Genomic DNA, 40744 nt, shown 5'->3' with positions numbered 1-40744 from the left:
TTGAGGCGCATCGGTTCCTCCGGTCCGTCGGCTGGGTCGCGCAGTGTGTCCAACGACGCGTGCCGCGAATCGGTGCGCGCCCGGTCCGACGAGCCGTTCACCGGCACGGCGCGGCCACGTCGTGCCGGTGAACGGTCACCCGGTCGGCCGATCAGCCGATCTTGCCGACGCCCGCGCCCGCCGTGACGGCGGCCTTGACGGTGTTCGGGTCGTCGAGCGCGTAGGCGTAGTAGTCGCGCGGCTCCTGCACGGTGCCGCTGCAATCGGGTCGGCCCGACTCGCCGACGAAGACGTTGTCGCGCGCGACGCAGCGCCCGCCGGGACCGGCGTAGCTGTTGCTCACGGGCTCCTCGACGTCCTCGAAGTAGTTGCCCTCCACCACGCAGCCCGAGTCGGCCTGGCACGCCACGCCGACGTCGGTGTTGTAGACGTAGTAGTTGTTGAACACGTGCACCGGCTCGCCGAACCGGACGCGCGGGTTGCGCTGCGGGGTGCGGTCGAACCAGTTGTGGTGGTAGGTGACCTTCAGCCGGCCGACGTCCTGCGCGCCGTTGCCGTCGTCGTGGCCGAGCAGCATGTTCTTGGTGTGGTTGTGGGTGTGGTTCCACGACACGGTGACGTAGCTGGAGCCCCGCTTGATGTCGATCGCGCCGTCGTAGCCGTTGGACAGGTCGTTGTGGTCGATCCACACGTGGTGGGAGAACATCTGGACGTTGATCGCGTCGTCGGCCCAGTTGCGGAACACCAGGTTGCGCACGATGACGTTGTGCACCGCGTCGGCGGGCGGCGAGGTGGCGTCCGAGACCGGCAGGCCGATGTTCAGCCCTCCCCCGGTGAGGCCGGAGTTCGCGCCGATGCCGACGATCGTCTTGTCCGAGGTGACGTTGTGCATCGGGCCGGGCAGCGCGAGCATGCCGCGCACGCAGATGTTCAGCGGCCCGGTCTGGGCGATGGCGGCCAGGAACTCCGCCGCCGTGTCGACCTCGATCGTGGGGCCGCCCTCGCCGCCGGTGGTGCCGCTCTGGCCCCACGCGGTGACCGAGGCGAACCCGGTCGGGCGGCCGGAGGTGGCGCACGTGCCGGGTTGCTGCGTGGTGGTGGTCGTCGTCGTGGTGCCGGTCGGGCCGCCGGGCCCGGCCACGTCGGTCACCAGCACGTCGTCGAAGGAGGCGGCGGCGTAGTGGGTCGCCAGGCCGACCCGGCCGCTGCCGAAGGCGGCGTCGGTGGCGGTCACGACCTGCGCGCCGTCGACGAAGCCGCGCAGCGTGGCGCCGAACGCCTCCAGCCGGAGCGTGCGCCAGGCGCCGACGGTCACGGCGGCCGGCGCGGAGGCCAGCGGGGTGAACCCGCCGCCGACCCGCTTGCCGAGCACGACCGACCCGGCGTTGGACAGGCCGAGGTAGTAGTAGTTGCCCGTGTTCTGCGCCCGCGCGATCACGGCGACGTGCCGGTTCGCGCCGTTGAACGCGGTCGGTTTGACCCGCGCCTGCACCGACTGGCCGGACCAGGCCGTGCCGGCCAACGTCCGGGCGTCGGCGCTGGCACCGGACTGCCGCAGCGCGCGCGAGCCGTCGGTGACGACCGACCAGCTGCCGCCGCTGGAACCCCAGCCGGCCGCGTCGCCGTCCTCGAAGTCGTCGCCGAACAGGGTGGCGGCCGATGCCGAGGGCACCAGCACGAGCGCCACCGCGACCAGGAATCCGCTCGCCACCGCGGCGAGCGAGGCTAATCTCCGATTGCTCAAACCGAGCCTCCTGAGTGGTGAACCGGGCGTTTCTCGACCGATTCCGCCGTGCCCGTTCCGTTCACGTCGATGAATGGGTTCATGCTGGTGAACAGTGGTGGGCGACGGCTGCCGACAAACGGAGGCGGCGGTTGGCGGCACGCTGTCGAATGGGTGTGCATTTCCTGTCGCCCGAAGGTATCGGCTCGTTTCCGGGACGTCAACGGCAGGTCACACTGAGGTACTGCGGAACAATCGCGGAAAAGGCCGGAAAAGGTGACGCGGACCGTCCTGCCGCGCTCCTCTAGGCTGCGGCGGGTGACCGACGGACGATGGATCGACGTGGCCGACGGCGTGTACGCCCGCCGCTACGAGGAGCTGGACCTCACCGTCGGCCTGGTGGTCGGCGGGACCGGTTGCCTGGTCGTCGACAGCCGGGGCGACGTGGCGCAGGGCGCGGAGCTGGCCGACGCGGTGCGGGCGATCACGCCGCTGCCGTGGACGCTGGTCTACACGCACGCGCACTTCGACCACTGCTTCGGCACCGCCGCGTTCCTGCCGTGCGACGTGTGGGCGCACGACGGGTGCACGGCCGACCTCGCCGCGCACGGCGAGGCCGAGCGGGCGCGGCGGATCGCCTCCTACCGCGCCGAGGGCAAGCCCGGGATCGCCGAGGCGCTGGAGCGCACGACGATCACCCCGCCGAACCGCGTGCTGCGCGACGACGTGGACCTCGACCTCGGCGGCCGGCCGGTGCGGCTGGCGCACCCCGGTCCGGGGCACACCGACCACGACGTGGTGGTCCACGTGCCGGACGCGGGCGTGGTGTTCGCCGGCGACCTGGTCGAGCACGGCCCGCACGGCTGGACGGCGGACTCGTTCGGCTCCGACGCGCACGTGCGCGAGTGGCCCGCCGCGCTGGACGCGGTGCTGGCCCTGGAGCCGCGCGTCGTGGTGCCGGGCCACGGCGACCCCGTCGACGCCGCGTTCGTCGCCCGGCACCGCGACGGCCTGGGCCGGCTGCTGGAGCTGCGGGACGCCGTCGCGGCCGGGGAGGTCGCCGAGGACGACGCGCCGGCGCGGTCCCCGTACCCGCGGGACGTGACGCTGGCCGCGCTGGCGACGACCTAGGCCGGGCCGTCGACGGGGATCGCGTCCAGGACGGACTCCGCGATCGACCGGGCCGGCCGCTTGTACGCCTCGGCGAGGGTGTGGAAGACGTGCTGGGCGCGGATCGCGGGCCAGTCGTCGGGCAGGTGCTCGGCGGGCAGCCGGGGATCCTGGCGCACGAGCTGGAGCCACTCGGTGTGCAGCAGCAGTTGCCTGGCCAGGTCGTCGGGCGCGTCGGCCAGCGGCCGGTCCCGGTCCCAGCGGCGCAGGAACGCGCGGTAGCGCTCGGCGATGGCGGGCACGTCGAACGCGGTGCGCGCGATCTGCTCGGCCTCGGTCGGCTTGGCGGTGTGCGCGGTGAACACCTTGAGGTAGTCGCTCAGGTCGAGGTCGGCGACCAGGGTGGGCACGTCGACCACGCCGGGCGCGACCCACAGCCCGTTCTGCAGCGGCCCGAATCCGCCCCAGACCAGGCGGGACCGCAGGTCGTGCCGCTGGCTGCGCCAGGACTCGGGCAGCGAGAACCCGACCATGGTCCAGGTGCCGTCCCAGTCGCCGTTGATCGCGCCGCTGCGCCAGATCCGGTGCTCGCCGTCCTCCAGCACGGCCGCCGAGCGCGCGGTGAGCCCGAAGTACATCCGCCGGCCGTTGCGGTGCCGGGCCAGCAGGTCGCGCTTGACCATGCGGGTCAGCGTGGAACGCACCGCCTCCTCGGAGACGCCGACCCGCGCGAACACGTCGATGACGCTGCCGGAGAAGACGGCGATGCCCCGGTTGAGCACGTGGATGCCGAGGAAGCTGAGCATCAGCGACTGCGGCCGGACCGATGCCTCCTGTCCACGGCCCTCGGCCTGCGGGTCGTCGTGCGGGATCACCGGCCGAGCGTATCCCGCGGTGTCCGGGGCCGCCGCCGACGGCGGTTGCGCGGCGCGACCGTTCCGCTACGCTGAACGTGAAACGCCTTCATCTTCGGTGCGGTCGGGCGAAGGGTGGACGCGGTGAGGCACGTGGTGCTCGTGGTGGTGCTCCTGCTGGCGTCGCTGACGGCGCCCGCCGCCGCCGCCGTGCCGGGCGGGCTGTGGTTCGACGACTCCCCCGTCGTGGTGGCCGACGGCGCGTTCCGCGACGGGCACGGCCGCGAGGTGGTGTTGCGCGGGTTCAACGTGTCCGGCACGGCGAAGCTCGCCGAGCACCGCGGCCTGCCGTTCGCGAGCACCGCCGACGCCCGGTCCGCCGCGGTCGCGCTGCGCCGGCTGACCGGGGCGAACGCGGTGCGCTTCCTGGTCACGTGGGCGTGGGTGGAGCCCGAGCCGCGCCGGATCGACCACGGCTACCTGGACCGGGTGGCCGAGCAGGTCACCGCGTTCAGCGACCAGGGCGTCCGGGTCTACGTGGACTTCCACCAGGACCTGTACTCGCGGCACCTGTTCAACCGGGACAGCTGGTACACCGGCGACGGCGCGCCGGAGTGGGTCGTGCGCGCCGGCGGCTACCCCAGGGAGTCGTGCGGGATCTGCGTGCACTGGGGCCAGAACATGAAGAACAACAACGCGGTCACCGCCGCCGTGCACGACTTCTGGCACAACCGCGAGCTGACCACCTCCGCCGGTCCGATCCGGGTCCGCGACGAGTTCCTGCACCAGGCGGGCGAGGTGATGCGGCACCTGAAGTCCGCGTTGACGCCGGAGGCGTTCCGGCTCGTGGTCGGCGTGGACCCGCTCAACGAGCCCTACGCCGGCCGCTACGACCCGGGGCAGGACGGCGTCTCCTGGGAACGCGACCTGCTCGTGCCGTTCTACCGGCAGTTCCGGCAGCGGATGGACGAGGTGGGGTGGGCGGACAAGCCCGCGTTCGTCGAGCCGCTGGTGTTCTGGAACCAGAACGTGGACTTCTTCGCCGAGCCGGGCGGTTTCCCGGCCGTGCCCTCGCTCGGGCCGCGGTTCGTGTTCAACGCGCACTTCTACGACGGCAAGGCGCAGTCGGGCCTGCTCAAGCCGGGCAAGGCGGGCGACGGCGAGTACGCGGCGGACTTCGGCCGGATCAGGGACCGCGCGGCGGCGTTGGGCACGGCCGGGATCGTGTCGGAGTTCGGGCACCCGGTCGCCGGCTTCACCTCGGACAAGAACCCGTCCGTGCTCAAGGCGATGTACCAGGCGCTGGACTCGCGGCTGCCGGGCGCGGGGTGGTGGGCGGGCGCGGCGGGGTCCGGGCCGGTGCTGTCGGGCAGCCAGTGGCACTGGGACGTGAACTACGGCCGCCACCACGAGCTGATGAACGACAATCCGGACAAGGTCCGCACCGAGGGTGACGCGATGAACGACGAGCACTTCTCCGCCGTGCGGCTGGACGACGGCGGCGACCCCGTCCTCATGGTGGACGGTCGGGTCGTCGACCGGCTGTTCCCGCGTGCCGTCGCGGGCCGGACGGCGGCGTTCGCCTACGAGGACCGCGCCCGTGACGGCGGTGCGGTGCTGTCGTGGAACCGGGTGCCGGACACCATGCCCGCGGTGCGCGCCCTGGTCGGGACGGGCCGGTTCGGCGTGCTGGTGTGGCGCGGCAACGGCGTCGCGGCCCCGACCGAGCTGCACCTGCCGTCGTCGTTCCCGCTCGCGTCGACCACGGTGGTCAGCGACCTCGGCGCCGTCACCGGGCCGCCCGCGTACACCGGGGGCGAGCCGGTGGCCGTGGCGCCGGAGCCGGGCGTCGCGGGCGTGCACCGGCTGCTGCTGTCCACACGCGACACCGGCGTGCACTTCGCGCTCGTGACCGAGGCCGCGCCGACCGGGCCCGCGGACGCCGCGCGGGCCGAACTGGCGGCCTGGGTGGCCGCCACCTTCCGTTAGCGACGGGTCCGGAGAACACCGATCCGGCCTGGCACGCGTCCTTGCCGAAAACCTTCTCGTCGGTCATGGTGACGAAGCGGGTCCGCCCGCGGTCACCGCGTCGCAGTGGTTCGACGTCGTTCGTCGAACGCGGTCGACGGGGCTGACGAAGCGTTTCCGGTCGTGATCGCCGCCGACGCCGGGAATTCCCTGGAGGAATCGAGTGGAAGGTGTTCGACGGTAGTACACCACGGACCGCGACCGCCTGGCGATGTCCAACCGGCTGTGGAACGAGGCCCGCAGCACCGAGCACCCGTTGGAGGTCTACCGGCGGATCACCGGCATCGGCCAGGCCGAGCTGAACCGCCGCGTCGGCGAGTACGCCACCCGCAACGACGGCGGCCTGGTCGAGGCGGTGGACGCGGGCGCGGGCCACTTCCGGATGAACACCAGGGCCGCCCCGTCCGACTACGGCTTCAACAACAAGCTGGTGGCCCGCGACGGCGCGCTGGTCAAGGTGCGGCGGAAGCGGGTCGTGTCCCCCTGACCGCACACGGGGTTCCGGGCGCGTTTGCGCTGTCCGGACGACGCCGCAGCGACCGGGTCGGGACTACCGTAGGAATCGATCAAGTACCACCCGACCTGGACATCTCGCAACGGAGCGACCATGCCCGAGTTACGCGGGTCGTTGGCCGTGTTGGCCCTCGCGACCGCCCTCCCCTTCGTTCCCGCACCCTCCGCGGTCGCCGACACCACCCCCACGATGGTCGTCGGCGAGCTGCAGTCCCTGCCCGGTTTCGCCAACCACTACGTGGTCGGCATGAACGACCTCGGCCAGGTCGTCGGCAGCGCCCAGGACAACGGCGTGGCGCGCGCCGTGCTGTGGTCGCCCGGCGGCGGCGCGACCGACCTCGGTCCCGGCATCGCCCGCGCCGTCAACGAACACGGCCAGGTGATCGGCCTCGAGTTGCGCAGTGCCGGCACGCCGTACCGGAACAAGGCGTGGATCTGGTCGGGCGGCGCCCGCACCGTCGTCGCCCCGCCGACCGCCGCGTGGTCGCTCGCGCCGGCCATCAACGAGGACGGCGTGGTGCCGCTCAACTACTCGACCTCCTCCACGCGGCAGCAGCACGACCACGCCGCCGTGCTGGCGAACGGTCAGTACACCGACCTGGCCCTGTCCGGGCCGGACCTGTGGGTGTACGGGATCAACGACGCCGGCGTGGTCATCGGCAGCTACGCGTCGGCCGCCAACCAGGACTTCGCCGCGGTCCGCTGCACGGTGGACACGTGCACGCGCCTGCCCGGCATCCCCACCGGCTACGGGCCCTACATCCCGGAGGCGATCAACGAGTCCGGGGTCGTCGTCGGCAACCGGGCCACGATCGCCCTGCGGTGGGAGGGCGACGAGGTCACCGTGCTGTCGGAGAACGGCCGGGTCACGCACGGCGAGCAGGCGCTCAACGAACGCGGCGACGCGGTCGGCTGGACCGCGGACGCGAACGGCTTCCACCGCGCGGTGCTGTGGCCCCGCGACGGGAAGCCGGTCGACCTCGGCGTGCCCGCGCCGTCCGAGGCCGTCGCGATCAACGAGCGCGGCGACGTCGTCGGCTACACCGCGGGCACCGGCACCGACCGGCCCCGCGCGTTCCTCTGGCGGGACGGGCAGGTGACCTACCTGGAGCCGTTGGCGGGCGACTACAGCATGCCGATCGCGATCAACGACCACGGCGTGGTCGTCGGCCACAGCTCCGCGCCGGACGGCACGGAGAAGCCCGTCCGCTGGACCCCGAGCGCCGCCTCATTCGGCTAGCCGGGCGTTGCGGTAAAGGCGGACGGCGTTGCGCATCGCCATGGTGACCGTCATCGACCCCACGCGGGGGACGAACACCGAGGCGCGGTCCACGATGTCGTCGGCGAAGTTCTTCATCGTGGAGAAGTTCAGGCACACCGCGCCCGGCTTGATCTCGTCCGCCCGCACGAGCGGGAAGTCGCGGGACGGCACACCGGTGACGACGACGTCCGCCTCCGCCAGGGCGGTGGCCCGGTCGACCGCCACGGCGTCCACGTGGTGGCCCTGGATGCCCGCCGCGTGCCGGAACACGAGGGAGCCGCCGAGGTCGAACGACGTGACCTCGGCGCCGTCGTTGGCCAGCATGGCGGCCAGCGGGCGGCCGACGATCTCGCTGCGGTTGAAGACGCACGCCTTCACCGACGCCAGCGGGGTGTCGGCCGGGCCGCGGAACGCGCCGGCTTCGCCGAGCAGCTTCATCACGGCCAGCGGGGTGCACGGCAGCACGGCCCGCCGGGTGCCCGCGTCGTCGATGAAGCGCCGGTTCTCGTAGAGGCAGCGGCTCCAGAACGAGTGCAGGCCCTCGACGTCCTTGCGCGGGTCGACCAGCTCGCGCAGCCAGCGGTCGCGTTCGGGGTCGCGGACCGGGTAGTAGACGAACACGCCGTGCACGCCCTCGTCCGCGCTCGCGTCGCGGACCGCGGTCTCGATGTCGTCGGCCCGCGGTGTGCGGAGGTCGAAGTCGATGCCGACCTCGGCGCACGCGCGCCGGGTGTACTCGGCGTAGGTGCGCGCGGGCCGGTCGCCGTCGACCAGGAAGCCGACCACGGTGAGGCGGTCCGGGATCGCCGCGAGGTCGGCGCGGATCTCGGCGCGGATGGACTCGGCCAGCTCGGCCGGGTCGATGGTGCGGGCGGTCATCGGGGTTCCTCCGGGGTGCGGTCGATGCGGGCGTGCGCGGCCTCGGCGGCGCGGCGCAGCGCGTCGAGCCGCGCGGTGAACGCGGGCGCGTCGTCGCCCATCTGCGCCACGTTCGCCTCGGCGCCGCGCAGGGTGGCGAGCACGGACCCGAGCAACAGGTCGGCCCCGGCACGAACGTCGCTCACCACCGGGCCGGCGACCAGCGGCAGCACGGAGAACGCCCACTCCAGCGCCTCCACGGCGACCGCCGCAGCGGCCAGTGGCCCTTCCGTGGCCGCCGCCGACGCCGCCGCCACCGCGGCCCGCCGGGTCGCACGCTCCTCGTCGGTGCCCCGCGGCAGCCGTCGCGCCCGCAGGTAGTCCTCGAACAACTCCACGTCGCGGTCGGCGGCCGGCTCCAGCCGGTCGAGCAGGGACCTGCCGGTCGCGATCGCGTCACCGACCGCCGGGTCGCGGCGGGCGGTGATCTCCAGGGCCATGAGCACCAGCGCGCAGCCGAACGCCGCCGTGACGGCCGCCACCGAGCCGCCGCCCGGCGTCGGACTGGCGCTCGCCGTCCGCGCACGCAGGTCGGCCAGGGTCACGTCCCACAGGCTGTCACTCACCCGACGATCTTCGCGTGCCTCGGCGTCGGCTGCCACAGCGCGTGGTCCACGCAACGCCCGGTCCGGTGCGAGCCGGCCGTCGGCCCGGACGCCGGCGTGATCGTCGCGCACCTCGCCGAGCCCGCCGGCCCGGCGACGACAGCCGGCCGCCGGCACCCGCCCCGGCCTTCACGAGAAGCTCTCAGACCGCGGATCCCGTCGCCGGCGTGGCGGCACGACCCGATGGACGCGGGTAGGCCCGAACCGGACGATCACTCGGGGGTAGCCGATGTCGCCACGGCCTCACGGACCCGGCCGGGCAGGGTGGTGGCAGCCAGGATCGCGGGCCAACCGCTTCCACCCACGCCGACGCTGGACCGAGGCCACCATCGCCCAACCCTGCGACCAGTTTGCCCACGGCCAGGTCCAAGGGCTCGAACAGTCCTCCTTCCTCGCTGCCGCCTCTCCCACTGCCTCTCCCCTACTGCCTCCTTCCTCGCTGCTTCCCGCCCTCACTGCCGTCTTCTCCGCGCTGTCCGCAACTCGCCCGGACCATCACGCCCCCGGTCCCATCCCGCCTCCGCCGGGCCCGATGGGCTCACGCGGGGGCTCGCGGCGGCGGCCCGTTCGCCGTCACCGCGGTGCGAGCGGTCTTCGGAGGGCGAATGCCCTCGTCACGAGCACGGCGGCGCAGCCGAGGGTCGTGACGCCGAGCAGGAGCATGAAGGTCGGGTACAGGTAGAGCACCTGGAGCCAGGCCACGTCCCGACCCCGGTAGAGGTAGCCCACGACCCGGTGGATCGTCACCAGGAGCACCAGGGGCAGGACCCACGGCAGCAGCCGGGCGACCGTCCACAGGTTCCGGGACCGCCGCGCGGCCCAGCGCCGGGACCGGACCACGCCGCGGGCGGTCAGCGCGACAACTGCCGCCGTCAACACGAGCAGCACCACGTCGGTGACGACGTACGGGTCGTCCACCGGTAAGGGCGGCCGTCCCTCGATCAGGGCAATGAGGCGTTCGCCGATCGCCTGGGCGTCGCCGTACTGGAGGCCGGTGTTCGCCAGGACCGCGATGCCGTAGCCGGAGCCGGGGAGCAGTGCCTGGTACGCGGTCGAGGTGAACAGGTCGCCGCCGTGGTCGACGAGCGGCGCGCCGGACGGGGTCGTGCCGATGAACCAGCCCAGGCCGTAGGAATCCGACACGGCGGACGGGGTGTGCATCGCGGTGATGCTTTCGGGGGTGGCGATCGAGGTCCCGTCGGGGCCACGGCCGCCGTTGTGCTGCGCGATCAGCCAGGCGGCCAGGTCGTGGGCCGACGTGAGCACGCCGCCGGATCCGTTGCCGAAGGCCGGTGGCTCGGGTAAGGGGACCGCCGCGCCGAGCACCTTCAGGTGGCCGCGGGCGCTGGGCGGCAGATCGCGTTCGGTGTCGACGGTCCGGCTGTCGCGCATGCCGAGGGGCGCGAACACGTGCTGCCGCAGGTAGTCGGCGAACGGCACCCCGGCGACCACCTCCACCAGCCGGGCGGCGACCTGGAAGTTCGGGTTGTGGTAAGCCCACGCGGTGCCGGGGGCGGCGGCCAAGCGTGCGTCGCGCATGGCCGCCACCGCCTCGGTCAGGGTGTCGACCCTCGGTCCGCTGAAGGAGCGGAACGTCGTGTCCGACAGGCCCGAGGTCTGGTCGAGGAGTCGGCGCACGGTGATGTCCGCGGCGCGCGGGTCGGCCGGGGCGAACTCGGGCAGGTGGTCGCGCACCGGGTCGTCGAGCCGGATCCGCCCGCTCTCCGCGAGCTGCACCACCGCCAGCGCGGTGAACGACTTGCTCACCGACGCCGCCGCCATCACCGTGTGCTCGGAGACCGCTTCCCCGTCGGGCGTGTGGCCGTAGCCGGCCGCGTGCACGACGGTGGGGCCGCGGATGACGACCACCGCCACACCGGGCAGCGCGGTCTCCTCGCGGTAGCGCCGCACGACGGCGTCGACGGCGGCGGCGTCCACGACGGGTTGCGCCGCGACGGCTGGAGCGACCGGGGTGAGCGGGGCGGCGAAGGCGATCAGGGCGGGGAGCAGTGAGGTGAGCACGCGGTCAGTTTCGGCGTTTCCCGTTGCCCTGTGATCGGACCGTGGTCTGAGATCCTCGCGCCCTGGATCGGACTACGGTGTCATCCTGGTCCAGGCACGGCTCGCCCCGACCGCGACCGCTCGTGCTCGACGCGGTGGCCGTGGACGCGGTCGTCGGTCGGACGGTCCGCGATCGACGACCCCGGCGCTCGGGAATTCCGCTGCTCGGCCGCGGGAATCGGCCTGGTGCGTCGCGCTCACCGCGGATTGGTTCCTCAAGAACGAGGCGGGGTCGCCGGCGCTACTGCGAGGTCGAGTCGGGTGGCCGTCGGCCGGCCGCGACGCCGGCGGCGGTCAGGCCGGCAGCGGTCAGCACGAGCACTCCCGCGGCTCCCGTGCCGGCCGCGAGCAACCCTGCCGCGCTGGGCACGACGACCTGGCCGAGGCGGTTGCCCGTGAGGCGCAACGACATCGCCCGACCGCGCAGCCCCGGCGGCGTCGCCTCCGCCAGCCACGACATGGTCAGCGGCTGCCCGACACCCAACCCGAGGCCCACCACGACCACGACCACGCCCAGCAGCCACACGGGCATCGGCACGGCCGCCGCCGCCAGCCCGACCGCCGACAACGCCACACTGCCCGACAACAGGCGACGCCGACCCAGCCACCCGGCCAGCCGTCCGAGGAACAGCCGTGACGTCATCGACGCCGCCGCACGAGCCGCGAGCAGCACGCCCACCACGCCGGACGGGATACCGCGCTCGGCACCCAACGCGGGCAGGTACACCAGGGTTATGTCGACGGCCGCGATGACGACGCAGCTCACCGACAGCGTCCGCACCAGCCCGGGTCGCCGCAGCAGGTCCCGCACGCCTTCCGGAGCACCATCCACTGTGGACGCCCGGCGGACGGCGGGCGAGCGCAGCGCCACCGTGACGCCGATCAACCCGACGGTGATCGCGAACGCCACCAGGAACACGGTGTCGGTGCGCGGGATCGTCCGGTCACCGCCGAACAACAGGATCAGCCCGGGTCCGACCGCCTGCCCCAACGACGCGGCGAACGTGTAGTAGCCGAACGCCGCGTCGTACCGCGCGGTCTCGGTCGTGTTCGCCACCAACGCCTGCTGCGCCACCACCGAGCACAGGTGCCCCGTACCCAGCAGCACGCTGCCGACGAGCAACCCCACCACCCCGCCGCCGACGAACGCGAACGTCCCGGCGGCGGCGCACATCAGCACCGCGCCCGCCAGCATGACCCGCCGTTCGCCCAGCCGGTCCACCGCGTGCCCGGACGGGATGGCCAGCACCAGCGGCGCGACCGCGAACCCCGCCGACAGCACCCCGAGCCACCCCGTCGGAACGCCCAGTTCCAGCGCGCGGTAGGTGGCCGTGGGACGCAGGACGAACGTGACGAGCTGCACCAGCACGGTGTGCGTGAGCAGCACCGCCGTCCGCCCGCCGCCGGCCATCAGGTCGCGCCCAGCCGGGCCGCGGCCTTCGCGCCGAGGCTCGTGGAGACGTGCCGGCGCATCACGTCGGCCGCCGCGTCGGCGTCGCCCGCGGCGACGTGCTCCACGAGCTGCCGGTGCTCCGCGGCCTTCAGCTCGGCCTCCTCGTCCTCACGGCCGTCCGCCAAGGCGAGCCGGCGGTACCGGTCGGCCTTGTCCCACAGACCTTCGAGCGTGGCGATGAGCAGGTTGTTGTGCGACGCGCGGTAGAGCGCGGCGTGGAATCGGCGGTGCGCGGCGAGGTCCGCGGTCCGGGGGTCGCGCCGCAGCGGTTCCAGCCCGCGCAGGGCCGCGCGCAACGCGCGGAGGTCCGACTCCGTGCGGCGCAGGGCCGCGAGCGAGGCCGCCAGCGGGTCCAGCGACGCGCGCACCTCCAGCAGGTCGCGGGCCTCCGCCGCGGTCAACTCGGTGACGCGGGCGTCGCGGTGGGCGTCGAGTTCGACCAATCCTTCCGACTTCAGCCGCCGCAGCCCTTCGCGCAACGGCGTCGTGCTGATGCCGATCGTGCGCGCCAACGTCGCCTGGTTCAGCACCTGACCGGGCGCGAACTCGCCGGAGAGGATCTTCTGCCGCAGCGTCGTGTACGCGAAGTCGCTCTTCGTCGTGAAGGGCTCAGCCATCACCACCTCCTCGCTATAGGTTATAACCTATAGCATGCCTCCGGACAGACAAAGGCGGTGGTCAGCGCCCTGGAGGCACCGACCACCGCTCGGCTGTCGTCAGTTCGCGGGGCCGGTCCAACCGGCCGGCACGTGGCCGATCCGCACCCGCTGCGGGTGGTCGCCCACCGGCACCGAGACCAGCTTGCGCCCGGTGGCGAAGTCGATCGCGGTGACCTGGTCGGCGCCGCTCTCGGAGATCACGCAACTGCGCCCGTCACCGCTCACGGTCGCCCAATAGGGCTTGGAAGCGGGCACGAGCGCGCTCTCCCGCAGGCTCGCGCGGTCCACGACCACCGCGTAGTCGTCCATGGTCCCGGCCACGCACAGCTTGTCCCCCGCAGGGCTGATCGACATGCCGTGGTGGCGCGAGTCGTTCACCCAGGTGGTGCGATCCGGGCTCGTCGCGGGGTTCTTCGGCAGTTCCTTCAACCGGGTGATCCGGTCCGCGGCCACGTCGTACTCCAGGAACCCGTGGAAGAACGACACCTGGAAGTACAGCTTCGACTCGTCGGGCGTGAACGCCACCGGCCGCACGGAGTCGGACAGGTCCGAGCGCCCGAACGCGTCCAGCCTCGGCCGCATGTCGATCACCTTGACCTGCCGGAACGTGGTCGTGTCCACGACCGTGATGCGCCGGTCGCCCTTGGTGAAGTCCAACGCCGGGTCGTCCAGCGCGGTGTTGACCTCGCCGATGGACATGTTCCACAGGTACCGGCCGTTGTCGGTGAACACGTTCTCGTGCGGCTTGTCGCCGGTGGCGAACGAACCGACCTCGCGCCCCGTCTCGATGTCCAGCACGTGCACCGTGTTGGACGTCGAAGCCGACACCGCGACCCGCCGCCCGTCGGGGGAGACGGCCATGTGGTCGGAGCGGAAACCGGACACCGGGAAGCGCCAGTTCACCCGGCCGGTGGCCAGGTCGATCGAGACCACGTCGGCGAAGCTGGGCCGGGAGGCGACGACCGCGCGCCCGTCCGGCGTCGTGTACATGTCGTCGACGAACTGGTCGTGCCCTTCGCCGGGACCGGACCGGATGCCGAGGAAGAACGCCAGCCTGATCGGGTTGAGGTAGATCTCCCAGAGCCGCTCCTGGCGATCCGGGATGATGTTCACCCGGCCGATCTTCGCGAAGTCGCCGCTGGAGGCGATCACGTCGGCGGTGCCGTCCCAGTTGTTCCCGACGAACATCACCTCGCGCAGCGCCGTGCCCGAGGGCGGGGCGGCGGACGCGGCCGGCGCCAGGCCGGCGGTCAGGGCGCAGGCGGCCAGGGCGCCCAGCAGCCGGGCGCGCTTCCGCCGGGTCGAAACGGGTTTTTTGTCCACGAGAACTCCAAACCGGATGCGCGAGTTGTCACATCCGTGCAGGGTCGAGTCGTGCGCGTCGATCGCCGGACTCGCGTCGGGCCCCGAGCCCGGCGGGACTGTTACCGTTCAGTAGGAAAGGAATACCGGCTCGCGGCCCGCCCGCGGTAGGGGCCGACGCCCAACGAGCCGGGCGCTCGTTATGCCACTGCCACAACGTCGCGGCGGGAGGAGGAGCGGTGTCGGCAGCCCACGACCGCGGACGACTGCTCGGAGAAGTGATCAGGGGCATGGCCGCCGACCGCGGCGTCGTGGACGAGCTGGTGCGCGCCGCCCGCGGCAACTCCCCCGAGGTGGCCCGGTTGCCGGAAGCGGAGAACCGCCGCCACGTGGAGGTGCTGCTGGCGATCGGGCTGCACTTCTTCGAGCGGCCCGACGAACCCGGCGCGCAGGACTTCCAGGCCGCCGAGGCGCTGGGCGCGGACCGGGCGGCGCAGGGCATCTCCATCGACGGGCTGCTGCGCGGCGTCCAGGCGGGCCGCACGGAGGCGATGAGGATCGCCATCGCGCGCAGCCGGGACGCGGGCGTGCCGGACGAGGTGCTGCTGGCCGGGATGGTGGACCTCGACCGCTACACCGGCGCCCTGGAACGGCACGTCATCAACGGCTACCACACCGCCGAGCTGGAGCTGTCCCGCACGAACCGGGACGCCAACACGCACCTGCTGCGACGGCTGCTCCTGCACGGCGACGGCGCGCACCCGGGGCCCGAAGAGTTGCGCCGGGCGGGCCTGTCTGCCGACGGGGCCTACCACTGCCTGGTCTCCGACGTGACGCAGCCCGCCGAGGCCCGCGCGCTGGAGCAACGCCTGCTGGAGTTCGGCGGCGTCTACGGGTTGGTCGACGGGCGGCTGACCGGGTTGGCCGCCCGCCGCCCCGACCCGGTCGCCCTGCCCCGCGACGTCCTGCTGGTGGCCGCGCCCGCGACCGGGCTGCCCGCGTTGCGCGACGTGCACCCGCTGTGCGTGGCGGCCCTGCGGCTCGCGGGACGGGCGGGACTGCGCGGCGTGCGCGACCTCACCGACCTGTCCGGCGAGGTCGCGCTGGCCGCCCAGCCCGTCCTCGCCGACCTGCTGCGCGGCACGCTGGCGGGCCTCGACCGCGACGACGACTTCCACCGCGAACTGGTCGCCACCGCCCTGGTCTACCTCGACCACGGCCAACGCCTCGGCCACGCCGCCGCGGCGTTGCACGTGCACCCCAACACCGTCCGGTACCGGCTCGACCGCCTCGCCGAACTCACCGGCACGCCGTGGGACGACAGCGCGCCGACGGTCCTGGGCACCCTGCGCCACTGGTGGGCCCTGCGGACCTGGCTCTACCACCGGCCGCGCACCCGATCGGATCATCGCTAACGAGTATCTGTTGTCAACGATCCACCGCAGTGTTACCGTCGCTAACGTGGACAACAGATCAGCGATCCTGTCGGCAGCCTCCGAACTGCTGCAGAGCTCGCCCAACGGCGACATCTCCACGCGTGCCGTGGGCGAGAAGGCCGGTGTCCAGCAGCCGGTCATCTACCGGCTGTTCGGCGACAAGGACCGGCTCCTCGCCGCGGTCGTCGACCAGGGGTTCGCGGAGTACCTCGCGGCCAAGCGCGCCGCCGTGCCGACCGACGACCCGGTGGCCGACCTGCGGCGCGGCTGGGACGACCACACCCGGTTCGCGCTCGACCACCCCAACGTGTACCGCCTCATGTACACGCCCCGACTGACCTCGCGCCCCGCGGCGGTCCGCGAAGCTCACGCGCTGCTGCGCGGCGTGCTCGAGCGGATCGCCCACGTCGGCCGCCTCGCCGTCGACCCGGACCTCGCCGCCGAGATCGTGCTGTCCACCAACAGCGGCGTCGCCCTGGCGCTGCTCAACAGACCGGAGACCGACCGCGACCCGGCGCTCTCGGTCCGGGTCCGGGAGATCGTCCTCCCGGGCATCCTGACCCCCGAACCCGACACCGATCCCGCGACCGTGCCGCTCACCGTGGCGCAGGCCGCGACCACCCTCGCGGCGCTGCTGCGCGCCGACCAGCCGAAGTCGTTCAGCCCTGCCGAACTCGGCCTCCTCACCCAGTGGCTGACCTACCTCGCCACCAAGCCGTGACCACGCACGGACAACCGGAAGGAACCCCCATGACCGAGCACACCTCCACCAGGGTCGCCCTCGTCACCGGTGGCAGCGGCGGCATCGGTCGCGCCGTCGCCGACCGGCTGGCCGCCGACGGCTTCGCCGTGGCCGTGCACTACGCCGGAGGCAAGGACAAGGCCGACGCCGTGGTCGCCGACATCGCCGCCCGCGGCGGACAGGCTCTCGCGGTGGGCGGCGACGTCGCCGACGAGCACGACATGAAGGCCGCGTTCGACGCCGTGGAGACCACGTTGGGCGGCATCGACGTGGTCGTGAACACGGCCGGGATCATGGTGCTGGCCCCGATCGCCGATCTGGATCTCGCCGACCTCGACCGCATGCACCGCACCAACATCCGGGGCACGTTCGTGGTGGCGCAGCAAGCCGCCCGCCGCGTCCGCAGAGGTGGCGCGATCGTCAACTTCTCCACCTCCGTCACCCGGACCCAGCTGCCCACCTACGGCGCGTACGTCGCCAGCAAGGCCGCCGTGGAGGGCATGACCCTGATCCTCGCCCGCGAGCTGCGCGGCCGGGACATCACGGTCAACGCGGTCGCGCCCGGCCCCACCGCCACCCCGCTGTTCCTGGAGGGGAAGGACGACGCCGCGATCGCCCACTTCGCCAAGGTCGCCCCGCTGGAGCGCCTCGGGCAGCCGGAGGACATCGCCGCCACCGTCTCCTTCCTCGCCGGCCCGGCCAGGTGGGTCAACGGCCAGGTGCTCTTCGCCAACGGCGGCCTCGCCTGATCACTCCACTGAGGACACCGCACGTCGCCGTGACGTGCCACCCCGCAAGGAGGACCGTCATGAACAACATGATCGACATCACGGGCGCTCCCACCACCGCCACCAGGAGCCACGATCACCTCCGTACCACGTCGCCAACGCCCGTGCCGGGTATGCGCCGACCCGGCGGACGGCGGATCGAAGGCGGTCTCCGACCGCGTCCGCGGCGATGTCGTCACCCGGATGGACCCGACCTACTCGCCTATCGACTTCGTTCCACACTGAAGTTATAGACGTGACAGACGATCACCGGCCCCGGTCGGGCCCGGTGATCGGGGAACCGGATGCCGACTCCGTCCGACCACTGGGTGAATCGGGAACCGGGGAGGTCACCGTGGAACGTCGTACGTTCTTGCGCGCATCGGCTCTGTCGGTCGGCGCGGCCGGCGTGGTCGCGGGTGGGGCGGGGGTCGCGTCCGCCGCGACGCCGGTGCGAGTGCAGGTGTTGCTGTTCGACGGGGTGGAGGAGCAGGACTTCGTCGCACCGGTGGAGGTGCTCGGCCTCGCCGGGCGGATCAGCGGCGGGGCACTGACGACGAGCCTGGTCGGCGTCGGCCGTCCCGGGGCGGTCACCTGCACGTACGGCACGCGGGTCGAGGTTCCGGAGGGCTGGTCGCCGGGCCGGGCCGACGTGCTGGTGGTCCCGGGCGGCGGGTACGCCGACAAGACGGGCCCCGGCGTCAACCGGCTCATCGGGGACCAGGGCTTCCTGCGCCGCCTGGCCGGCGCGGACCTGGTGCGGGTCGGCATCTGCACCGGCACGATGGTGCTGTCCGCCGCGGGCCTCACCAGGGGGCGCAACGCCACCACGCACTCCGGCGCGAAGGCCGACCTGGCCGCGCAGGGAGCGGACGTCGTCAACGCCCGCGTGGTGGACGACGGCGACCTGATCACGGGCGGCGGCATCACCTCCGGTCTCGACGTGGCCCTCTGGCTGGTCGAACGCTTCCTCGGCGCGAAGACCGCCCAGCGGGTCGAGACGGTGTTGGAGTACGAGCGGCGGGGCACGGTCTGGCGAGCCTGACCGATCCCGTCCGGAACGACCCCCCGGTGCGCCGGGCGCCCGGCCCACTGCTGTCCCACCACACCCCGGAAGAAATCCCGTGCCGTGACCATCGTGCTGCTGGAAGCCCTCACCTTCGGCCTGGGTCGGCTCGCGTCCGCCGCCGAGGACGCGGGCCACGACCTCGTGCTGCTCACCGGCGATCGGTCCATCTACACCCACGAGCTGGCCGTGGCGGGCGACCGGGTGCGGGTGGTCGACATCGACACCACGGACGTGGCGGCGTGCGAGACCGCCTTGCGCGCCCTCCCGGACGTGGCCGGTCTGATCAGTTCGACGGACACGTGGGCGTTGCCGGGTGCGGAACTCGCGCGCCGCCTCGGCCTGCCGGGACCGTCGGTGGAGGCGGTGCGCGTGCTGCGGGACAAGGGCGAGGTCCGGGCGTTGCTGCACCGGCACGGGCTGAGCCGGGGCGGACCGGTGGACCCGCGGTCGGCGGACACCTTCCCGCTCGTGGTCAAGGACTCGGCCGGCACGTCGTCGCGCGCGGTGTGGCTGGTCCGGGACCGGGGCGAGCTGGCCGACGCGCTCCGGGAAGCCGAACGGACGCCGCTGAAGGGGCGGTTGGTCGCCGAGCCGTACTTCGCCGGTCCGCTCTACAGCGCCGAGACGGTGACGTGGCGGGGGCGCACCCGATTACTGGGCGTGCTGAGCCGGCAGCTGTCCCCCGAGCCCGTGCGGCGGGAGGAGGCCGCCGCGTTCCCGGTGGCGTTCCCCGAGGCCGACTTCGCCGAGTTGGCCGAGTGGATCGGCCGGGTGCTGGCCGTCGCCGGGCACGAGCGGGGCTTCGCCCACACGGAGTTCGTGCTGACCGCCGACGGTCCGGAGGTGGTCGAGATCAACGCGCGGATCGGTGGCGCGCTCGTCGGCGAGGCGTTGTGCCGGTCGTTGGGCACCAACGTCTACCGCTCGATGGTCTCGATGGCGTTGGACCGGGAGCCGGCGCTCCTGACCGAGCCGGTGCGGCCCGGCCTCGGGGTGGCGTTCGTGCTCTCCTACCCGGCCGAAGCCGGGGTGCTCAAGGGGTGGTCGGGGCTGGACCGGCTGGCGGGTCTGCCCGGCGCGCCCGAGTGGTACCCGACCGCGAGCCCCGGTGACCGGATCGAGCACCTGACCGATCAGCGCTCGTGCACCGGGATCGTGCTCGCCGAGGCCGCGACGGCGGAGTTGGCCCTGCACCGGGCGCTGGCGGCGGCGAACGCCGTCGCACCGCTGATGTCCACATCGGACCTGTCTTGAGGAGGGAGGTGGTCCCGACCGGGGTGCGGTCGGGGGCCGGGGTCGGTGCCGTGCGGCGCTGTGCGGTCGGGCCATTCGGCGCACGAGTTTCCCGCCGCACGTCGTTACGATTCAGAGTCGTGATGCTCCCCAACGTGACGAACCCCGACGACGAGGTCACGCGCTGGGCGTTGCGGGCACGGTCCGGTGACCGGGACGCGCTGGAGCGGTTCGTGCGGGCGACCCAGCGGCAGGTGTGGGAACTCGGCGCGCACCTGGCCGACGTGCGGTCGGCCGACGACCTCGCCCGCGAGACCTACGCGCGGGCCGTGGCGGGTCTGCGCCGGTTCTCCGGGCGGACGCCAGCGCGCACGTGGCTCCTGGCCATCGCCCGCCGGGTCGTGCTGGACCGCCGGGGCGAGCCGGTCTCGGACCGGCACGAAGCCCTCGTGCTCACGCAGGTCCTGGGCCTGTCCTACGCCGAGGCGGCCGAGGTCGTCGGGTGCGTGGTCGAGGAGGTCCGGTCCCGGGTCGCGCGGGCCAGAGCGGACCTGGTGCGTGCCGCCCGCGAGTCCGGCACCCGCGAGTCCGGCACCACCGAGGTCGGCTGAGCCACGCGTGGGCGAGGACGTCGCACGACCGGCCGCGCCGTCAGCGCGGTTGTTCCGCGACGTGTCGTTCCTGCGGCTGTGGGCGGGTGCGACGCTGTCCGGCCTGGCGACGTGGGCACTGCCGTTCGTACTCGGGTTCGCCGTGCTGGAACGGTCGCTGTCGGCGGTGGGGCTGGGTGTCGTGCTGGCCGCGCGGACCGTCGGCTTCCTCGTGGCGGTGCCGGTCGCGGGGGTGCTGGCGGATCGGCACTCCCGGCGGCGGGTGGTGCTGTGGTCCGGTGCGGTGGCCGGGCTGGGCACCCCGGTGATCGCGTTGGGGTTGGGGCGTTCGGTGGCGCTGATGGCCGTGGCGGCTGCCGTGGTCGGGGCCGGGCAGGGCGCGTGCCGGCCCGCGTTCCAGGCGCTGACGGCGGAGGTCGTGGCCGAGGGCCTGCGGCGGCGGGCGAACGCGGCGATGACGTTGGCGGTCCGGGTGACGTCGCTGGTCGCGCCGAGCGTGACCGCGCTGCTGGCGGTGGTCGTCGGCACGCCGGCGCTGGTGGTCGCGACCGGCGTGCTGTGGTGGGGCGCGGCCCTGATCCCGCCGGCCGGGGCGCGGGGCGTGGTCCGCACCGCCCCCGACGGCTCGGGCGTCGCCACGCGCACGTCCGCACCCGGCCCGAGAGCGGGGAGCGGGCTCGTCGCGGCCGTGTCCTCGGGCCGCGGTGGGCAGGTGACCCGAAGGCGGCCCGCGACCGGCCTGCGGGTCGGCTCCGCGACCCGTTTCCTGGCCGCGTTCGGGACCGACTTCCTGGACGGGATCCGGGAGGCGCGGCGGCACCCGTGGTTCGTGGCGGGGCTGGCGGCGTTGACGGCGGTCATCGCCACCGGGTACTCCACGACGAGCGTCGTGCTGCCGCTGGTGAGCCGTGACCGTTACGGCACGGCGGCCGTGCTCGCGGCGGCGACGACCGCGTTCACGGTCGGCGCGCTCGGCGGCGCGGTCGTCGCCGCCCGCCGCGGTCGGCGCGCGCAGGGGTGGACGGCGCTGGCGGGTCTGGCGTGCTACGGGTTCGTGCCGCTGAGCCTGCTGCTGCCGGTGCACGCGGTGGTGGTCGTCGCCGCGTACGCGGTGGCGGGCGCGGGGATCGAGCTGTTCAACGTGCCGTGGTTCACGGCGACCCAGCGCGAGGTCGAGCCCGCGATGCTGGCCAGGGTGTCGTCGTTGGACTTCCTGCTGTCGTACGGCCTGGCTCCGGTCGGGTTGGCGTTGATCGCGCCGGCGATCGACGGGTTCGGCGCGTCCGCCGTGCTCGCGGTGTGCGCGGTGGTCTGCTTCGCCGCGCCGGCCGTGGCGGCGCTGGCGCCGTCCGCGCGTGACTTCCGGGTCGGCCGGTGAACCCGGTCACCGCATCCGCAGCCGGTCGCGCAGGGTGCGGGCGACGTGGGCCATCAGCGCCTCCGCGCCGGGCTGCACGACGGCGGGCACGCGGGACTCGGTGAGGGCGGCGACGGCGAACGCCTGCCCGTCGGCGTGCTCGACCACCCCGACCTCGTGGCGGAGGTTGAGCAGCGTGCCGGTCTTGGACGACCAGCGGGACGCGTCGGAGCTGAAGTCGGGCGCGAGCCGGTGCCGCACCACGTTCTCGCCCATCAGCTCCCGGACCCGCGCGGCGACGGCGGGGTGGATCGTCGTCGGCCGCCACAGGCCGTGCAGCAGGTCCGCGAACGCCCGCGCGGACCCGGAGTTGGCTCGGCTGATGTCCAGCTGCGTCACCGGGTGGCCGCGGCCCGCGGTCCCCGCCGCGATGGCCAGCGAGTGGGCCAGGTGGCCCTCGGCCGGGGTGAACCGCTCGGCCGGCGTGTCGACGAGGTCGCGCATGAGGTGGCGGACCGTGATGCCGTCGTGGCCGAGCCGGCGCAGCTCGGCGGTGACGGCGGCGGGCGGGGTGAGGGCGAACAGGGCGTCGGCGGCGGTGCTGTCGCTGATCGCGGTGCTCAGGTAGAGCAGGTCCTCCACCGCGATGGTGGCGGGGTGGCGGAACTTGGGCAGGCCGATCGGCCCCGCCGTGGTGAGGCGGCCGGGCGACACCTCGATCGGGGTGGCCGCGTCGAGTTCGCCCCGCCGCACGCGTTCCAGCGTCGCGATCGCGAGCGGCACCTTGACCAGCGACGCGACCGGGTACTCCACGTCGGCGTCCAGGTCGAGCTCCTCGCCGGTGTCGAGGTCGCGCACCAGGAACGATCCGCGCAGACCTGCCTCCTCCAGCGCTTCGCGCGCCTCGCGCAGCACCCTGGTCGTCACGCCGCGCCCGCCGGGACGCCCAGGCACCGGCCGATCGCGGCGTGCGGCAGGTCGCGCACCCGTTCGGCGTCCTCGCGCACGCCGGCCGCGATGTCGTAGCCGCGGGCCAGGTCCAGCTCGCCCACCGGTCGCCAGTGCAGGCCGAGGTCGTCCGCCTGGCCGGGTGAGCAGAGCAGGAGGTCGGAGGAGCCGAGCACGTCGGCCGCGGCGGCGACGAGCGAGGACGACACGGCGACCTGGGACGGTTGCAGGCCCACGGCGTCGCGAAGGCGGGTGACGCGGTCGCGCACGTGCGGGACGTCGTCCTCCGGTTGGAGCCAGACGCGGCGGCGACGCGCGGTCCGTTCCGCACGTCCCGCGCGCAGGGTCTCCACGTAGAGGGACGCCGCACCGGGATCGTCCCGACCGGCGAGCCCCAGCGGCACCCGCCAGGAGCCCTCGTCGGGCGGCACGGCGACCAGCGCCGCCCGCACGTCCTGGGCGCGCACCAGGTCCGCGCGCTCGCCGGGCCCAGCGGGGTGCGGGTCGAGGTCCAGGTCGTGGCGGCGGGCGTCGGCGACCAGCCGGGCCAGCGGGCGCGGTGCGCAGACCGCGGGCACGGCCAGTCGGAACGGCCGCAGCCTGGCGCGTTCGGCGTCGTGCGCCATCGCCTCGGCGAGGTCGACCAGCCGCCGCGCCGACGGCAGCATCTCCCGGCCGAACGGCGTCAGCGTCACGCTGCGCGAGGTGCGGGTGAACAGCCTGGCCCCGAAGTGCTCCTCCAACGCCGCGACGCGCCTGCTGGCGACGGATTGCGGTATCCGCGCCGCGGCGGCCCCGACCGTGAAGCTGCCGTGCCCGCTGACGGCCACGAACGCCTTGCACGCTTCGACCAGGTCCACGGGCGGCGATTCTATGCGGGATCGGCATGGATGACGGCGTTCCCGTCTTGGACGGCATCGCGACCGGCTGTCAACCTGGGCGACAGGACCGACGGGAGGGGAAGATCTTGACGTCACACCGGTCGATCAGCCGCCGCGCGTTGCTGGGAGCGGCGGCACTGCTGCCCCTGACGGGCTGCGCCTCGGAGCCGGCACCGTCCGCGCGCTCCCCCGAATCCGCTCCCCCGACGACTCCCACGACTCCGACGACGACCTCTGCCGCGGTGAAGCGGCACGAGGCGCTGGTGGAGCTGGAGCGGAAGTACGACGCACGGCTCGGGTTGTACGCGGTGGCCACGGGCACCGGCGCGACGATCGCGCACCGTGCCGACGAGCGGTTCGCGTTCTGCTCGACGTTCAAGGGGCTCGCGGCGGCAGCGGTGCTGCACCGCAATCCCCTGTCCTACCTGGACACGGTCGTCACCTACGCCGAGGGCGACCTGATGAAGAGTTCCGTGATCACCCGGCAGCACGTGGGCACGGGCATGACGATCCGCCAGGTGTGCGACGCGGCGGTGCGCCACAGCGACGGCACGGCGGGCAACCTGCTGCTCCGCGAACTCGGCGGTCCGGAGGGGCTGACGGCGTACACGCGCACGCTCGGAGACACCGTCACGAGGGCGGACCGGGTCGAGCCGCACCTCACCTCGGCCGTCCCCGACGACCCCCGCGACACGACCTCGCCCCGGGCGATCGGCTCGGACTACCGGCGGATCGTGCTCGGGGACGCGTTGCCGCCGGAGAAGCGCGACTTCCTGCGCGACCTGCTGGAGCGCAACGCCACCCAGGCCGGCACGCGACGGGTCCGGGCCGGTGTCCCGCAGGGGTGGAGGGTGGCCGACAAGACCGGGACCGGCGACTACGGCACGGTCAACGACATCGCGGTGGTGTGGCCGCCGGACGCCGCGCCGCTGGTGATCGCGGCCATGTCCAGCAAGGCCACCGCGGACGCCGGTTACGACCAGGCGCTGCTCGCCGAAGCCGCCGCCTACGCCGTGGCGACCCTCGCCTGAGCCACGCCACGCCGGATGGCGTCCACAGCGGGCCACCGCCACGCCGCACGGCCCGCGCGTCGGCCACCGGCCAAGCCGGGCAACTCTGCGCCCGCCACCGGCCAAGCCGGGCGATCCCGGGCGACAGCCGACCAACGCCGCGGCACCACTCGTCCGAGGTCACCCGGCCATCGTGATGGCGACCTTGACGTCGTCCGGCCGGGGCGCGAACGCGTCGGCGAACCGCTCCAGCGGCACGCGGCGGGTGATCAGGCCGTCGAGCCAGTCCGGGTCGGCCTTCGCCAGGGCGTCGGCGGCCTGCCGGTAGTGGCGCAGGTTGGCGTTCACCGAGCCGACCACCACGTCGTTCTCCAGCACCATCGCCCGGTTCGCGCCGGCGACGTCGACCTCCACGGCCAGGTCGCCCGAGGAGAGGCCGGTCAGGCAGACGACGCCGAACGGCGCGGTGTGGCGGATCGCGCCGAAGACGACGCTGCCCACGCCGGTCGCCTCGATCACCACGTCGGGCCGCAGCTCGGCCGCTACCTCCTCGGCGTCGCGGTGGTGGTAGGTCGCGCCCAGCCGCCGCGCCAGCAGCGGTTTGGGGCCTCCGTCCACCCGGTCGAGCACGTGCACGTCCAAGCCCTGCTGCGCGCCCATCATCGCGGCCAGCAGCCCGATCGGCCCGGCGCCGGTCACCAGCACGCGTTCCGGCTCGTACCACGCGCGCTCCCCGATCCGGCGGACCTGCTCCCACGCCTTGGCGACCACGGAGGCCGGTTCCAGCAGCACGCCGACCCGTTCCAACCGGGGGTCCAGCGCCACCGCGTAGGCGGCCTCCACGCACCACAGCTCGGCCGCGTACCCGTCCAGCTCCTTGATGCCGCGCTCGGTGTACCGGCCGTTGCGGCAGTTGTCGAACTCGCCGTGCGCGCACGCGCCGCAGGGCACCGGATCGGGTCGGCGCACGACCCCCACCACGAGGTCTCCCGGGGAGAAACCACTCGGCCCGGGGGCGGATTTCACCCGGCCGAGCGATTCGTGGCCCAGTACCAGCCGATCCCGTCCGGGCGGCGCCCAGCCGTACTCGCCGTCGGCGATCTCCTTGTCGGTGCCGCACACGCCGACGGCCAGCCCTTCCACGAGCAGCTCGCCCTCCCGGGGCTCGGGCTCGGGCAGGTCGGCGACCCGCAGCGAACCGGTTTTCCCGGGGTCGAGCGTGAGAGCGCGCATGGCCGGGGACTACCCGTGTCCACAAGGGACATGCACGCCGTGGGCCGCCGCGAGGCCGACGTCCCCCGGTGGGATGGGTGTTGTTTGCCGACCGGGGCCGGTGGCACCCGTGGTGGACCCGAACGGCGGCAGCGACACCCGGCGGAGGAGGCCGCGATGACCGAGGGTGGTTGGGCCTACGACGGCGCGCCCGTCGCGTTGTCGCCCGAAACCGTGACCCTGGTCCACGGAACGTCGTTCTGCGTCTGCGGCAGTGACGGCAACATCGACGGGGCCGCCGCGCAGGGCGTGTTCTTCCAGGACACCAGGATCGTGTCCGGGTGGTCGCTGCGGGTGGACGGCGGGAGCGTCGAGCACATCACCACCGTCACCCGCGACCCGTTCCGGATGACGTTCGTCGGGCGCGGCCGGTCCCGGTCCCACGACGCCGAGAGCACCCTGCTCGTGCGCCGCGAGCGGTACGTGGGCGAGGGCATGCGCGAGGACATCACGCTGCGCAACTTCGGCCGGGAGGCCGTCGCGCACGTCGTCACGGTGCACGTCGAGGCGGACTTCGCCGACCTGTTCGAGGTCAAGGAGGGCCGGGTCCGCCAGCGCGGGCGGCAGGAGTGCGACGTGGAGCCGGAGGAGTTGCGCATCACCCGGTGGTGGGACGGCCGGAACCAGGGCGTGCGGGTCCGGGCCGACGGCGCGGACTACTCGCCGTGCGCGCTCACGTTCCGGATCGTTATCCCGCCGAAGGAAGCGTGGTCGACCCGCGTGACGGTGGAGCCGGTGCGGGACGGCCACGCGACCGAGTCGATGTTCCCGCGCGAGCGCCCGATCGAGGAGTCCGTGCCGGTGGTGCGCGCCCGCCGGTGGCGCCGGGAGGCCCCGGTGCTGAGGTACACGGGCAAGCCGTCGCTGGCCGCGACGCTCCAGCGCAGCCGGCAGGACCTGGGGGCGCTGCGGATCTTCGACCCGGACCGGCCGTCCGACACCGCGGTGGCGGCCGGCGCGCCCTGGTTCATGACCTTGTTCGGCCGCGACTCCATCCTGGCCTCGCTGATGTCGCTGCCCATCGACCCGAACCTGGCGCTCGGCACGGTCCGGACGCTGGCCCACCACCAGGGCACGCGGGTCGACCCGGACAGCGAGGAGGAGCCGGGGCGGATCCTGCACGAGATGCGGTTCGGCCCGGACGCGTCGCTGGCGCTGGGCGGCGGCAACGTCTACTACGGCACCGCGGACGCCACCCCGTTGTTCGTGGTGCTGCTGGGCGAGTTGACGCGGTGGGGCATCGACCGCGACCAGGTGGCGGCGATGATCCCGCACGTCGACCGCGCGCTGGCGTGGATCGACGAGTACGGCGACCGGGACGGCGACGGGTTCGTGGAGTACCGGCGGGCGACCCCGCGCGGCCTGGTCAACCAGGGCTGGAAGGACTCGTGGGACGGGGTGAACTTCGCCGACGGCCGGATCGCGGAGGGCCCGATCGCGTTGTGCGAGGTGCAGGGGTACGTGCACGCCGCCTACCTGGCGCGGTCGTGCCTGTGCGAGGACTTCGGGGACCGCGAGGGCGCGCGGTACTGGCGTGAGCGCGCGGCGCGGCTCAAGGCGCGGTTCGACGAGAGCTTCTGGCTGCCCGACCGCGGCCACTACGCGATCGCCCTGGACGGCGACAAGAGGCCGGTGGACGCGCTCACCTCGAACATCGGCCACTGCCTGTGGAGCGGCATCGTGGCCGACGACAAGGCGGAACGGGTCGCGGACGCGTTGCTGGGTCCCGACATGTTCACCGGGTGGGGCGTGCGGACGCTGTCCTCGGCCATGGGCGCGTACAACCCGATGAGCTACCACAACGGGTCGGTGTGGCCGCACGACAACGCGCTCGTCGTGCACGGGCTCATGCGGTACGGGTTCGTGGAGCACGCGCGGCGGGTCGCCACCGCGGTCCTGGACGCGGCCGAGGCGTTCGGCGGCCGGCTGCCCGAGTTGCTGTGCGGGTTCGACCGGGCCGAGTACCCGGACCCGATCCCCTACCCCACGTCGTGCTCGCCGCAGGCGTGGGCGTCGGCCACGCCGGTGCACCTGCTGCGCGTGCTGCTGCGGATCGAGCCGTACGCGCCGCACCGCAAGGTGTGGTTGGCGCCGGTGCTGCCCGAGGCGTTCGAGCCGCTCGCCCTCGACGGCGTGCCGATGATGGGCGTCCGGGTGTCGTTGGAGATCGACGGGGACGACGTGCGGATCACCGGTCTGCCCGACGACGTCGAGCTGATCCGGGCCCCGGTCGCGCCGCACCCCGAGCTGAACGGAGGTCGATGGCGGTGAAACCGTTGCGCATCGCGATGATCGCACCGCCGTGGTTCGAGTTGCCGCCGGCGGGTTACGGCGGCATCGAGGCCATGTGCGCCGACCTGGTGGACCGGTTGGTGGCGCGGGGCAACCACGTGGTCCTCGTCGGCGTGGGCCGCAACGGCACGGCGGCCGACTTCCGGACGACGGCGGTCCCGCCCGAGCCGGAGCGGATGGGCGAGAGCCTGCCGGAGGTCGTGCACGCGACCGCGTTGCCCGCGATCCTGGCCGAGCTGGACGTGGACGTGGTGCACGACCACAGCCTGGCGGGACCGCTGCTGGCCCGCGGCCGCCCGGAGCCGACCGTGGTGACGGCGCACCGGCCGGTGACCGGTGAGACGGGTCGTTACTACCGGAACCTCAACGGCAGCGTGCGGCTGGTGGCCGTGTCGGACGCGCAGCGCGCGCAGGCGGCCGACCTGGACTGGGCCGGCACCGTGCACAACGCGGTCCCCGTCGACCGGTTCCCGTTCCGGCGGGAGAAGGAGGACTTCGCGTTGTTCCTGGGGCGGGCCGCGCCGTACAAGGGGATCCCGGAGGCGATCCTCGCCGCGCGCGCGGCCGGGGTGCGGCTGCGGATCGCGGCGAAGTGCCGTGAGCCGGAGGAGCACGACTACTTCCACCGGGAGGTCGAGCCGCTGCTCGGCCCGGACGTCGAGTGGCTCGGCGAGGTCGACCGGGACGGGAAGCTGGAGCTGCTGACGGCCGCCCGGTGCCTGCTGTTCCCGATCCGGTGGGACGAGCCGTTCGGCCTGGTGATGGTGGAGGCCATGGCGTGCGGCACGCCGGTCGTGGCGTCGCGGCGCGGGTCCGTGCCGGAGGTGGTCGCGCACGGCGAGACCGGGTTCGTGTGCGACGACGACGCGGCGATGGTCGACGCCCTGCGCCGGGTGGAGGAGCTGTCGCCCGACCGGTGCCGCGCCGAGGCGTCGGGCCGGTTCGACGTCGAGCTGATGGCGGCCCGGTACGAGAACGTCTACTACGAGGTGGTCGCCGAGGCGCGGGAGGTGGCCGTCAGCCTGCCCGCCGCACGGCACGCGTGGCTCGCGTCCGAACGCGGAGCCTGACCCACTCCCCGCGTTCGACTCACGAGAGCCAGGTGGTCAGTTCGCGGAGCAGTCGGTCGCGGCCGTGGGCGGGGCGGTCGAGGTGGGCCCAGTGGGTCGCGCCGGCCAGGCGGACCGCCCGCACGTCCTGCGCCCGGCCCAGGTCCGCGACCAGCGTCGGCACGTCCTCCGCACGTGACCAGAAGTCGTGCTCGGCCCGCACGACCAGGGTCCGGGCGGTGATCCGGCGCGCGTCCCACAGCCGTTCGCCGATCGCGAGCCGGAAGCTGTCCTCCAGCGCGCCGGTCGGCGCGCGGAAGCCCGGCGGCTCGCGGTCGGCCGAGGTCGGGTCGCTCGCCAGCGCGTGTTCGACGTACGCCGCCGCCACGCGGGGGTCGCGCCACCGGTCCTTGTCGTCCCACGGGATGCTCGCGTCCCAGCCGGCGAGCAGGCCCGGCCCGGTCGCGATCCGGTACGCGCCGTGCCGCGCGTCGTCGAAGTGGCCCGGCCGGTCCGGGTCTTCGAGGTCCGAGCCGCGCCCCAGGGTCGGGTGGCCGTCGACCGCGCCGTAGAGGCTGTTGTAGAGGACCAGGTGCTCGACCCGGTCCGGGTGCTCGCTCGCGTACCAGCCCGCCCAGTGCCCGCCGGTCGCCCAGCCGACGAGGTCGACGCGGTCGTGGCGGGTCGTCGCGCGCAGCCGGTCGACCACCGACGCGATGTCCCGCACCACCTCGTCGCCGGTGACGGCGGGCGGGTTGGCGGACGGCGGCGCGTCGAGCGCGGGCGGCCGGTCGGACCCGCCGTAGCCCCGCGCGTCGAGGACGAACACCCGGAAGCCCCGGCGCGCGAGGTCCGCCGCCAGCGAGCCGCCCGGCACGGGCAGGTCGAACGACGCGACGCCGGGCACGCGCGCGCCGTGCAGGAGCAGGACCGGCCGGCCGCGTGCGCCCCGGTCGAGCCGCACCTCCCGGACGGCGAGGTCGCCCGCCTCGCCGCGCACCTTCCAGTCCTTGCGCACCACCTGCCCGGAAGGCGGCGGCGCGTGGGTGACCGACGCGGCCAGGGCGAGCGTGAGGATCGTCTTCAGCATGTGGCCAGGGTGCCGCCGGACGGGCCGCCTGATCTGATTGTGCACTGGATCAGCGGCCATTGATTCGGGACGGACATGGAACTCAAGCACCTGCGCGCGGCCGTCGCGGTCGCCGACCACCTGCACTTCGGCCGGGCCGCCGCCGCGCTGGGCGTCGGGCAGCCGCAGTTGAGCCAGGCCCTGAAGGCGTTGGAGGCCGAACTGGGGGTGGTGCTGTTCGACCGCGACACCCGCAACGTGCGGATCACGGGGGCGGGCGAGGCGTTCGTCGCGGACGCGCGGACCGCGTTGTCCACGGTGGACGCCGCGACGCGCCGGGCGCGGGCGGCGGGCCGGGGCGAGGAGGGTTCGCTGGCGATCGGCATGGTGGGCTCGTCGGTGCTGCACCCGTTGCCGACGATCATCCGGGCGTTCCGGGCGCGGTACCCGGCGGTCGCCCTGTCGTTCACCGTGCTGCCGACGATGTCGCAGGTGGAGCGGTTGCGCACGGCGGAGCTGGACGTCGGCCTGCTGCGCCCGCCGCTGCCCGGTCCGGCCGACGACCTGGAGCTGGTGCCGGTGTCGCGGGAGCCGCTGGTGGCGGTGGTGCCGAACGACCACCGGCTGGCCGGTCGGCGGCGGGTGGACGTGCGCTCCCTGGCCGGCGAGCCGTTCGTGCTGTTCCCGCGCCACCTCGGGCCGGGCCTGCACGACGAGATCACGGCCCTGTGCCGGCGCGGCGGCTTCACCCCGCGGGTGGCGCAGGAGGCGGTGCAGATGCCGACCATCGTCGGGCTGGTCGCGGCCGGGTGCGGGGTGAGCATCGTGCCCGGCTCGTCGGCCGCGCAGCCCCGGCCGGACGTCGCGTTCCTGGCGTTGCGGCCGGCGGTCCGGCTGGTGGACCTGGCGATCGCGCTGCCGGTGCGGGGCCGTTCCCCGGCCGCGGCCAACTTCACCGCCCTCGCCCGAGACCTGACGCGGGCGCGCTGACGGTGGCGCGCTGACGGTGGCCGGACCGGACCGGGTCCGGCCACCCGGTCCGGCCCCCGGTCCGGCTGCCTAGGAGGCGTCGGCCTCGACGGCGGCGAGCGCGTCCTCCAGCGCGTCGTGCAACGGCAGCAGCTTGTCCAGCGCGACCAGCTCCAGCGAGCGGCGGACCTGGCGGCTCGCCACGACGTGGACGGGGCGGCGGCCCAGCTCGGCGTTGTGGGTGCGGATGTGGCCGAGGGCGGCGATGCCCGACGAGGCGAAGAACGAGACGCCGGAGAAGTCGAGCACCAGGCCGGTCGTCCCGGCGTCGAGCAGCTCCAGGCAGTGTTCGCGCAGGGTGTCGCTGTTGGACATGTCGATGTCCCCGGTCACGCGGACGACCACGGCCTTGCCGTGCGGTTCTGTGGTGAGCCCGGGTGTGGGCGAGTCGGCATGAGTCACGGCGACATGATGACCCACGACCCGCGTGGGCACAGCCGCTGGTCGGCCGCAACACCGCGGTCCACATCGGACCGCGGGCTCACCGCCCGACCGGGGTCGTGTCGCGGTCCACCAGAAACTCCGGCCTGGTCACGTGGCGTGGCGTGTTGCGGACGGAGTTGTACGTGACGAACACCACGGTCCGCCGGTCCTCGGACCGGTTGTCCGAGGACGAGTGCACGACGTTCGGGTGGAACGCCGAGATCGTCCCGGCCGGTCCCAGCAGGCGCGCCGGGGCGTGGTGGCGGGCCAGGTCGGCCGCCAGCTCCCCCGGCACGCCGTGCGTGAGGTCGGCCGACACGTGCCCGCGCCAGTCGCCGCCCGCCACCGGCTCCGCCGCGCCGGCCGGCCGCACGACGCCGAGCCGGTGCGACCCGGACAGCACGGTCAGCGGGCCGTTGCCCTCGTGCACGTCGTCCAGGTTGATCGCGACGTTGACCGCGTCCGGCGCGGGCATGCCGTCCTCGACGGACCAGAACGCGAAGTCCTGGTGCCACGGCCACTGCCGCCCGACCTGCGGGTTCTTCACGTTGATCTTGAACTGGTAGACGTAGACGCGCTCACCGACCAGCGCCTCGGCCAGGTCCACGAGCCGCGGGTGGCGGACCAGCGCCGCGCACACGTCGTCGAACCGGTGGCAGCCGTGCAGGGCCCGGACCGCGCGGCCGTCCTCCTCGTGCACCACCTCGTCGCGGACCATCGCGCTGATGCGGTCCACCGACGCGCGCAGGTCGCGCACGGTGTCCTCGCCGATACCCTCGTCCAGGACGACCCACCCGTCGCGGTGGTAGCGCGTGCCGATGACGTCCGGTTCCGTCGCGGTCATCCGTTCCTCCCCTGTTTCCCGATTCCGGTCGCCCGGCCCCCGTGCCGGGAGCGGTTCAGCCGTCCCGCGCGGCCCCGGCCAGCAGGTCCGGCGAGTACAGCTCCCCGACCGGGAGCACGCCGGACACGACCGAGAAGTAGCCCTCCACCAGGCGCGGGTCGCGTTCGATGAACCGCAGCAGCCTGATCCGCTCGTCCTGCACGTCGAGGCGGGCGACGGACAGGGTGTTGCGGTAGGACTCCAACACCTGGTCGCGGCGCTCGACGTCGTAGGCGGCGAGGGCGTCCCGCAGCGCCGTCGGGTCGTCCAGGTGCGGCACGACCCGTGCGGCGAACAGGTCCGCCTGCCGGAACGCGTCGGTGATGCCCCGCGCGGTGATGGAGTCCTTGTGGTGCCAGGCGTCGCCGAGCAGCACCCAGCCCGGCCCGTGGCCTTGGCGGACGAAGTTGCGCTGGTCGCCGACGGCGTAGAGCTTGCCGAACCGGTCGTCGTCGGCGGTCGCGTCGCGCAGCGCGGGCACCAGCCGGGCGACGTTCTCGGCGTAGGTCCGGCGCGCGTCGCGGCGGACGGCTTCGAACTCGGCCTGCGGGAAGTACACCGACACCACCGACAGGCCGTCGTCGGTCGGCACCGTCCCGGCGAACCGGCCGGCCGCCTCGAACAGCTCGAACCGCGGGGGCAGGCCCCGCCAGTACGCGTAGTAGACGCAGGTCAGCGTGGGGTCCTCGACCACCGTCGGCGCGCCGGTGAAGCGCGCGACCGCGGACCGCATGCCGTCCGCGCCGACAACGAGCCGGCCACGCGCCTCGTGCACCCGGCCGTCGGCCGTCCGGTACCGCACGCCGAGCACGCCGTCGTCGTCGGACAGCAGGGCGACGGCGGTGGCCTGGTCTCGGAACTCCGCGCCGGCCGCGACCGCGGCGTCGGCCAGGGCCGCGTCGAGCACGGTGCGGCGGGGCGCGTACGCGGCCTGCTGCCCGTCGCTCGGTCGTGACGCGCCACGCAGGTGCACGTCGGCGACGTGGTAGCCGCTCTCCACGATCGGCGGGCAGCCGCCGGCCAGCGCCGCGTCCAGGACGCCCCACCGGGCGAGGAGCGCGACGCCGGGCTGGTGCACGAGGTGCGTGGACACGGTGTCGGCGGGCATCCGGGCGCGGTCGAGCACCAGGACGCGGCGTCCGGCGCGGGCGGCGAGCAGCGCGGTCGACGCGCCCGCGCAGCGCCCGCCGATCACGATGAGGTCGTACACGGAAGACCCTCCCCCTCAGGCGGACAGCACGTACCCGTCGCGCGGGCGCGCGACTCGGGACCGCCGCAGGTCGGCGACGGCGAAGGTGCGTTGCAGCCACCGGTCGCGGCCGTCGTAGCGGGGCCGGAACGCGGTGCGCCCGTGCACGGCGACGCGGTTGTCCACGACGGCCAGGTCACCGGCCAGCAACCGCAGGTCGCGGGCGGTGGACGCGAGGGCGTCCGCCAGCTCGCCCAGGGCGTCGCGGCCCGACGCGGTCAGGCCGGTGGTGGCGGCGAAGTCCACCCTCAGGTCGGGGTCGGCGGGATCCCCGGTCAGCACGGCATGCCGCCGCGCCGCGCCGCCCGCGCCGAACGACGGCGGCGGCGCGGTGTGGAAGTCGGGCCGGGCCAACGCGTCGCGGGCGGCCGCGGACAGGCGCGGCAGCGCCTCCCGGACCGAGGCGACGCGCAGGCACGCGACCCGCTCGTGGTCGGGTCGCACGCACAGCAGCGCGACGAAGTCGGGGCGGTGCTCGTGGAACGCGTTCTCGCTGTGCATCGTCAGCTCGACCGAGCCCGCGTTGCCCTGCACCTCCTCCCGGCCCGGCACCGGCACGACGTCCTGCACGAGCGCCCCGGACTTCTCCGGCGCGAACGCGACCGGGTCGCCGAGCCCGCACGCCGCCATGACCAGGACCGCGGCCGGTGCGCTCGCGTGCCGCTGGACCGAGTCGCCGGCCGACGGCGTGTCCGGCGGCGCGCCCACCGGGAGGCCGCGCACCACCAGCGCCCCGGCCGCGCCGGAGTCGCGGCGGAAGCCGCGGAGCCGACGCCGCAGCCCGGCGGGCAGGTCGTCCCAGGCGTCCCTGGCCCGCGCGACCCACGCCCGGTCGTCCACGGCGGGGCCGCCGGCCGTCACCCGGTCCGCGACCCGCGCCACGTCGCGGGCGTCGGCGTCGGCCAGTCGGAACTCGTGGTCGGCGGCCGCGGCTCCCGCGCCCACTACCGCTCCATCGCTTCGATCAGGCTCTTGGGCCGCATGTCGGTCCAGTGCGTCTCGACGTAGTCCAGGCACGCCTGCTTGTCGGCCTCGCCGAACACGACGGTCCACCCCGCCGGCACCTCGGCGAAGGTGGGCCACAGCGAGTGCTGGCCCTCGTCGTTGACCAGGACGTAGAACGGCCGGTCGTCGCTGTCGAACGGGTTGGACATCGGTGTTTCCCCTCACTGGTTCCGGTCGGTCCGGGACAGGGCGTCGGCGAGGATCGTGCCGATCTCCGCCAGCGGTCCCGGGTTCATCATTTCGTCGTGCGCGCAGGCGATGTCGTGGTTGGTCACGACGCCGTCCACGTGCGGTCGCCACGCCTCGAACGTGGGCAGGCCCTCCGGCCGGTCGCGCACGGCCGTGAAGAACAGCAGGTCGCCGCGGAACACGCCGCGCGTCACCTCCTGCGCGAACGCCCAGTTGTTCAGGTAGACGTCCACGAAGGCGGAGATCCGGTCCCGGTCGACGCCCGCCACGCGGCCGCCGTGCCGCAGGACCAGCTCCTCGACCTCGGCGCGGTCGAGGTCCCCGGTGGTCCCGGCCGGCCGGCCGAGGCTCTCCAGGATGGCGCGCAGCACGTCCTGCTCCGCGGGCCTCGGCTCGGCGGGCGGCTCCCGGTGCGGGTAGTTGTCCAGGATCGCGAGCAGGTCCACCCGCTCGCCCTGCCGCTGCAACTCGACCGCGAGCCGGTGCGCGATCTTGCCGCCAAACGACCAGCCGACCAGCCGGTACGGCCCGGTGGGCTGCACGGACCGCAGGTGCGCCACGTACTCGGCCACCATCTCGTCGGTGTCGGCCGGGAGCGCGGTCGCCTCGGCCAGGCCGCGCGCCTGGATGCCGTAGAGGCGGGCGTGCCGGCCGAGCTTGCCGACCAGGCCCGCGTAGCACCAGCTCAGGCCGCCGCCGGGGTGCACGCAGAACACGATCGGCGCGTCGCCCGCCGGGTGCAGGGGCAGGATCACCCGCAGCCCTTCGTCGTCGGCGGGGTCGTCCTGGTCGAACCGCCTGGCCAGGTCCGCCACGGTGGGGTTGGCGAACAGGTCGCGGACGGACAGCTCGCGGCCGAGCGTCGCGCCGATCCGGGCCACCAGGCGGGTGCCGAGCAGCGAGTAGCCGCCCAGGTCGAAGAACGACTCGTCCACGAGGACCTCGGGCAGGCCCAGGACCTCGGCGAACAGGTCGCACAGGATGCGTTCCCGGGGCGTCCACGGGTGGCGGCGCGCGTCGCCGTCCTGTGTGGTCGGCGCGGGCAGGGCCGACCGGTCGAGCCGGCCGCCCGGTGTCGACGGCAGGTGGTCGAGGGTGACCAGCGCGGTGGGGATCAGCGGGTCCGGGAGGAGGCTCGCGACGTACTGGCGCAGCTCCACCAGCGTCGGCCCGCGGTCCCCGGCCGGCACGACGTAGGCGACGAGGCGTTCGTCGCCCGGTCCGCGCCGGGTGGCGACGGCGGCGTGCGCGACGGCGGGGTGGGAGGCGAGGGCGGACTCGACGCGGGTCGGGTCGAGGCGGAACCCGCGGATCGTCAGCTGGTCCTCGGCCCGGCCGAGGCGGACGAGGGTGCCGTCACGGGTCCACCGGGCGAGTTCGCCGGTGCGGTGCAGGCGGCTGCCGGGCGGGCCGAACGGGTCGGCGACGAGGCGGGTGGCGGTGAGGACGGGGCGGTCGAGGTAGCCGCGGGCGTGGGCGGACGTGTAGAGGTCGCCCACCACGCCGGGTGGGACCGGGGTCAGGGTGTGGTCGAGCACGTAGGCGCGCGCTCGGGGTGTGCGCAGGGATGCGTGGTCCGCGACGAGGCCGTCCGGGGCGTGGAGCGAATCCGTCGTGTAGGCGATCACCGCCGTGTTGTGCGGGGAGAGCGGCGCGAGGCGGTCGGCGTCGGTCAGGTCGGTGTCGGGGTGGTGGATTAGGGTGAGGTCGTCCAGTTCGAGCACGTGCTCGACGTGACCGGGCACCGCGATCGCGCCGGCGGTGGTGGTCAGTGCGAGGAGCGGCTGGGTCTCGTCGAACACGGCCGCGATCCAGTCGACGGGGCGCTCGGGGTCCACGGGCACGTACGCGCCGCCCGCCTTGAGCACCGCCAGGGTTGCGATCGTGCGGTGGTCGGAGGGCGGGAGCACCAGTGCGACCAGCTGTTCCGGTCCGACGCCCAGCTCGACCAGGTGCCGGGCGAGTTGGTTGGCCCGTGCCTCCAGCTCGTGCCCGATCGGGTGAACTTGGATGCGGCCATCAAACGTAACGCCGTTTTGGACGGTGTCGAACGTCGGTTGAAACAACGAGGCCGGCAACCAACCCGTGCCCTCGGGATCGGCGGGAGTGGCGGGAGGTGTGGCAGCCGTGCGGTGGGCGGGGTGGCCGGGACGCGCGGCATGGGCGGGACGCGCGGGCACAGGCGCATGGCTCGCGGGGCGTGCCGGATCGGGACTCGCGGGGCCTGCGGGGCGTGCGGGACCGGGACTCGCGGGGCGTGCGGCGTCTGGCCTTGCGGGGCTCGCGGCGCTTGCGGGGTCGGGGCGTGCGGGGTCAGGGCTTGCGAGGTCAGGGCTTGCGAGGTCGGGGCGTACGGGGTCAGGGCTTGCGAGGTCGGGGCGTACGGGACCATCGGGATAGAGCGGGATGGCCGGATCGGTCGAAGCCGGCCACGAGGCCGCTGCGGGGATCAGGTTCCCGGTCAGGACCTGCTCGCGCTCGGCCGGGTCGAGCACGTCCACGCGGGCGACCGGGGTCGAGAGGTCGGTGGCCATCGCTTCGAGCACCCGGACCAGGCGTCCGAGCACGCGGTGGGCGTCGTCGGCGTCGAAGAGGTCCGGGCGGTAGCCGAGGCGCAGGCGCAGCTCCTCGTGCGGGATCACGAGCAGGCTCATGGGGTAGTGTGTGGCGTCCTGCATCCGCACGTCCACGAAGCGCAGGTCGTGGCCCACGTCCCAGCCGGTGTCGGGGCCGAGCGGGTAGTTCTCGAACACCAGGTCGGTGTCGAACAGCTCGCCCAGGCCGGTGGCCTGTTGGATCTCGGTCAGGCCCAGGTAGTGGTAGGGGGCGAGCGCGGACTGCTGCTTCTGGAGCCGGTCGAGCAGGTCGCCGAGCGGCCGCGTCGGGTCGAGCCGGACGCGGGCGGGGAGGGTGTTGATGAACAGGCCGATCATCGACTCGACGCCGGGCAGGTCGGCGGGGCGGCCGGAGACGGTGATGCCGAGCACCACGTCGTCGCGGCCGGTGAGGCGGCCGAGCACGATGGCCCAGGCGGCTTGGACCAGGGTGTTCATCGTGACGCCGCGGGCGCGGGCCAGGGTGGTCAGGCGGGTGGCGAGATGGTCGGGCAGGACGTGGGCGACTTCCTCGGGGACGACGGGTGGTCGGGCGGGGTCGGGGAGGTCGAGCAGGGTCGGGCCGTCGAGGCCGGCGAGGGCTTCGCGCCAGTGCCGACGCGCCTCGTCGCGGTCCTGGTCGGACACCCACGCGAGGTAGTCGCGGTACGGGGGCACGCGGGGCAGGGCGTGGTCGTCGCCGGCGGTCAGGTAGAGGGCGAACAGCTCCCGCGCGACGAGCGGGCTGGACCAGCCGTCGAGGACCAGGTGGTGGTTGGTGACGACGAACCGGAAGCGGTTGTCGCCCAGGCGGATCAGGGTGAAGCGGATCAGGGGGGCGCGGGCGGTGTCGAAGCGGCGCACGCGGTCGGTGTCGGTCAGCCAGGCCAGTTCGTCGTCGCGGTCGGCGGCGTCCAGGTCGGACAGGTCGTGCTCGTCCCAGAGCGGGTCCACGTCGCGCAGCACCACCTGCACGGGCCGGTCGAGGCCGTCGTGGGCGAACGCGGTGCGCAGGTTGGCGTGCCGCCGCACCAGCGCGCCCGCCGCCGCGCGCAGCGCGCCGACGTCCAACGCGCCTTCGAGGTCCACGTGCAGCTGCACGAGGTACACGTCGAGCCCCTGTTCGTCGTACAGGGCGTGGAAGAGCAGCCCTTCCTGCAACGGGGACAGCGGCAGGACGTCCTCGACCCCGGGCCACTGCCGCTCGATCCGCGTGATCTGGTCCTGGCTCAGCGCCACCAGGGGCAGGTCGGACGGCGTGAAGCCGCCGGCGCCGGGCTCGCGGGCGTGCTCGACCAGGCCGGTCAGGGCGTCGGCCCAGGCGTCGGCCAGCGCGCGGACGTCCGCCTCGGCGAACAGCTCCCCGGGCCACGACCAGCTCGCCCGCAGCACGCCGTCGTGCACGGCGGCGTCGACGGTCAGCGCGTGGGCGGCGGGCAGGTCCGGGGCGGCCGGGGTCACGGTGGCCGCTTCCGGGGCGAGCGACCAGTCGCCGGTGTCCGGCGCGCCCGCGCGGCCGAGGTAGTTGAACGCGACCTCCGGCGTGCCCGATTCGGCCAGCACCCCGGCGGTCGCGGGGTTCAGGTGGCGCAGCAGGCCGAAGCCGAGGCCGTGGTCGGGGAGGGCGCGCACCTGCTCCTTCACGCGTTTCAGCGCCTCGCCGGGGCCGGCGTCGCCGACGTCCAGCCGCACCGGGTGCAGCGTGGTGAACCACCCGACCGTGCGCGACACGTCCAGCCCGAGGTCTTCGCGGCCGTGCCCCTCCAGGTCCACGACCACCGGGCCGGGTCCGCGCCACCGCCGCACGGCGATCGCCAGCCCGGTCAGCAGCACGTCGTCGATCCCCGCGTGGAACAGCGCCGGCACCTCGCCCAGCAGCGCCCCGGTGACCTCGGCCAGCACCTCCACCGACACCGACCGCACCCGGTCCGCGCGGTCCCGGGCCGGGTCCAGCGGACGGGCGGCCAGCGCGGGGCCGGGGTCGCGCAGCACCTCGGTCCACCGCGGCAGCTCGGCGACCCGGGCGTCGGACCGGGACTGCGCGACCAGCTCCTCGGCCCACCGGCGCAACGACGTGCGGACCGGTTCGAGGGGCGCGCCGGCCCGCCACGCGGCGGCCAGGTCGGGCAGCAGGATCCGCCACGACACGCCGTCGACCGCGAGGTGGTGCACGACCAGCAGCACCCGTCCCGAACGGCCGGGGCCGGCGTCGAACCACACGACCTCGACCACCGCGCCCCGGGCCGGTGCCAGCCGGTCCTGCGCGGCGTGCAGTTCCGCCTGCACGGCGGCGGCCACGTCGTCGGTGGCCGGGAGATCCACCCGCCGCACCCGTTCGCGCGCGTCGACCGCGCCGGGCGGTGGCACGACCGGGTCGTGGCCGGGGCGCACGACCAGGCGCAACGCGTCGTGGTGGTCGACCACGGCCTGCACGGCGGCGGTGATGCGGTCCAGGCCCAGGTCGGCCGGCACCCGGAGCAGCACCCACTGGGCGAACCGGTCCGCCGAACCGCCCCGCTCGGCCAGCCACCGCATGATCGGCGTGGCGGGCAGGTCGCCGACGCCGACGTCCGGGGCCTGGTCGGCGTCCGCGTCGAGCGGGACGGCGACGGCGGCGACCGCCTCGACGGTCTTGTGCTCGAACACGGCCCGCGGCGTGATGCCCCACCCCGCCTGACGGGCCCGGCTCACCAACTGGATCGAGATGATGCTGTCGCCGCCGAGGGCGAAGAAGTTGTCCGCCACGCCGACCGCGTCCAGGCCGAGCACCTCGGCGAACAGGCGGGCGAGGGTGCGCTCGGCCGGGGTGCGGGGCGCGCGTCCGGACGCGGCACGGCGGGAGTCGGGCGCGGGCAGCGCCGCCCGGTCCAGCTTGCCGTTCGCGGTGATCGGCACGGCGTCCAGCCGCACGAACGCCGCCGGCACCATGTGGTCGGGCAGGAACCCCGCCGCGAACGAGCGCAGCTCATCGGCCTCGGCCTCGCCGACGACGTACGCGACCAGCCACTTCCCGGCCGGGCCGTCGTCCCGCGCGACGACCGCCACCTGCCGCACGGCGGGGTGCCGCGCCAGCACCGCCTCGACCTCGCCCAACTCGATCCGGAACCCGCGGATCTTCACCTGGTCGTCCGACCGGCCCAGGTACTCCA

32 protein-coding genes and 1 pseudogene are annotated in these 40744 nt (G+C 74.0%); 15 read left to right on the top strand and 18 right to left on the bottom strand.

Going from position 1 to position 40744, the window contains the following annotated elements; genetic code table 11:
* Positions 1–151 precede the first annotated feature (151 nt).
* Positions 152–1711 carry a polysaccharide lyase family 1 protein gene (locus tag ACFXGA_RS20910; RefSeq protein ID WP_378090280.1) on the bottom strand — a complete coding sequence of 520 codons (1560 nt, stop codon included), beginning with the start codon at positions 1709–1711 and terminating at the stop codon, positions 152–154.
* A gap of 330 nt (positions 1712–2041) precedes the next feature.
* On the opposite strand from ACFXGA_RS20910, the gene ACFXGA_RS20905 reads away from it, so the two are divergent.
* Positions 2042–2854, top strand: a complete 813-nt coding sequence (locus tag ACFXGA_RS20905; RefSeq protein WP_378090278.1) for an MBL fold metallo-hydrolase — start codon at positions 2042–2044, stop codon at positions 2852–2854.
* Here ACFXGA_RS20905 and ACFXGA_RS20900 read toward each other — a convergent pair.
* Positions 2851–3708 carry a PaaX family transcriptional regulator C-terminal domain-containing protein gene (locus ACFXGA_RS20900; protein ID WP_378090276.1) on the bottom strand — a complete coding sequence of 286 codons (858 nt, stop codon included), beginning with the start codon at positions 3706–3708 and terminating at the stop codon, positions 2851–2853. The two genes, ACFXGA_RS20905 and ACFXGA_RS20900, sit on opposite strands and share 4 nt — an antisense overlap.
* 123 nt (positions 3709–3831) lie before the next feature.
* Here ACFXGA_RS20900 and ACFXGA_RS20895 point away from each other — a divergent pair, with 123 nt between their 5' ends.
* From ACFXGA_RS20895 to ACFXGA_RS20885, 3 genes and pseudogenes are all read left to right on the top strand, one after another.
* Positions 3832–5676 carry a cellulase family glycosylhydrolase gene (locus ACFXGA_RS20895; protein WP_378090274.1) on the top strand — a complete coding sequence of 615 codons (1845 nt, stop codon included), beginning with the start codon at positions 3832–3834 and terminating at the stop codon, positions 5674–5676.
* Between the two features lie 235 nt (positions 5677–5911).
* Positions 5912–6202: pseudogene (locus ACFXGA_RS20890) on the top strand (DUF6055 domain-containing protein); the annotation flags it as partial.
* A gap of 120 nt (positions 6203–6322) precedes the next feature.
* On the top strand, positions 6323–7468 hold the full coding sequence (locus ACFXGA_RS20885) for a hypothetical protein (RefSeq protein WP_378090272.1): 1146 nt from the start codon (positions 6323–6325) through the stop codon (positions 7466–7468).
* Here ACFXGA_RS20885 and ACFXGA_RS20880 read toward each other — a convergent pair.
* The 6 genes from ACFXGA_RS20880 to ACFXGA_RS20855 all read right to left on the bottom strand — a co-directional run bounded on the left by ACFXGA_RS20880 (position 7457) and on the right by ACFXGA_RS20855 (position 14373).
* Complete coding sequence (locus ACFXGA_RS20880) at positions 7457–8368, bottom strand: bifunctional methylenetetrahydrofolate dehydrogenase/methenyltetrahydrofolate cyclohydrolase (RefSeq protein ID WP_378090270.1); 912 nt, start codon at positions 8366–8368, stop codon at positions 7457–7459. The two genes, ACFXGA_RS20885 and ACFXGA_RS20880, sit on opposite strands and share 12 nt — an antisense overlap.
* Positions 8365–8973, bottom strand: coding sequence for a cyclodeaminase/cyclohydrolase family protein (locus ACFXGA_RS20875; RefSeq protein WP_378090268.1), 609 nt, complete (start codon positions 8971–8973; stop codon positions 8365–8367). Before ACFXGA_RS20875 ends, ACFXGA_RS20880 begins: the two co-directional genes overlap by 4 nt.
* A 612-nt stretch (positions 8974–9585) precedes the next feature.
* On the bottom strand, positions 9586–11034 hold the full coding sequence (locus ACFXGA_RS20870) for a serine hydrolase domain-containing protein (RefSeq protein WP_378090266.1): 1449 nt from the start codon (positions 11032–11034) through the stop codon (positions 9586–9588).
* A 280-nt stretch (positions 11035–11314) separates the two neighbouring features.
* Positions 11315–12484: an MFS transporter gene (locus tag ACFXGA_RS20865; protein WP_378090264.1), complete on the bottom strand. Its 1170-nt coding sequence runs from the start codon at positions 12482–12484 to the stop codon at positions 11315–11317.
* Positions 12484–13143 (bottom strand): GntR family transcriptional regulator, encoded by a 660-nt coding sequence (locus tag ACFXGA_RS20860; RefSeq protein WP_378090262.1) that lies wholly within the window; start codon positions 13141–13143, stop codon positions 12484–12486. The genes ACFXGA_RS20865 and ACFXGA_RS20860 overlap by 1 nt, the downstream gene beginning before the upstream one ends.
* Before the next feature lie 99 nt (positions 13144–13242).
* Complete coding sequence (locus ACFXGA_RS20855) at positions 13243–14373, bottom strand: YncE family protein (protein WP_378090291.1); 1131 nt, start codon at positions 14371–14373, stop codon at positions 13243–13245.
* 353 nt (positions 14374–14726) lie between these two features.
* Here ACFXGA_RS20855 and ACFXGA_RS20850 point away from each other — a divergent pair, with 353 nt between their 5' ends.
* From ACFXGA_RS20850 to ACFXGA_RS20820, 7 genes are all read left to right on the top strand, one after another.
* Entirely contained in the window at positions 14727–15902 is a 1176-nt protein-coding gene (locus ACFXGA_RS20850) for a PucR family transcriptional regulator (protein WP_378090260.1), read from the top strand.
* A 46-nt stretch (positions 15903–15948) separates the two neighbouring features.
* The gene (locus tag ACFXGA_RS20845) at positions 15949–16644 is read left to right on the top strand and encodes a TetR/AcrR family transcriptional regulator (protein ID WP_378090258.1); all 696 of its coding nucleotides are present in this window, start codon (positions 15949–15951) and stop codon (positions 16642–16644) included.
* Between the two features lie 29 nt (positions 16645–16673).
* Positions 16674–17414, top strand: coding sequence for an SDR family oxidoreductase (locus tag ACFXGA_RS20840; protein ID WP_378090256.1), 741 nt, complete (start codon positions 16674–16676; stop codon positions 17412–17414).
* 391 nt (positions 17415–17805) lie between these two features.
* Positions 17806–18477: a DJ-1/PfpI family protein gene (locus ACFXGA_RS20835; protein WP_378090254.1), complete on the top strand. Its 672-nt coding sequence runs from the start codon at positions 17806–17808 to the stop codon at positions 18475–18477.
* An 84-nt stretch (positions 18478–18561) separates the two neighbouring features.
* Complete coding sequence (locus ACFXGA_RS20830; protein WP_378090252.1) at positions 18562–19755, top strand: ATP-grasp domain-containing protein; 1194 nt, start codon at positions 18562–18564, stop codon at positions 19753–19755.
* Positions 19756–19877: 122 nt separating this feature from the next.
* Entirely contained in the window at positions 19878–20345 is a 468-nt protein-coding gene (locus ACFXGA_RS20825) for a sigma factor-like helix-turn-helix DNA-binding protein (protein WP_378090289.1), read from the top strand.
* Positions 20346–20352: 7 nt separating this feature from the next.
* Positions 20353–21723, top strand: coding sequence for an MFS transporter (locus ACFXGA_RS20820; protein WP_378090250.1), 1371 nt, complete (start codon positions 20353–20355; stop codon positions 21721–21723).
* 6 nt (positions 21724–21729) lie between these two features.
* Here ACFXGA_RS20820 and ACFXGA_RS20815 read toward each other — a convergent pair whose 3' ends face one another.
* Positions 21730–22629, bottom strand: a complete 900-nt coding sequence (locus ACFXGA_RS20815; protein ID WP_378090248.1) for a serine hydrolase — start codon at positions 22627–22629, stop codon at positions 21730–21732.
* Positions 22626–23510 carry a LysR family transcriptional regulator gene (locus tag ACFXGA_RS20810; protein WP_378090246.1) on the bottom strand — a complete coding sequence of 295 codons (885 nt, stop codon included), beginning with the start codon at positions 23508–23510 and terminating at the stop codon, positions 22626–22628. The genes ACFXGA_RS20815 and ACFXGA_RS20810 overlap by 4 nt, the downstream gene beginning before the upstream one ends.
* 104 nt (positions 23511–23614) lie before the next feature.
* Here ACFXGA_RS20810 and bla point away from each other — a divergent pair, with 104 nt between their 5' ends.
* Positions 23615–24562: a class A beta-lactamase gene (bla, locus tag ACFXGA_RS20805; RefSeq protein ID WP_378090288.1), complete on the top strand. Its 948-nt coding sequence runs from the start codon at positions 23615–23617 to the stop codon at positions 24560–24562.
* Positions 24563–24721: 159 nt separating this feature from the next.
* Here bla and ACFXGA_RS20800 read toward each other — a convergent pair whose 3' ends face one another.
* Entirely contained in the window at positions 24722–25774 is a 1053-nt protein-coding gene (locus tag ACFXGA_RS20800; protein ID WP_378090244.1) for a glucose 1-dehydrogenase, read from the bottom strand.
* 156 nt (positions 25775–25930) lie between these two features.
* On the opposite strand from ACFXGA_RS20800, the gene ACFXGA_RS20795 reads away from it, so the two are divergent.
* Positions 25931–28084, top strand: a complete 2154-nt coding sequence (locus ACFXGA_RS20795; RefSeq protein WP_378090242.1) for a glycogen debranching N-terminal domain-containing protein — start codon at positions 25931–25933, stop codon at positions 28082–28084.
* Entirely contained in the window at positions 28081–29175 is a 1095-nt protein-coding gene (locus tag ACFXGA_RS20790) for a glycosyltransferase family 4 protein (RefSeq protein WP_378090286.1), read from the top strand. The genes ACFXGA_RS20795 and ACFXGA_RS20790 overlap by 4 nt, the downstream gene beginning before the upstream one ends.
* 19 nt (positions 29176–29194) lie before the next feature.
* On the opposite strand, the gene ACFXGA_RS20785 is transcribed toward ACFXGA_RS20790, so the two are convergent.
* Positions 29195–30244 (bottom strand): alpha/beta fold hydrolase, encoded by a 1050-nt coding sequence (locus ACFXGA_RS20785; protein ID WP_378090240.1) that lies wholly within the window; start codon positions 30242–30244, stop codon positions 29195–29197.
* Between the two features lie 75 nt (positions 30245–30319).
* Here ACFXGA_RS20785 and ACFXGA_RS20780 point away from each other — a divergent pair, with 75 nt between their 5' ends.
* On the top strand, positions 30320–31213 hold the full coding sequence (locus ACFXGA_RS20780; protein ID WP_378090238.1) for a LysR family transcriptional regulator: 894 nt from the start codon (positions 30320–30322) through the stop codon (positions 31211–31213).
* 69 nt (positions 31214–31282) lie between these two features.
* On the opposite strand, the gene ACFXGA_RS20775 is transcribed toward ACFXGA_RS20780, so the two are convergent.
* The 6 genes from ACFXGA_RS20775 to ACFXGA_RS20750 form a co-directional block, all read right to left on the bottom strand.
* Positions 31283–31654 (bottom strand): STAS domain-containing protein, encoded by a 372-nt coding sequence (locus ACFXGA_RS20775; protein ID WP_378090236.1) that lies wholly within the window; start codon positions 31652–31654, stop codon positions 31283–31285.
* 79 nt (positions 31655–31733) lie between these two features.
* Positions 31734–32519 carry a phytanoyl-CoA dioxygenase family protein gene (locus tag ACFXGA_RS20770; protein WP_378090234.1) on the bottom strand — a complete coding sequence of 262 codons (786 nt, stop codon included), beginning with the start codon at positions 32517–32519 and terminating at the stop codon, positions 31734–31736.
* Between the two features lie 55 nt (positions 32520–32574).
* Entirely contained in the window at positions 32575–33768 is a 1194-nt protein-coding gene (locus tag ACFXGA_RS20765) for an NAD(P)/FAD-dependent oxidoreductase (protein ID WP_378090232.1), read from the bottom strand.
* Positions 33769–33783: 15 nt separating this feature from the next.
* Positions 33784–34752, bottom strand: coding sequence for a TauD/TfdA family dioxygenase (locus ACFXGA_RS20760; protein ID WP_378090230.1), 969 nt, complete (start codon positions 34750–34752; stop codon positions 33784–33786).
* Positions 34752–34961 (bottom strand): MbtH family protein, encoded by a 210-nt coding sequence (locus tag ACFXGA_RS20755; RefSeq protein WP_378090228.1) that lies wholly within the window; start codon positions 34959–34961, stop codon positions 34752–34754. The genes ACFXGA_RS20760 and ACFXGA_RS20755 overlap by 1 nt, the downstream gene beginning before the upstream one ends.
* A 12-nt stretch (positions 34962–34973) precedes the next feature.
* Entirely contained in the window at positions 34974–40715 is a 5742-nt protein-coding gene (locus tag ACFXGA_RS20750) for a condensation domain-containing protein (protein WP_378090226.1), read from the bottom strand.
* Positions 40716–40744 lie beyond the last annotated feature (29 nt).

Origin of the sequence: Actinosynnema sp. NPDC059335, assembly GCF_042752395.1 — a bacterium.
Taxonomy (GTDB): Bacteria; Actinomycetota; Actinomycetes; order Mycobacteriales; family Pseudonocardiaceae; genus Actinosynnema.
The sequence above is the reverse complement of the archived record's forward strand: the minus strand, read 5'-3'. Positions and strand labels throughout refer to the sequence as shown.

Coding starts and splice junctions, on each gene's coding strand:
- ACFXGA_RS20795 (WP_378090242.1), top strand. CDS start 25,931: ATGACCGAGGGTGGTTGGGCCTACGACGGCGCGCCCGTCGCGTTGTCG.
- ACFXGA_RS20785 (WP_378090240.1), bottom strand. CDS start 30,244: ATGCTGAAGACGATCCTCACGCTCGCCCTGGCCGCGTCGGTCACCCAC.
- ACFXGA_RS20860 (WP_378090262.1), bottom strand. CDS start 13,143: ATGGCTGAGCCCTTCACGACGAAGAGCGACTTCGCGTACACGACGCTG.
- ACFXGA_RS20770 (WP_378090234.1), bottom strand. CDS start 32,519: ATGACCGCGACGGAACCGGACGTCATCGGCACGCGCTACCACCGCGAC.
- ACFXGA_RS20825 (WP_378090289.1), top strand. CDS start 19,878: ATGCTCCCCAACGTGACGAACCCCGACGACGAGGTCACGCGCTGGGCG.
- ACFXGA_RS20840 (WP_378090256.1), top strand. CDS start 16,674: ATGACCGAGCACACCTCCACCAGGGTCGCCCTCGTCACCGGTGGCAGC.
- ACFXGA_RS20780 (WP_378090238.1), top strand. CDS start 30,320: ATGGAACTCAAGCACCTGCGCGCGGCCGTCGCGGTCGCCGACCACCTG.
- ACFXGA_RS20865 (WP_378090264.1), bottom strand. CDS start 12,484: ATGGCCGGCGGCGGGCGGACGGCGGTGCTGCTCACGCACACCGTGCTG.
- ACFXGA_RS20880 (WP_378090270.1), bottom strand. CDS start 8,368: ATGACCGCCCGCACCATCGACCCGGCCGAGCTGGCCGAGTCCATCCGC.
- ACFXGA_RS20855 (WP_378090291.1), bottom strand. CDS start 14,373: ATGTTCGTCGGGAACAACTGGGACGGCACCGCCGACGTGATCGCCTCC.
- ACFXGA_RS20885 (WP_378090272.1), top strand. CDS start 6,323: ATGCCCGAGTTACGCGGGTCGTTGGCCGTGTTGGCCCTCGCGACCGCC.
- ACFXGA_RS20755 (WP_378090228.1), bottom strand. CDS start 34,961: ATGTCCAACCCGTTCGACAGCGACGACCGGCCGTTCTACGTCCTGGTC.
- ACFXGA_RS20800 (WP_378090244.1), bottom strand. CDS start 25,774: ATGCGCGCTCTCACGCTCGACCCCGGGAAAACCGGTTCGCTGCGGGTC.